51 protein-coding genes and 1 tRNA gene (2 of these 52 only partly in view) are annotated in these 57671 nt (G+C 58.9%); 21 read left to right on the plus strand and 31 right to left on the minus strand.

All coding sequences use genetic code 11. The annotated features are described in order from the left end of the window. The 3 genes from ACSYTG_RS10915 to ACSYTG_RS10925 form a co-directional block, all read left to right on the plus strand. Positions 1-31, plus strand: partial view of a hypothetical protein gene (locus ACSYTG_RS10915; RefSeq protein ID WP_489783212.1) — the final stretch only. Its footprint begins 362 nt before the window's first position; 31 of the gene's 393 nt are visible here — the last part of the coding sequence; the start codon falls outside the window, past its left edge; the stop codon is at positions 29-31. A gap of 190 nt (positions 32-221) precedes the next feature. Then, positions 222-476: a ClpX C4-type zinc finger protein gene (locus ACSYTG_RS10920; protein WP_491706466.1), complete on the plus strand. Its 255-nt coding sequence runs from the start codon at positions 222-224 to the stop codon at positions 474-476. 186 nt (positions 477-662) lie between these two features. Further along, complete coding sequence (locus ACSYTG_RS10925) at positions 663-1781, plus strand: site-specific integrase (protein ID WP_489783211.1); 1119 nt, start codon at positions 663-665, stop codon at positions 1779-1781. Between the two features lie 120 nt (positions 1782-1901). Here ACSYTG_RS10925 and ACSYTG_RS10930 read toward each other — a convergent pair. Continuing rightward, a tRNA-Val gene (locus tag ACSYTG_RS10930) sits at positions 1902-1976 on the minus strand. Positions 1977-2042: 66 nt separating this feature from the next. Here ACSYTG_RS10930 and ACSYTG_RS10935 point away from each other — a divergent pair. Continuing rightward, a complete protein-coding gene (locus ACSYTG_RS10935) occupies positions 2043-2987 on the plus strand; it encodes an N-formylglutamate amidohydrolase (RefSeq protein ID WP_489783210.1) in 945 nt (314 codons plus the stop codon). A gap of 138 nt (positions 2988-3125) precedes the next feature. Further along, the gene (htpG, locus tag ACSYTG_RS10940) at positions 3126-5006 is read left to right on the plus strand and encodes a molecular chaperone HtpG (RefSeq protein ID WP_489783209.1); all 1881 of its coding nucleotides are present in this window, start codon (positions 3126-3128) and stop codon (positions 5004-5006) included. Between the two features lie 87 nt (positions 5007-5093). On the opposite strand, the gene mazG is transcribed toward htpG, so the two are convergent. Next, positions 5094-6005, minus strand: coding sequence for a nucleoside triphosphate pyrophosphohydrolase (gene mazG / locus ACSYTG_RS10945; RefSeq protein ID WP_489783208.1), 912 nt, complete (start codon positions 6003-6005; stop codon positions 5094-5096). Between the two features lie 139 nt (positions 6006-6144). Here mazG and argC point away from each other — a divergent pair, with 139 nt between their 5' ends. Both argC and ACSYTG_RS10955 read left to right on the plus strand, forming a co-directional pair. Then, positions 6145-7065, plus strand: a complete 921-nt coding sequence (gene argC / locus ACSYTG_RS10950; RefSeq protein WP_489783207.1) for an N-acetyl-gamma-glutamyl-phosphate reductase — start codon at positions 6145-6147, stop codon at positions 7063-7065. A 34-nt stretch (positions 7066-7099) separates the two neighbouring features. Beyond that, positions 7100-7831 (plus strand): SDR family NAD(P)-dependent oxidoreductase, encoded by a 732-nt coding sequence (locus tag ACSYTG_RS10955; protein ID WP_086646287.1) that lies wholly within the window; start codon positions 7100-7102, stop codon positions 7829-7831. A gap of 272 nt (positions 7832-8103) precedes the next feature. On the opposite strand, the gene ACSYTG_RS10960 is transcribed toward ACSYTG_RS10955, so the two are convergent. The 6 genes from ACSYTG_RS10960 to acuI form a co-directional block, all read right to left on the minus strand. Next, complete coding sequence (locus tag ACSYTG_RS10960; RefSeq protein ID WP_165925530.1) at positions 8104-8301, minus strand: hypothetical protein; 198 nt, start codon at positions 8299-8301, stop codon at positions 8104-8106. 14 nt (positions 8302-8315) lie between these two features. After that, the gene (gene cydB / locus ACSYTG_RS10965) at positions 8316-9452 is read right to left on the minus strand and encodes a cytochrome d ubiquinol oxidase subunit II (protein WP_086646288.1); all 1137 of its coding nucleotides are present in this window, start codon (positions 9450-9452) and stop codon (positions 8316-8318) included. Positions 9453-9466: 14 nt separating this feature from the next. Further along, positions 9467-11059 carry a cytochrome ubiquinol oxidase subunit I gene (locus ACSYTG_RS10970; RefSeq protein WP_354857638.1) on the minus strand — a complete coding sequence of 531 codons (1593 nt, stop codon included), beginning with the start codon at positions 11057-11059 and terminating at the stop codon, positions 9467-9469. A 39-nt stretch (positions 11060-11098) separates the two neighbouring features. Next, entirely contained in the window at positions 11099-12820 is a 1722-nt protein-coding gene (cydC, locus tag ACSYTG_RS10975; protein WP_489783206.1) for a thiol reductant ABC exporter subunit CydC, read from the minus strand. Next, positions 12817-14514: a thiol reductant ABC exporter subunit CydD gene (gene cydD / locus ACSYTG_RS10980; protein ID WP_489783205.1), complete on the minus strand. Its 1698-nt coding sequence runs from the start codon at positions 14512-14514 to the stop codon at positions 12817-12819. The genes cydC and cydD overlap by 4 nt, the downstream gene beginning before the upstream one ends. Positions 14515-14925: 411 nt before the next feature. Next, positions 14926-15900, minus strand: coding sequence for an acrylyl-CoA reductase (NADPH) (gene acuI, locus ACSYTG_RS10985; protein WP_489783204.1), 975 nt, complete (start codon positions 15898-15900; stop codon positions 14926-14928). 201 nt (positions 15901-16101) lie between these two features. On the opposite strand from acuI, the gene ACSYTG_RS10990 reads away from it, so the two are divergent. Both ACSYTG_RS10990 and ACSYTG_RS10995 read left to right on the plus strand, forming a co-directional pair. Then, the gene (locus tag ACSYTG_RS10990) at positions 16102-17424 is read left to right on the plus strand and encodes a hemolysin family protein (protein WP_086646291.1); all 1323 of its coding nucleotides are present in this window, start codon (positions 16102-16104) and stop codon (positions 17422-17424) included. A gap of 141 nt (positions 17425-17565) precedes the next feature. After that, positions 17566-18009 carry a glycine zipper family protein gene (locus ACSYTG_RS10995; RefSeq protein ID WP_489783203.1) on the plus strand — a complete coding sequence of 148 codons (444 nt, stop codon included), beginning with the start codon at positions 17566-17568 and terminating at the stop codon, positions 18007-18009. Positions 18010-18211: 202 nt separating this feature from the next. On the opposite strand, the gene ACSYTG_RS11000 is transcribed toward ACSYTG_RS10995, so the two are convergent. From ACSYTG_RS11000 to trpB, 10 genes are all read right to left on the minus strand, one after another. Beyond that, complete coding sequence (locus ACSYTG_RS11000) at positions 18212-19951, minus strand: OprO/OprP family phosphate-selective porin (protein ID WP_253528186.1); 1740 nt, start codon at positions 19949-19951, stop codon at positions 18212-18214. Between the two features lie 158 nt (positions 19952-20109). After that, a complete protein-coding gene (gene pstS / locus ACSYTG_RS11005) occupies positions 20110-21096 on the minus strand; it encodes a phosphate ABC transporter substrate-binding protein PstS (RefSeq protein WP_233129108.1) in 987 nt (328 codons plus the stop codon). 177 nt (positions 21097-21273) lie between these two features. Beyond that, positions 21274-22533 carry a sensor histidine kinase gene (locus ACSYTG_RS11010; protein ID WP_489783202.1) on the minus strand — a complete coding sequence of 420 codons (1260 nt, stop codon included), beginning with the start codon at positions 22531-22533 and terminating at the stop codon, positions 21274-21276. Positions 22534-22563: 30 nt separating this feature from the next. Then, on the minus strand, positions 22564-23259 hold the full coding sequence (gene phoB / locus ACSYTG_RS11015; RefSeq protein ID WP_086646402.1) for a phosphate regulon transcriptional regulator PhoB: 696 nt from the start codon (positions 23257-23259) through the stop codon (positions 22564-22566). Between the two features lie 251 nt (positions 23260-23510). Beyond that, positions 23511-24800 carry an adenylosuccinate synthase gene (locus ACSYTG_RS11020; protein ID WP_489783201.1) on the minus strand — a complete coding sequence of 430 codons (1290 nt, stop codon included), beginning with the start codon at positions 24798-24800 and terminating at the stop codon, positions 23511-23513. A gap of 69 nt (positions 24801-24869) precedes the next feature. Next, on the minus strand, positions 24870-26054 hold the full coding sequence (locus ACSYTG_RS11025; protein ID WP_086646297.1) for an ATP phosphoribosyltransferase regulatory subunit: 1185 nt from the start codon (positions 26052-26054) through the stop codon (positions 24870-24872). A 51-nt stretch (positions 26055-26105) separates the two neighbouring features. Next, entirely contained in the window at positions 26106-27587 is a 1482-nt protein-coding gene (locus tag ACSYTG_RS11030; RefSeq protein WP_086646298.1) for a helicase HerA domain-containing protein, read from the minus strand. Further along, positions 27584-28849 carry a TIGR03862 family flavoprotein gene (locus ACSYTG_RS11035; RefSeq protein ID WP_489783320.1) on the minus strand — a complete coding sequence of 422 codons (1266 nt, stop codon included), beginning with the start codon at positions 28847-28849 and terminating at the stop codon, positions 27584-27586. The genes ACSYTG_RS11030 and ACSYTG_RS11035 overlap by 4 nt, the downstream gene beginning before the upstream one ends. Positions 28850-28862: 13 nt before the next feature. Further along, on the minus strand, positions 28863-29696 hold the full coding sequence (gene trpA, locus ACSYTG_RS11040) for a tryptophan synthase subunit alpha (protein WP_086646300.1): 834 nt from the start codon (positions 29694-29696) through the stop codon (positions 28863-28865). After that, entirely contained in the window at positions 29693-30937 is a 1245-nt protein-coding gene (gene trpB, locus ACSYTG_RS11045; RefSeq protein ID WP_095349628.1) for a tryptophan synthase subunit beta, read from the minus strand. Before trpB ends, trpA begins: the two co-directional genes overlap by 4 nt. Positions 30938-31204: 267 nt before the next feature. Between trpB and ACSYTG_RS11050 the strand changes: the two genes are divergently transcribed. Then, positions 31205-32353 (plus strand): magnesium transporter CorA family protein, encoded by a 1149-nt coding sequence (locus tag ACSYTG_RS11050; protein WP_489783319.1) that lies wholly within the window; start codon positions 31205-31207, stop codon positions 32351-32353. A 248-nt stretch (positions 32354-32601) separates the two neighbouring features. After that, positions 32602-33903: a transcription termination factor Rho gene (rho, locus tag ACSYTG_RS11055; protein WP_086646302.1), complete on the plus strand. Its 1302-nt coding sequence runs from the start codon at positions 32602-32604 to the stop codon at positions 33901-33903. 63 nt (positions 33904-33966) lie between these two features. On the opposite strand, the gene ACSYTG_RS11060 is transcribed toward rho, so the two are convergent. Then, entirely contained in the window at positions 33967-34251 is a 285-nt protein-coding gene (locus ACSYTG_RS11060; RefSeq protein WP_489783200.1) for a sulfurtransferase TusA family protein, read from the minus strand. Between the two features lie 161 nt (positions 34252-34412). Between ACSYTG_RS11060 and ACSYTG_RS11065 the strand changes: the two genes are divergently transcribed. From ACSYTG_RS11065 to ACSYTG_RS11080, 4 genes are all read left to right on the plus strand, one after another. Further along, positions 34413-34907, plus strand: a complete 495-nt coding sequence (locus ACSYTG_RS11065; RefSeq protein WP_086646304.1) for a Fur family transcriptional regulator — start codon at positions 34413-34415, stop codon at positions 34905-34907. Continuing rightward, the gene (locus ACSYTG_RS11070; protein ID WP_086646305.1) at positions 34904-35749 is read left to right on the plus strand and encodes a GNAT family N-acetyltransferase; all 846 of its coding nucleotides are present in this window, start codon (positions 34904-34906) and stop codon (positions 35747-35749) included. Before ACSYTG_RS11065 ends, ACSYTG_RS11070 begins: the two co-directional genes overlap by 4 nt. A 152-nt stretch (positions 35750-35901) precedes the next feature. Continuing rightward, positions 35902-37515 (plus strand): apolipoprotein N-acyltransferase, encoded by a 1614-nt coding sequence (gene lnt / locus ACSYTG_RS11075; protein ID WP_491706419.1) that lies wholly within the window; start codon positions 35902-35904, stop codon positions 37513-37515. A 136-nt stretch (positions 37516-37651) separates the two neighbouring features. Further along, on the plus strand, positions 37652-38164 hold the full coding sequence (locus ACSYTG_RS11080; protein WP_354857615.1) for a helix-turn-helix domain-containing protein: 513 nt from the start codon (positions 37652-37654) through the stop codon (positions 38162-38164). 96 nt (positions 38165-38260) lie between these two features. On the opposite strand, the gene ACSYTG_RS11085 is transcribed toward ACSYTG_RS11080, so the two are convergent. Beyond that, positions 38261-39019: a DUF2076 domain-containing protein gene (locus ACSYTG_RS11085; protein ID WP_086646308.1), complete on the minus strand. Its 759-nt coding sequence runs from the start codon at positions 39017-39019 to the stop codon at positions 38261-38263. Between the two features lie 233 nt (positions 39020-39252). Here ACSYTG_RS11085 and ACSYTG_RS11090 point away from each other — a divergent pair, with 233 nt between their 5' ends. Further along, on the plus strand, positions 39253-40137 hold the full coding sequence (locus tag ACSYTG_RS11090; RefSeq protein WP_086646404.1) for a glycine--tRNA ligase subunit alpha: 885 nt from the start codon (positions 39253-39255) through the stop codon (positions 40135-40137). 4 nt (positions 40138-40141) lie between these two features. Beyond that, positions 40142-42202 (plus strand): glycine--tRNA ligase subunit beta, encoded by a 2061-nt coding sequence (glyS, locus tag ACSYTG_RS11095; protein WP_489783198.1) that lies wholly within the window; start codon positions 40142-40144, stop codon positions 42200-42202. A gap of 103 nt (positions 42203-42305) precedes the next feature. Here glyS and ACSYTG_RS11100 read toward each other — a convergent pair whose 3' ends face one another. The 9 genes from ACSYTG_RS11100 to ACSYTG_RS11140 all read right to left on the minus strand — a co-directional run bounded on the left by ACSYTG_RS11100 (position 42306) and on the right by ACSYTG_RS11140 (position 52047). After that, positions 42306-42482 (minus strand): DUF1328 domain-containing protein, encoded by a 177-nt coding sequence (locus ACSYTG_RS11100; RefSeq protein ID WP_086646310.1) that lies wholly within the window; start codon positions 42480-42482, stop codon positions 42306-42308. Between the two features lie 122 nt (positions 42483-42604). Continuing rightward, complete coding sequence (locus ACSYTG_RS11105; RefSeq protein WP_489783197.1) at positions 42605-43345, minus strand: OB-fold nucleic acid binding domain-containing protein; 741 nt, start codon at positions 43343-43345, stop codon at positions 42605-42607. A 136-nt stretch (positions 43346-43481) separates the two neighbouring features. Next, entirely contained in the window at positions 43482-45059 is a 1578-nt protein-coding gene (purH, locus tag ACSYTG_RS11110; RefSeq protein ID WP_086646312.1) for a bifunctional phosphoribosylaminoimidazolecarboxamide formyltransferase/IMP cyclohydrolase, read from the minus strand. 95 nt (positions 45060-45154) lie between these two features. After that, complete coding sequence (gene trmB, locus ACSYTG_RS11115) at positions 45155-45892, minus strand: tRNA (guanine(46)-N(7))-methyltransferase TrmB (protein WP_415424848.1); 738 nt, start codon at positions 45890-45892, stop codon at positions 45155-45157. Between the two features lie 18 nt (positions 45893-45910). Beyond that, positions 45911-47098 (minus strand): methionine adenosyltransferase, encoded by a 1188-nt coding sequence (gene metK / locus ACSYTG_RS11120; RefSeq protein WP_086646314.1) that lies wholly within the window; start codon positions 47096-47098, stop codon positions 45911-45913. Positions 47099-47286: 188 nt separating this feature from the next. Beyond that, positions 47287-48066, minus strand: a complete 780-nt coding sequence (gene dapB / locus ACSYTG_RS11125; protein WP_354857606.1) for a 4-hydroxy-tetrahydrodipicolinate reductase — start codon at positions 48064-48066, stop codon at positions 47287-47289. A 5-nt stretch (positions 48067-48071) separates the two neighbouring features. Continuing rightward, on the minus strand, positions 48072-49208 hold the full coding sequence (dnaJ, locus tag ACSYTG_RS11130) for a molecular chaperone DnaJ (protein WP_095349637.1): 1137 nt from the start codon (positions 49206-49208) through the stop codon (positions 48072-48074). 155 nt (positions 49209-49363) lie between these two features. Next, the gene (dnaK, locus tag ACSYTG_RS11135) at positions 49364-51271 is read right to left on the minus strand and encodes a molecular chaperone DnaK (RefSeq protein ID WP_275177212.1); all 1908 of its coding nucleotides are present in this window, start codon (positions 51269-51271) and stop codon (positions 49364-49366) included. A gap of 194 nt (positions 51272-51465) precedes the next feature. Further along, positions 51466-52047 carry a nucleotide exchange factor GrpE gene (locus ACSYTG_RS11140; RefSeq protein ID WP_489783196.1) on the minus strand — a complete coding sequence of 194 codons (582 nt, stop codon included), beginning with the start codon at positions 52045-52047 and terminating at the stop codon, positions 51466-51468. Between the two features lie 193 nt (positions 52048-52240). Here ACSYTG_RS11140 and ACSYTG_RS11145 point away from each other — a divergent pair, with 193 nt between their 5' ends. Both ACSYTG_RS11145 and ACSYTG_RS11150 read left to right on the plus strand, forming a co-directional pair. Next, positions 52241-52957 carry a response regulator transcription factor gene (locus tag ACSYTG_RS11145; RefSeq protein ID WP_086646319.1) on the plus strand — a complete coding sequence of 239 codons (717 nt, stop codon included), beginning with the start codon at positions 52241-52243 and terminating at the stop codon, positions 52955-52957. A gap of 9 nt (positions 52958-52966) precedes the next feature. Further along, entirely contained in the window at positions 52967-54748 is a 1782-nt protein-coding gene (locus tag ACSYTG_RS11150) for an ATP-binding protein (protein ID WP_489783195.1), read from the plus strand. Between the two features lie 28 nt (positions 54749-54776). Here the strand turns inward: ACSYTG_RS11150 and ACSYTG_RS11155 are convergent, their stop codons facing one another. Continuing rightward, positions 54777-55175, minus strand: coding sequence for a RidA family protein (locus tag ACSYTG_RS11155; protein WP_086646321.1), 399 nt, complete (start codon positions 55173-55175; stop codon positions 54777-54779). 243 nt (positions 55176-55418) lie between these two features. Between ACSYTG_RS11155 and rapZ the strand changes: the two genes are divergently transcribed. Then, positions 55419-56390 (plus strand): RNase adapter RapZ, encoded by a 972-nt coding sequence (gene rapZ, locus ACSYTG_RS11160; RefSeq protein WP_489783194.1) that lies wholly within the window; start codon positions 55419-55421, stop codon positions 56388-56390. A gap of 54 nt (positions 56391-56444) precedes the next feature. Here the strand turns inward: rapZ and ACSYTG_RS11165 are convergent, their stop codons facing one another. Then, on the minus strand, positions 56445-57053 hold the full coding sequence (locus ACSYTG_RS11165) for a YqgE/AlgH family protein (protein ID WP_086646323.1): 609 nt from the start codon (positions 57051-57053) through the stop codon (positions 56445-56447). Positions 57054-57162: 109 nt separating this feature from the next. On the opposite strand from ACSYTG_RS11165, the gene ACSYTG_RS11170 reads away from it, so the two are divergent. Continuing rightward, positions 57163-57671, plus strand: partial view of a polyphosphate kinase 2 family protein gene (locus tag ACSYTG_RS11170; protein WP_086646324.1) — the 5' portion only. Its footprint extends 388 nt past the window's final position; 509 of the gene's 897 nt are visible here — the first part of the coding sequence; the start codon lies at positions 57163-57165; its stop codon lies off the right edge, out of view.

A 57671-nucleotide genomic window follows, 5' to 3' on the forward strand; every position in this document is an offset into this window, starting at 1 on the left:
TGCCATTCGCGGATTGGGAGATAAGGCATGACTGACCCAAGGATTGAGGCAGTTGCACGAGAATTAAAACGGCTGTTTTCGGAAGGAGAGACTATACCAAATTCGATGTGGCTTTCCTGCGCAAAATGCGCTCTGGACGCGGTAGGCGCGGGCACCTCTCCCGACACCATAACCATCTCAGAGGTACGCAACGACCGGCCTATTCCGGGGAAGGAGGGATGATGGGTGATAAACCGAAAGAAGAGCGGATTACATATTACTGCTCATTCTGCGGGAAGTCGCAGCACGATGTGTTTAAGCTCATTGCCAGCTCCCGGGCATTTATATGCAATGAGTGCGTGGATCTATGCGCCGAGGTTTGTGACGAAGCACGGGCCGAGAAGGCGGCTAAAAGCATCATCGCAAAAACACTGAAAGTGAAGCGCTCCATAAAGAGAGTGTTATCTGCTCGGTTTTGGGGAGGAGGAGATGGGTGAGGTTCTTCCTGATCTGATGACGCTCCCAGACGTGTTGGAGCGGTTGCGCGGGAAGATTGGGCGCACCCGCCTATTGGAGCACCTTCGCGGATGCCCTGAATATAACGGCGGCCCAACACACCAGAAGTGGGGGAAGAAATTTGTGTTTTCCCCCCACGATTATCGACGCCTTATTGAGAGTATGGAATGCCACTCAAGCTTGTCACGTTCTCCCACACCAAAAACCTCTTTATCAGGGGTACGGTCGGGGGTAAGCGGGTACTGGAAAGCACGGGCACAACAAACCGCAAACTCGCAGAAGAATACCGCCGCAAAAGAGAGGCAGAACTCTGGCAAGAACAACTCTATGGCCCTCGCTCCGTCATAACCTTTGCGGATGCTGCAACGGCTTATATCAAAGATGCTCCACGCTCTCCATCCACAGGACGATACGTTGACAGGCTCGTAGAGCATTTCGGAGATACCAAATTATCCGAAATCAATAATGCATCTCTACGGCCCGCTTATGCGGGCATACTGAGGGATGGCGAGGCCGCATCTCCCGCCACCAAAAAGCGCACTGTCCGCACTCCCCTGCAAGCCATTCTGGAATTTGGCGCGGTGCAGGGGTGGTGCGATAGACCAGCCTTTGCAGCCATATCAGTCCCTCTATCCATAACCCGCTTTTTGCTACCAGATCAGGCAACAGACCTTGTCCAGCATGCGGCTCCTCACCTGCAACCGCTCTTCGTCTTCCTGATCGGCACGGGGTGTAGGCTATCTGAGGCGCTAGACTTGCAATGGAAGGATGTTGACCTTTACGGATGCCGCGCTGTTGTCTGGCAAAAGCAGGGACGCCAGCGCTACGTTGATCTCTGCCCCGCTGTTGTTAAATGGCTCGCCCGCATTGCCGATACAGATGGGCATGTATTCCGGCCCGCCATAAAAACCCGAAAGGGGACTATATTGGGTGACCGGTACCATGATTCTGGCAGACAGTATGGAGGACAAATAAAAAATGGATGGGCCGGAGCCTGCTCTCGCGCAGGGCTGCCGGGGCGCATACGGGAGTGGGTTCCCGCGGGCGCGAAAAAGGCAAGAACGGTATTTGTCCCGGAGTTTACGCCTCATGATCTTCGCCACACATGGGCATCCTGGCACTACTGCGTTTACCGGGATTTGTTGCGCCTGAAATCAGACGGCGACTGGAGCAATATCAATACCGTGACGATTTACGCCAAGCTGATGCCGCCAGTATATCGAGAGGAAATTATAAGGTGGTGGGGGACGGGACCGGCCATCGCTCTGGAAGGGGAAAACCCATAACCAATTCCTAACCACTCAGGGCGGAATCTGGTGAATTATGCTGTACTATCGTGTACCGATACTTGGATGATTTTTCAGCGGGAGACATGGTTTAAACCGCAGAATACTGCAGCTCAGGAATGGTGGGCGCAACAGGGATTGAACCTGTGACCCCTACCATGTCAAGGTAGTGCTCTACCGCTGAGCTATGCGCCCATTCCTGACGTGTGTGGGCCTTTTATCCTCCTTGCCTTGCAAGCGCAAGCCCACAATAGTGGGAATATGAAAAATTTTGCGTCTTCTTTATTCCCACCCAGCCTGAAGCGGTTGTTTCAGCCTCAGCAGGACATGCAGGAAGAGAACACAGCCAACCGGCAGGCGGCCCCCAATCCGGTTCTGGTCTGCGGCACACCCGCAACCAGCCCCGTGGTGCTGGGCTCCCCCCATTCAGGGCATTTTTATCCGGAGGCGTTTATACGTATTGCCCGCCAGCCCCTAGACATCCTGCGTAGTGGTGAAGACAGCTTTGTGGATGAACTGGCCCTTGGTGCCCATAACCTGGGGCCACCGCTGCTGAGCGCCACCTTCCCCCGTGTGTTTTGCGATGTAAACCGCGCAGCATGGGACCTGGACAGCCGGATGTTCCATGGTGCCATTCCATCCTTTGTCGCGCCCTCTGAGCGGGGGTTGGCGGGGCTGGGTTCCATACCCCGTATTGTTGCAGACCGCCGCCCCATTTACCGGCAACGCATCCCCTTTATGGAGGCCGCCTTACGCATCCGCCATTACTGGATGCCCTACCACGCTGCCCTGGCAGACCTGCTACAGGCCGCTCATACACGGCATGGCTTCTGCCTGTTGCTGGACCTGCATTCCATGCCCGATGCGCCACAGGCGGGCTCGCCCGACTTTGTGCTGGGGGACCGCTATGGCACATCCTGCACGCAACGCCTGACAGATCTGGCAGAGCAGACATTGCAGGGGCTGGGGTTTAAAACCGCCCGGAACGCGCCATACGCAGGCGGGTATATTACGCGCCATTACGGCCGCCCCACCCAGAACATGCACGCCCTGCAAATAGAAATGCGGCGCGGCCTGTATATGGATGAAGCTACACACACACCGCATGAAGGCTTTGCCGCCTTGGCCGAGGCCCTGACCATTCTGGTCGCTCAGGTGCTGGCGCATTTTCCAGCGCAGGAAAAACCAGCCCATAATTCTGGCTGACATGCCCCCGCCAGATATTGAAAACAGGCCCGTTCCACCACATCTGTGCAACCAGAACAGGCAGGGATGCACACCCCCATCAGGTGTGGCATACACTGCCCATGTGCAGAGTTTATAAGAAGTAACAGGGCCAGTAGCATGACAGAAACAACCTCCAACGCCACGGCACATCAGGGAAGTGAAACACGCGAGTTCAGCGCCGAAGTAGGGCGGCTGCTCGACCTGGTTGTGCACTCACTGTATTCCGAGCGCGAAATCTTCCTGCGTGAACTGGTCGCCAACTCAGCGGACGCCACCGATCGCCGCCGCTTTGAAGCCCTGACCGATGCCGCACAGGCCCTGCCCGAAAATGCCAAGATCAGCATCAACCCCGACAAGGACGCCCGCCTGCTGACGATCAGCGATGACGGGTCAGGCATGAGCCGGGATGAACTGGTTGCCAACCTTGGCACCATTGCCCGCTCCGGCACCCGCGCTTTTGGCCAGAAGCTTGAAACCGCCAAACCCGAAGACCGCCCCAGCCTGATTGGCCAGTTTGGCGTTGGTTTTTACGCGGCCTTCATGGTGGCGGACAAGGTGGATGTTGTCTCCCGCCGGGCCGGGGCAGATGAGGCATGGCGCTGGTCGTCCGATGGCAAGGGGGCCTACACGCTTGAACCCGCAACACGCGAAAAAGCGGGAACAGACATTACACTCCACATTAAATCCGATGCGGATGAATTTCTGGACCCATGGCGCCTGCAGGCCATTATTCGCAAATGGTCGGACCATATTGCATGGCCTGTTACCATCATGCGTGATGGCAAGGAAGAAGCCGCCAACGAAGGCACGGCCCTGTGGCGCAAGTCCCGCAATGATGTGACGGAAGAACAGCTGGAAGAGTTCTACCGCCATATTTCCCACAACTTTGACAAACCGTGGGATACCCTGCACTGGCGTGCAGAGGGCATGATGGAATTTTCCGCCCTGCTGTTCATCCCCTCCTCCCGCCCGTTCGAGTTTGGCGAGCAGACGCGTGAGAGCAAGGTGCGCCTGCATGTGCGCCGGATGTTCATTACCGATGATGCCGAAATCCTGCCCCCATGGCTGCGCTTTGTGCATGGTGTGGTGGATACGGAGGACCTGCCGCTCAATGTCTCACGCGAGATGTTGCAGGCAACCCCCGTTCTGGCCCGTATCCGCAAGGCCGTGACCACCAAGGTTGTGAACGAGCTGAAAACCCGCGCCAAGGACGCGCAGGCCTATGCAACGTTCTGGGACAACTTTGGCCCCGTGCTCAAGGAAGGCATGTGGGACGACCCCACCTATAAAACCGATGTGGCAGCCCTTAGCCGCTTCCGCTCCAGTGCCGTGGATACCCTGACCTCTCTGGACGATTACATAAGCCGTATGAAGCCCGAGCAGGACGCCATTTACTACGTAACAGGCGACAATGCAGACGTGCTGAATGCCTCCCCCCAGATTGAAGGCTTCAAGGCCCGTGGGGTGGAAGTGCTGCTGCTGTCCGACCCGGTGGATTCCTTCTGGCCGGAACGGCTCGGCACATATGAGGGCAAAAACCTGCGCAATGTGGCACAGGGCCTGAATGACCTTGAAAAATTTGGTGCCCCTGAAGCCAGCACCGCCGAAAAAGCGGATATGGACACCCTGCTACCAGCCCTGAAAACCGCTCTGGGGGATGCTGTATCCGACATCCGGGCAACGGATCGTCTGGTTTCCAGCGCCATGGTGCTGAGTGCGCCCGAAGGCGGGCCGGACCTGCAACTGCGCAAGCTCATGCAGCGGAGCGGGCAGGATATTCCGGACGTAACCCCTGTGCTGGAGCTTAACCCTGCACACCCCATTATCCACTCTCTGGCTCAAAAGGTGCAGGCCGGGGATAACATTGATACGCTGGCCCATATCCTGCTTGATGTTGCCAGCATCCAGAATGGTGAAACACCAAAGGATGTTAACGCCTTTTCCCGCCGGATCATGGATTATCTGGCTGGTGGCACGCAGGACGCCAACGCACAGTAACGTCATGCGGACTAACCGTAAGGGAGCGCGCTCCCTTACGCCCACAAACCAGAACGGCTGGAGGCTTTGCTCCAGCCGTTCTGGTTTTCAGGGCTTTTCAGTCTGCTTCACCGCATTCCACACGGCGTCCAGCTTCTCCACGCTCTGGTCCTGCATGCTCAGGCCATCCTGCGCCAGACGGGCTTCCACCGCCTCGAACCGGCGGGTAAACTTGTCACAGGCCTGGCGCAGGCAGGCTTCCGGGTCCAGCTTCAGGCGGCGTGCAAGACTGGCGACAGAAAACAGGACATCGCCCAGTTCATCCTGCATTTTTTCCCGGTCATTCTTCTGCATTTCCACCGCAAACTCGTTTATTTCCTCATGTACCTTGTCCAGCACACCGGAGACATCGGGCCAGTCAAACCCGACACGGGCCGCACGGGATGCCAGTTTGGAAGCCCGCAGCAGGGCGGGCAAAACAGGCGGCACACCCGCCAGCGCACCGGGGCGCTGCGCTGCCTGCCCCCCGAATTGGGCCAGACGTTTGCGCTCCTGCTCCTTGATTGCCTCCCACTGCCCCGGCATGGCACGTGCGGACAGTTCAGCCGCTACGGGCTGGGGTTGAGCGGCATTCCCCAACACGTCCTTGCCAAAGGTAACGTGCGGGTGCCGACGGATCATTTTTTCCGTAACAATTTCCGCTACATCGGCAAAAGCGAATTTCCCCTCCTCTTCCGCCAGTTGCGCCTGATAGACCACCTGCAACAGAAGATCCCCCAGCTCATCAGGAAAAGCCTGCCAGTCCTGCCGCTGAATAGCATCGAGCACCTCATAGGCCTCTTCAATGGCATAGGGGGCTATAGTCTGGTGTGTCTGCTCGCGGTCCCACGGGCAGCCTTCCTCCGGGTCGCGCAGACGCGCCATAAGAGCAAGCAGCCGCTCAATATTCTGCGCGGCCTTGTGCCGGTTCTGCACGGCATCCACAGGGGAGGTTGCGGGGGTTTGTGCTCTGCTGGTCATGCTCTCTGCCTGTTCTGGTGGCCTGCCGCGCGGGCAGCGCGGGACTTTATGTGTTAAACATTGTGCCATAATCCTGTGCCGCGTCTATGCGCTTGCAGGCAGAAAGCCTAACCTACCGCCAGAATCAGAAGAGGAAGGCATGACACAGAAACCCGTTATCTTCATTGATGGCGAAGCAGGCACAACAGGGCTGGAAATACGCGAGCGCCTCTCGGCCCTACCTGTTACGCTGTTTTCAATCGACCCCGCCCGGCGCAAGGACCCGGCTGCCCGCAAGGACGCCATGGCCGCAGCCGATCTGGTTGTTCTGTGCCTGCCAGACGATGCCTCGCGCGAGGCCGTGCATATGGCAGCAACTCTGGGTGATGCCGCCCCCCGCCTGCTGGATGCCAGCACCGCTTACCGCACGGACCCGGCATGGGTTTACGGCTTTCCCGAACTGGCAAAAGGTCAGGACCGGGCCATTGCCAGCGCACTGCGTGTGTCCAACCCCGGCTGCTACCCCACGGGGGCCATTGCCCTGCTCCGCCCACTGGTAGATGCCGGGGTGCTGGATGCCCGCTACCCGGTATGCATTAACGCAGTTAGTGGATACTCCGGGGGTGGCCGCAGCATGATTGAGGCGCACGAGCATGAAGGCGGGCCAGCGTTCGAGCTGTATGGGCTCAGTCTGGAACACAAGCATGTGCCCGAAATCCACCAGCACGCCAACCTTGCGCGGCGTCCGGTTTTTGTGCCTTCGGTCGGGCATTTTGCGCGGGGAATGATTGTTTCCATCCCCTTGCACCTGGATGACCTGAAAGGCCATATAACCGGGAGTGATCTGCATACCATTCTGCACGAACACTATGCCGGACAGGCCCATGTGCGGGTTATGCCGCACGAACCCAAACTCTCGGCCGAAGCTTTGGCAGGGAGCGACAACATGGAACTGCGTGTGCATGCCAGCACCCAGAACAGGCAGGCCCTGCTAACGGCTCGGCTGGATAATCTGGGCAAAGGTGCATCTGGCGCTGCATTGCAGAACATCAGCCTGATGCTGGATTTGAACGACGCCTGAAAACAGGCATGAATTTTGAAAGGTTTTAACGATCATGAGCAATCGAGTTGCTATTGTAACCGGTGGTAGCCGGGGCATTGGCGCCGCCATTGCAGAAGCTCTGGCAAAAGATGGGTACGATATTGCCATTTCCTATTCCAGCAGTTCGGGCGCTGCTGAAAAGGTAGCGGAAAAAATCCGCGCCATGGGCCGCAAGGCGCTGACCATTAAAGCCAACAGCACGACAGTTGAAGGCAACCGTGAGGTCATTGCCGAAACCATTATTGCCTTTGGCCGTATTGACGCGCTTGTGTGCAATGCCGGCACATACCCCTACGGCCCGATTGATGAAATGACGGTCGCACAGATTGAAAACATTCTGAACCTGAATGTGCGTGCCGTTATGGTGGAAACCATGGAAGCCGTAAAACACATGAAGGAAGGCGGGCGGATTATTTACATCGGCTCCGCTTTTGGTGCACGCGCGCCCTTCCCCGGCATTTCGCTTTATGCTGCCACAAAGGCGGCTTTGCGCGGTTTTGCCAAAGGCGTGGCACGCGACCTGGGGAGCCGTGGCATTACGGCCAACGTAATCGAACCAGGCCCGATCCACACCGACATGAACCCAGAAGATGGGGAAGGTGCTGCCCTGATCAGCAGTTTTGTTGCAACCGGTGCTTACGGCAAGGTAGATGACATTGCCGCCATGGCTGCTTTTCTGGCAAGCCCCAAGGCATCCTACATTACAGGTGCCGCCCTGCCTGTTGATGGCGGACTGGAAGCCTGATCAAACCCGTTATTCCTTAAACTTCTATAAGGAATAATGGATTTTATAACCCACCTCTATGCCCTACGCATGGAGGTGGGTTTTTTACGTACCCATAAAACAAAACAGCCTGCATACCAGAGGTATGCAGGCTATTCCTTTGTGAGACTTCCCTGATGCTCGAATTACAGGCTAGGGAAACATCCTTCTTATAACAGAAAATGCTATTATATAAAACGATAAATACAAAAATGGCACAAAAAATATAATAGCCTCCAGATCTCCCATCATCGTCAGAACTCCCCTTCCGAGACAGACGCATCTGCCTGCGCATCAAACAGGACGCCACCGGCGGCTGCGACCAGAATAATCATGACCGTGCCAACCGCCCATGCAAAATACCAAGGCCCCTGGTCACCCACAAAAACGGCAAACAGAAGAGCCACTACCAGAGCCAGACCCAGCCCCGCAAAACGCAGCAATGTGATCATGCGCCCTCTCCTTTTCAGTAACTATGCGTATCTTTGATGATATCCGCCGTGTGAACTTTCCCGCGCATAACGTAATAGCACCAGGACGTGTAACACAGGATCAGCGGCACAAAGATCAGGGCCACGGCCAGCATGCAGGTCAGGCCGTACTGGCTGGCTGAGCTGTTCCAGATTGTCAGGCTCTGGTCCGGGCGTGTGGTGGACGGCATGAAGAACGGGAACATGGCGGCCGCAACCGTACCAATTGTACCCACCCAGGAGCCAAGGCCCATCCACCAGGCCACATGGGAGCGGTTAGCCAGCACAAGCATGACACCGGCCAGCATGCTCACCACACCGAGCACAGGCAGCAGCCACAAAACGGGGTGTGCTGCATAGTTGTGCAGCCAAGCCCCAACCTGCACACTGACCTGCTGCCCCTGCATGGGGTTTGCAGGCATGGCAGGGTTCCCCTGCTCAAGCACAAAACCCGGCATGCCGCGGATCCATACGCCACCGGCAAGGAACAGAGCAACTGCGGCAAGCCCCGCACGGCTGGCATAGCGCCGCGCCCGGTCGTGAATGGGGTTCTCAGAGCGGATCATCAGCATGACACCGCCTTGCATAACACTCAGGCAGACCGCCATAAGGCCGCACAGAATGGCAAAGGGGTTAAGCAGATAAGCCAGAAAAGACCCATCCTGAAAATACTGCCCGGTCCAGTTAAAGTGGTACCCCACACCTTGCAGAATATTGCCAAAAGCTGCGCCGTAAACAAACATGGGCAGGAAGCCCGAAACCAGAAAAACCCAGTCCCAGCTTGCACGCCACAGGCGGGCATCCACCTTGGAGCGGTATTCAAAAGCTACGGGCCGTAAGATCATGCTGAACAGCAGCAGGATCATAACCACATAAAACACCGAAAAAGACGTGGCATACAGCGTGGGGAACGCCGCAAAAATGGCACCACCACCCAGAATGAACCAGACCTGATTACCATCCCAGTGCGGGCCAATGATGTTGAGCGCAGTGCGGCGCTCCCCATCCGTGCGCCCCACAAAGCGCAACAGGGTGCCCACCCCCATGTCCATGCCCACCATCAGGCCAAGCCCGATCAGCAGCACACATAAAAGGCCAGCCCATATAAGCTTGAGAACAACATAAATATCCATGATGCAGGACTTCCTTAATGCGCCACAACGGACAGGTGTGCGGGGTCTGCATCTTCATGCGGACCATGCGCCTCTGGCCCCAGCCGGGCGAACTTGAACATCAGGTAAAGCTCAACCGCGATGAATATGCTGTAAAGCACAGTAAACCCGGCCAGTGAGAACAGCATGTAAGACACGCTATGCGTGGAAGCAGACATAAAGGTTGGCAGGCGGTCAAACACCGTCCAGGGCTGGCGGCCAGCCTCAGCCGTAATCCAGCCAAACTCGGTTGCCAGAACCGGCAGGGGGATGGACCACATGCACAGCTTGAGGAACAGCGGGTTACGCTCCAGCTGGTTTTTCAGGCTCAGGTAAGACGCCATGGCAAACAGCACGAAAAAGAACACGCCCAAAAACACCATCAGGCGGAAAGACCAGAAGGTTACAAAAACATTGGGCAGAATATCGGGCTTTGTCTGATCAATAACGCTCTGGAGCTGCTCGGGTGCAATAGCGGTTACGTCCTGCCCCGGTGCATGGCGGGTAGCAAGCAGGCCATACCCCATGTCGTTCTGGTGAGCACGGAACTCCTCCAGATCGGCCGCCTGATGGTTTTCCTCATACCGGCGCAGGGCACTTACGGCTGTAATGCCAGAGGCAATGCGCGGAGCGGCGGCATCTTCAAGTTCGATCATGCCGGTAATGGGCGTGTTAAAGCTGTGCGTGATCAGGGGCGTGAGCACAAAAGGCACCCCGATTTCAAACGAGCTTTCCTGCTTTTCATCATTAGGCAGAGCCGCAATAATCCAGGGTTCATACGGCGGCTTGCTGGTGTGCCACAGCCCTTCTATGGCTGCGATCTTGGTCGGCTGATGTTCGTAGTCCAGACGGCCCAGCACATCCCCCAGCGTAATAACGGCAACGGTGGAAAAAATACCAAACAGTGCTGCCATCCGGAAAGAGCGCGCAGCAAATTCCCGGTGCTGCTTACGCAGCAGATAGAACGCACTGATCCCCATGACAAACAGAGATGCCGCCACATAACCCGCAACCGAAGTATGCACGAACTTGGCCTGTGCATCGGGGTTGAAGACAACGCCTACAAAGCTGTCAAATGTCATACGCAGGGTTTCGGGGTCAAAATGTGCGCCGTTGGGCATGTTCATGCTGGCATTGGCCACCAGAATCCACAATGCAGACAGGTTGGAACCCAGTGCCACCAGATAGGTAATGGCCAGATGCGCAGGTTTGCTCAGACGGTCCCAGCCAAAAAACATCAGCCCGACAAAGGTGGATTCCATAAAAAAGGCCATCAGCCCTTCAATGGCCAGAGGTGTGCCAAACATATCCCCGAAAAAGCGGGAATACATGGACCAGTTGGTGCCGAACTCAAACTCCATGGTCAGGCCGGTTGCCACACCCAGAGCAAAGTTGATGCCAAACAGCTTGCCCCAGAACAGGGTCATGTCCTTGTACACCTGCTTGCCGGTTACGACGTACACCGTCTCCATGGCCGCGAGCATAAAGGTCAGTCCCAATGTCAGGGGGACGAACATGAAGTGATAAAGGGCCGTTAACGCAAACTGAAAACGCGAAAGGTCAACGACCGTAGGATTAATTAAGTCCATTTTTTTAACCTTATTACAGAATAGAAGCGTTTTTCACTTTCAGCTCTTCATGTCGCTCCCTCCTCCGGGGCGAAAACACGCGTCCTCCACCCTGATAACCCTGTGCATGAACGGAAGCACCGCCTGCCGGTGGGTCATGCATACAATGGTTGTCTGCTCACACCGCTGCACCAGCGCGGCCATGAGGGCCTGCTCCAGAGCGGCATCCAGCCCTTCGGTTGGTTCGTCCAGAACAAGCCATGGAGTGCCGCGTAGCAGGGCCTGAGCCACCGCCACCCTGCGCGCTTGCCCACCGGAAAGGCGCAGGCCATCATTACCAACCCAGGTTTGCAAACCCTGTGGTAAAGACTGAATGAATTGTGTGAGCTGTGCCGTTTCCAGCACATCTGCAAGCTCCTGCTCCGTAGCGTGGGGGGCTGCCAGCAGAAGGTTGTCCCTTAATGTGCCCGCAAACAGATGAAAGTCCTGTGCGGCTACACTCACAAAAGCGGCCATATCTTCCGCACGCAGTGTACCAACATCCACACCGCCAAAGCTTATGCTGCCGCTATCGGGCGCATAAAAGCCAAAGAGCAGGTTGATCAGGCTGCTTTTGCCAATACCGGATGGCCCGACCAGCCCTACATGCTCCCCCTGACGGATGGTCAGGTTAGCATTCTGTAAAACAGGGCTTACAGTTTTCGGGTATGCAAAGCTCAGGTCGCGCACCACCAGATCATACGGTGCGTGTGGAAGGTCTGCCCCCTGCACCACAGGCCGCGGCGTACTGGGGGGGCAGGCTGCATCCAGCCGAATGGTCGCAAGCTTTGCCTGTGCTGCGGCCTGCCGCGCCAGTGGCAAGGGGGCTGCCACATCAAAAGCTGCCAGAACCCCCAGCACCAGCATGGGCACTTCCGCAATACTCAACTGCCCTGCCCGGCAGGCGTTAACCGCCAGAACCAGAACCCCCAGAGCCGTGGCAAACGTGATAAGGCTTACCAAGCCGCGGGCAGCACTTTCGAGCACATCCAGCTTCCAGCATGCCCTATCCATTTCGGCCTGCTGCGCCTGCCACTGCCCTGCCCGGCTGCTGGCGGCATCCAACAGCAGATATTCCCCCATATTCTGGAGTGTTTGCGCCAGCTCCGCCTGAATGTGGCTCTGTTTTTCCGCCTCCCTCCGTACCAGCCGGTCCATGGCGGGGCCAACCAGCAACGGCACCAGAACACCGCCCAGCAACAACCCTACAGCCAGAAGAGCTGCCGCGGGGAGCGTAAAGCAGGCGAACACACCCACAAACACCACACCGCACAGCAATGCACGCAAAAAGGGGAGTGCGACATCTGTATAATATGCCGCCACTTTGTCCGTATCCGAGACAAAGCGCCCCAGCAGGTCCCCTCCCTGCTGGTCCATCAGCCCGGCGGGGGCAAGCGGAGCAAGGCGTGCATAAACCCATGCGCGCAAATGTCCGCCCAGACGGAGTGCACCATCATGCGCCACAACCCGCTCCAGATAGCGGGCTATAATGCGGACCATGGCAAAAAACCGCACACCCGTTGCTGGCAGCACAATATTGAAGGCCCGCGCAACGGCTTGCCCACCCAGCCCCGCAACCGCAGCCCCCGCCAGCAGCCAGCCTGACAGAAAAAGCAGCCCAAAGCTGGCCAGTGCCGCAGCACAGGCAAACCCCACCCCAAGGGCAAGACGCCAGCGCAGCCCCACCGAAAGACGGAAAAAACCCTGTGCACCACCGGCCAAAGAATCTTGTGGCATGCTCATGCAACAGTCTCCTTTTGTACGGGAACACTCTCTACCGTGCCGCCAGCCACGTGCAGCAGCGCATCTGCCCGGTCAGCCAGTGCCTGCCTGTGGGTTGCAACCACAACAATGCGCCCAGCCACACACCGGCGCAGGGCGTTGGCCACATGCAGTGCGCTCACTGCGTCCAACCCTGCTGTGGGTTCGTCCAGCACCAGAACATCCGGGTTTTGCAGCAAGGCCCGCGCCAGAGCCAAACGGCGGACCTGCCCGCCAGACAGGCGGCTACCCCGTTCGCCTATATGCGTTTCAAACCCTTCAGGCAGGGCTTCTATGAACCCCAGCGCATCTGCCAAGGTGGCGGCTTGCCGCAGCTGCTGCATATCCGCCCCCGGTGCACCCAGACGCAGATTATCGGCCACAGTGCCAAAAACCATAAGCGGGTGCTGCGGCACGCACGCCATACGTACGCCATGCAGCGGCATGGACTGCCCCGAGGTATCGTAGGCGCCCAAGCTCCCGGCAACAGGTTGTAAAAAACCCAGCAGAGTATTCAGCAAAGTGGTTTTACCCGCACCACTGGCACCGGTTAAAACCGTCAACTGGTTCCGGGCAAAGTGGCAGGTCACGTGCTGCAAAACAGGTGCGCCATCGGGGGTATGCACCTCAAGCCCGGAGCAGACCAAAGTGCCAACGCCCCCTGCGGGCAGGAGGGCTGGCAGTGTGTAACGCTCTGCCTGTGCAGGCAGGGCAAACAGTTTGCCCATATGCTCCATGGCAGCCTGAGCATTCTGCCGCGCATGATAGCTGGCAGAAAATGTGCGCAGCGGCATAAAATACTCTGGAGCCAGCAACAGAACCAGAAAAGCAGACCGGAAATCCGCCATGCCAGCCAACAGGCGCGTGCCAAAAACAACGGCAACCAGTGCAATGGACAGACTGGAGAAAAACTCCAGTGCAGCCGATGTGAGGAATGCCACCTTCATGACAGACAGGGTGGTGCGCCCATGCGCATCCGCCAGCCTGGCAATACGGTCCAGACTATCCTGCGTGCGACCAAACAGGCGCAGGGTTTTTAACCCCCGCAACGCATCCAGAAAACTCCCGCCAAGCAGGGATAGTTCCCGCCACCGCCGGTCCATAATGGTTTGCGCGCCGTAGCCCACAAACACCATAAAAACCGGCACAAGCGGGCCAGTGCAGGCAAGCACCAGAAAGCTCCACCCATCCACCCCCGCTACCACCGCCAGAATAAGCAGCGGCAGAACCACCATCATGGCCGCAGACGGCACATACCGGGCAAAATAGGGCACCAGCGCACGGGCACCCTCCGTAAAGGTGGTTACGACCTCCCCTGCGGGCACACCTGCGCAAACCACGGGCCCGGCTGCAAACAGATGCGCCAGCAGCTTGCCCCGAACATGACCAGCCACCCGCAGACCTGCCTGCGTTCCCAGAATGTCGGATACAAAACGTGCCCCAACCTGCCCCACAAGACAGACGAGGATGAGCCCAAACACAGAAAATTCCGTATCCAGCCCACGGCCATGGAACGCCAGATCGTCCACAAGATGGGCCAGAAGAATAAACTGACACACCAGTAGAACAGCCGACACACCCCCAACCACAACAGAACCAAGCAACCAGCCGCGCACCTGGCGGGCCAGTCCCTTGGTCATATCTGCGCCGTGTGCTCGGGCGGGTGTGGCATCCATGGCTCAATACTTACATAATTTACTTAACCGTTTTGTTAGTTACATTTATATGTAACTTTCGTCAAGAGCGCCATGAAGTTGAGAATTTTCTCAACTCCCTAAAGGAAATACTCTTTTCTCAACGAGGAGAAATATTTTTGAATATTTTTCATGATAGAATTTAAATATAATTAAAATCTCCCATAAACAAAAATAAATATGGGGGTATATTTTAAATTAATATGGTTCTGGTTTTATTATTACAAACAAACCATCATTTTATTGATTTTCCTATTATTTTGCACCGAATTAACTATTCCAAACCCTTGCACATCCGTGCAAAAATCCGAAACAGTTACACAAAACAATAAATTATCACACACTTAAAAAGGCAGCTCTAACCGCCAGAACTGCCTTCCAAAAAGCCGCGACTCAGGGCACCTCAACCACAAGACGACCTTTTATTTTGCCATCAAGCAGGTCTGTGGCCGCAGTTATGGCGTCTGACAGGGGGATAACTCGAGTCATTTCCGCCAGCAGGTCCTTATTGACCAACAAGGCCAGACGCTCCCACATATCCTGCCGGACCGTTTTGGGGCACATCACGCTATCTATCCCCACCAGCGTTACGCCACGCAGAATAAAGGGAGCGACAGTGGCGGGGAACTCCATCCCCCCCGCCAGACCGCAGGCGGTTACCACGCCCTGCGGTTTCATTGCGGCGCAGACAGAGGCCAGAACTTGCCCGCCCACCACATCCACCGCCCCTGCCCAGCGGGCTTTTTCCAGCGGGCGGGAAGGCATTTCAAAATGTGAGCGCGCCAGCACCTCGGAAGCACCCAATTTTTGCAGGTAGGGTTGCTCTTCCAGCCGGCCGGTTACCGCCACAACCTCATACCCCAGCCGGGCCAGAAGCATAACCGCCACACTGCCGACCCCACCCGTTGCACCCGTCACCAGCACCGGGCCGGAACCGGGCTCCACACCTTCACGCACCAGTGCCTGCACGCACAGCATGGCCGTAAAGCCCGCCGTGCCCAGTGCCAGAACCTGCTGGGCATTTAACCCCTGCGGCAAAGGCAGCAACCATGCGGCGCGAACACTGGCTTTTTGCGCAAGGCCGCCCCAGTGCTTTTCGCCCACACCCCAGCCATTCAGCATAACCTGCTGCCCGACTGTAAAATCGGGGCTGGAGGAGCGCTCGACCACGCCTGCAAAATCAATCCCCGGCACCATTGGCCATGCCCGCACCACAGGACCACGCCCGGTAATGGCCAGCGCGTCCTTGTAGTTCAGGCCCGACCAGTGAACACGGACTGTCACCTCCTCGTCCAGCAAGGCATTTTCGGGCAGTTTCCGCAGAGCAGCCGGCTGGCCTGCTTCTTCAAGGTAGAGCGCATCAAACATCTGTTTTTATCCGGCCAAAGAGAACAACACGGCACACTAGCCTTTAACCAACGCCCGCAAAGCCCTTCGGTCCCGCACTGACAGAGTTTTGAAGTTCCGCGCACATCATACGTGACATAAAAAATACAATTGGAATCACGCTGGTCAGCGACTCACTTTTTGTTCATACTGTGGCATCCTAACAGTATAGCGGACGTTCTCTTGCTCCTGTTCATAATGGGTCTGCTGACCCTTGTTCTGCTTATCGTGATCAGCATCCTGATCGCGCTTTCCGAAATCTCCTTTGCCGCCGCCCGGGAAGTCAGGCTCCGCAGCCGCGCAGAAGCAGGAGATCCGCGTGCCCAGGCGTTTCTGGCACTCCGCCGCAATAGCGGGCAGGTCATAACCGTTATCCAGATCTGCCTGAACGGCGTGGGGATTATGGGCGGTATTGTCAGCTCGGAAATGCTGTCTCCCCCTCTGGCTGATTTTTTCACCCAGTGGAATCTCTCCGACTGGTGGGCGCAAAATCTGGCCTCCACCCTCAGCTTTATTTTTGTCACCGGCATGTTCGTGCTGTTTGCCGACCTGCTGCCCAAACGGGTCGCCATGAACAACCCGGACAAGGTAGCCCTTGCCGTAGGCTGGTTCCCACGGCTGGCCTTGCGGATTCTCTACCCGGTTGTCTGGATTTTTTCCAAAATTTCCGATGTGGTGCTCAAAGCGCTCAAAATCCCGGCTGCCTCGGCAGTCGAACCCGTAACGCCAGAAGACCTGCACGCCATTCTGGCGGCGGGCACGGCCTCCGGCGCCCTGCTCCAGCAGGAACACCAGATGATCGAGAACGTGCTGGGTCTACAGGACCGTTCCGTTACATCCGCCATGACCCCACGGGACGAGATCATTTTTCTCGATATTCAGGACACGCCTGAACACAACCATGAAAAAGTGCGCATGGAGCCTTATTCGCGCTACCCGCTGTGCAATGGCGGGCTGGATAAGGTTATTGGCTCCATCCGTGCGGAAGACGTTCTGGCCTCGGTCGTGGACCCCTCCACAGCACCCTCCGGTCGCCCACACTCCAACCCCATTGCCCGCATGCGACGGGACGTACCCTCCGTGCCGGAAACGCTGAACCTGTGGGACACACTGGCCCAGTTTGACACATCGGGCGTAGGCTTTGCGCTGGTGGTCAACGAATACGGACTGGTTGTGGGGCTGATCACCTTCAAGGACATCATGGGCGTGCTCATGGACGGACTGGCCAGCCCGTTTGAGGAACAGGCCATTGTCCAGCGTGATGCCAACTCCTGGCTGGTGGACGGCGCTGCCCCCATTGGGGAAGTCATGCGTGAGCTCGACATTGCAAACCTGCCCGACCATGAGCAGTTTGATACAATCAGCGGCTTTATCATGCACCGCCTGCGCCGTATGGCCCGCAAGACCGACAGGGTAGATGCAGCGGGCTTCCGGTTTGAAGTGGTTGACGTGGAAGGCTTCCGCATCAACCAGCTCCTGGTCACGCGGCTTAATACCGCACTCTAAAGCCTGCGCCTGAAAAGGGGGAACAAGGCCTGCCAGTTCTGGCGGTCTTGTTCCCCCTTTTTCTATTATTCCTATACTACCAAAAAAATGACATACTTCTCTCACGTTAACATCATCCAATACAACTTGGAGTAAAGTGAGATGAAGTTTACAGCACTCCCCATTGCTTTTTTGCCTGTTCTTTTACTGGCTGGCTGTGCGGAAACCCCAATGGGCCCAACCACGCAGGTCCTCCCCGGCCCGGGTAAGGAATACGGGCAGTTCCTGCAGGAACAGAACTTCTGCCGCTCTCAGGCTGCCGCCTCTGTACAGGGGCAGGCCGAACGCCAGAACCATAAAGCCATTTATGGTGGTCTGGCGGCAACCGCTCTGGGTGCCGGGCTTGGAGCTGCCGCTGGCGGTGGAGCCGGTGCGGGCATTGGGGCTGCTGCAGGGGCCATGGGTGGCGGTCTGGGCGGGAGCCTCTATTCCAACAACCAGCAGGGTGGCATTCAAACGCAGTATAACAATGCGTATGTGGCCTGCATGATTGCTTACAAAAACGTCCTGCCCGCTCCCCAGCCTGCTTACGGCTACGTTCGCTAAAACGCCCAGCTTCTGCCGGGGATACATCCGGCAGAAGCCGTGTGTTGGTAAACCGCTTACTCCATACGCGCGGTGTTACTGAAAGACCCACCCTTGCGGGCGGGTTAAAAAATACTTTCATACCTGTGCATAAAAAAAGGGCCATTCGAAAGAATGGCCCTTTTCCACACTGAATATCTGACACAGGCCAGAGGCAGAAGCTTTAGAACGCAGCCTGCACACGTGCAGCGAAGGAGTTGCCATCGCGGCCTGCATTGTTCCAGGTAGAAGCGCTCATGCCACCACCCGTAGCCGTGCGGGAAACAATGAAGTGGTTGAAGTCGAGCATGAAGCGGAAGTGGCGGTTGGGATACCAGTTGATACCACCGGACCACACGGTTTGACGGCCACCACGAATATCAGCCGAAACATCGCTGAAGTCGGTGACACTGTAACGGCCCGTAATTTCGAGCGCGCCCCAGTAACCGCGTGAGGGGTCGAATTCGTGTTCAACACCCGGTGCGCCGAATGCACCTTCCTTGATGTTATATTCACGACCTTTGCCAAACAGGGTGTAGTTGGCAGAACCATAATAACCCTGAAGGTGAACGGTTTTCTGCGACATCGCTTCCGTCACACCCGTAATCGGCTGATTGCTGCGGTTGACGCCAATATTATAGTATTCGCCCTTGAGCACCATTTTCTTCCAGCGGAAGCCCAGTTCCGGACCGGCAGACCAGACAGATGATGCGTTGTTGATTGTCGCGCCAATCAGGTTGGTGCTGGTCAGGTTAACTTCAGGCGACTGGCTGGGACCATAAGACTTGCTGCACGAAGCGGAACCCGCTTTGCAGACTTCTGCCACCTTGAACGCGCTAATGGCGGAAATACCAACATGCACATCAATATCTTTGGACATGTAGGGACGGCCCGCCGCACGGAAAGTGCCGCCCGTCTGGCTGTTAACAATCCCGTTGTAACCATAATTATTGGTGCTGGCACTTGCATTGCCGCTACGCTGGCCAAAGCTCTGGCCTGTAAAGTAAGCAGCAATCCACCAGCGTTTTTCGTAATGTAGACCACCAAAGCTGAAGCGCGCATCCCCTGCCGCAATCTTACGCACGGCATCGGTAATGGCGGGACGTTCCATCATTTCGAAGTCGTTCGAGCTTTCGGAATCTTCTTCCGTCACGCGCGGCTGGAAGTAACCGACTGTCAGGATCGTGTTGTGCAGCCCCGTGTAGTTCAGGTTTGCTTCATACAGGGTCTGGTCAGTGCTCGCACCGTCTGCACCACCGGCACCAAAGTCTGGCGTTACGTTAGCAACCCAGTCTTTGTAACGGAAGGTGAAGGGGATACGGATACGACGGGCGTTTTCGGTAAAACTGTTGAAATCACCATTTGTTTCCCCACGACGCGGACCACCGCCGAGGAAGCCGCCAAAGTCTTCATGGAATGCCAGACCAACCGAGAAGCCATACGCACCATCTTCAGATGAAACCGTAAAGCGACCTTTGGGGAAGCCGACAATCATGCCGCCAACGCGTACTTCTTCATCAGAAGCCGTGGCAGCCTTGAAGTCTTTCCAGGACATGGTGTCACCACGGTCAGACGGGGGAGTGCCCACGCCAGACAGGGGTGCAACCTTTTTCATGGGTTCCTGCTCGCCGAACTGCACGTTCGGGTCGTAGTTCCCATCGGCAACATGCGTGGTGTGGCGGCCGTGGCCAGCTGCCTGACCCATGCGGCCTTTGGTTGTGGTTGCATCGCTTTTAGCCAGCTGATGCTTGAGGGTGACGATCTGCTGCTGCATATCCCGACGCATCTGGGACATTTCCGCACGCAGCAAACGGATTTCGGAATCCTCAGTGGAAGCCGCCTCGGCCACAGGAGCGATTCCAGCCAACATAAAAGACGTTAGAGCAACAGAAGAAAAAAGCGAGTTACAGCGCATTGTGGCCATTCCATGATAAGAACGATGAGGAGTGAATAACCCGCCATAACTTTTTTGTGCGTGATGCTTCGGTGATGGTTTCGTTACGGAATTATGAAAAAAAGCGGCCCGTTTCGGGGCCGCTTTCCAATAAGCTCAAATACGCAGTGAAAATTATAAACGGCTGATTATTTGCCGCTTTTCCATGCGGACATAATGCTGTCCTTAACGGTTTTGGGCAGCGGAACGTAATCCAGCTTGGTGGCAACGCTATCACCGTTATTGAAGCTCCAGCCAAAGAACTTCTGCACAGCCTGATCACGGTCAGCATTACGGGCAGGCACGGGAACCAGCACGTAGGTTGCAGACATGATCGGCCAGGCTTCCTGACCATCCGTATCCAGCAGGTTCACAGCAAAGTGGGAAGCGTGGCTCCAGTCTGCTGCCTGCGCGGCGTGGGAGAAGCTGTTCATGCCTGCTGCAACGCTGGCACCTGCATGGTTGCGCAGGCGAACAGTGGTCAGGTGGTTGCGGCTTGCATAGGCATATTCCACATAACCAATGCCACCTTCGGTGTTCTGCACGGTTGCGGCAACGCCGTCATTCCCACGTGCACCCAGACCACCGGGCCAGCTGATGGATGTGCTTGCACCGTAGTTTTCCTTCCAGGAGGAAGAAGAACCGGCAAGGTAGGACGTGAACACAAAGGTTGTGCCCGAACCATCTGCACGATGAACAGGTGCAATGGCCACGTCTGGCAGCTTAACACCGGGGTTCAGCGCAACGATCTTGGGATCGTTCCAGGAGGTAATGGTGCCTGCATAGATTTCGGCCAGCACATCACCGCTCAGCGTGATCGTGTCGGGCTTGATCCCGCCGGGGATGTTCACAACCGGAACAATGCCACCCATAACCGTGGGGAACTGGAAGAGGTGGTTGGTTTCAAGCTTCTGGGCATCCATCGGCGCATCGGATGCGCCAAAATCAACCGTGCCAGCCACGATCTGGTTCTGGCCTGCGCTGGAGCCAACGCTCTGGTAGTTAACGGTCACGCCCGTAGCGGACTTTGCAACCGCGCCCCATGCCTCATAGATCGGAGCGGCAAAGCTGGAACCTGCACCGGTCACGCTCTCGGCCCGAGATGCTGCTGGAAGTGCCGTAAGGAAGGTGGTCATGACGGCCAGACACATTCCAGACCTGACTGAAAAACGCATGTTGGTTTTTTCCCTGAGCCAATTGCAAAAGCTTACGGCCACAAAAACGTGCCGTGCTGTTCCGGGTTAAAGTAAATCAGAACAGAATGGTGTTATGCTTTCAGGACAATTGAATGACGGTTTTATGACACTGCGGACCTAGCTGAGCAGCGGCAGCCATATCCGGCAGGCCGTGCCTTCGCCCACCGTGCTTTCCACAACAAAACGCCCATCATGGCGGGCCAGAATCTGCTGCACAATGGCCAGGCCCAGCCCGCTACCCTGCACACTGGCAGCCGTTTTGGCCACGCGGTAGAACCGTTCGGTCAAACGGTTAAGGTGCCGCGCGGGAATACCCGGCCCCGTATCCGTAACGCTCAGCACCAGCCCCGGCTCGGCAGGCCAACCGACATTTTTGGCAGCCCGCGCACAGGAAACCGTAATGCCCAGCGGCTCCCCATTACGTTTACCCCGATCAAACATCCCATATTTGAGCGCATTTTCCACAAGGTTCATCAGCACCTGCAATAGCTGGGCCTCATCCCCCTGCACGCAGAGTTCCTGCGCATCATCCGCCTGCACCTGAAAACGAACAGGCTTGCCCGCGATCAACCCTGCGGCTTCATCCGACAAACGCTTGAGCAGTTCGGCAATGCCTATTGTTTCCTTGGGCCTGTGGTGCTCCTGCATCTGCACTCTGGACAGGTAAAGCAGCCCGTCAAGCAAACGCTGCATGCGCTTGGCCTGCTCGGACATAATACCCAGAAACTCTTTTTGAATAACCGGATCATCCGCCGCAGGGCCTTGCAGGGTTTCTATGAACCCCAATAGGGAGGCCAGTGGCGTGCGCAGCTCATGGCTGGCAAAGGCCACAAAGTCCGTATGCTGCCGCTCGGCCAGAACGGCCTCGGTCTCGTCATGCAAAGCAACAAAGACCAGCGTTGTCCGGGACGAAAACGCTCCCCCCCCCTTACGGTACCCTGCGGGCAGAAAGGCATCGGGCACGGTTTTCTTCTGCAACCATGCCCGCACAACGCGGTAATGGGGAATATCCAGCACAATCAGCGCTTCAGCCGGTTGCTGGTCTTCCTTTTTTTGCGCCAGAAGCCTGTCCACCGAACTTTGAAAAGCCGGGTGGCGGATAATGCTGCCAAGGCTGTTTGTGAACTGCCGCTTAGCCTCGGGAGAAATCACACAGGGCAGGCGTGTGTCGTTCAGCACCAGCGTTGCCGCTGGCAGGGAGGCCATAACCTCGTCCAGTGTTACTGCGGAGGCAGCGTCACGCCCAATCCGGGTTTTCTGCCGTTCCGTGTCATCCGGCAAAGGTTCAAAATGGCCCGAGCGGGCGATAAACAGCGGCAAAGCCGCCAACGCGCCGCCCCCTGCCATACCGCAGAGTGCTGCCAGCCAAGCGTGCATGATCAGCCGCCCCTTTTTGCGGTGTGTTGCTTAGTCCGGGTCCTGCACTTTATCCAGCGCATAGCCACGGGCCCGCACGGTGCGGATCAAATCCACCCCGCCCCCTTCGTTCAGGGTTTGCCTCAGGCGGCGGATATGCACATCCACCGTGCGCAGCTCGACAAAGGAACTGCGCTCCCATGCGTGTTTAAGCAATTCCTCACGCGAGAAAACCTGTGCCGGGTGCAGCATCAGGAACTCTAAAAGCCGGTATTCCGTTGGCCCCAGAGACAGCAGGCGACCATCACGCTCAACCTTGTGGCTCACCCGGTCCATGACCAGTGTATCAAACCGCAGGGTTTTATCAGCCGGGGGAGCCCGGCGCAAAATGGCTTTGACCCGGGCAAACAGCGCATCCATGCTAAAGGGCTTGACCAGATAATCATCCGCCCCTGTATCCAGCCCACGAATGGCGTCTGCTTCCTCGCCACGGGCACTGAACATGATAATGGGCAAGGCTGCCGTTCTGGCCTGCTCGCGCAAGCGGCGGCAAACTTCCAGCCCGGAAATACCCGGCAGCATCCAGTCCAGCAGGATCAGGTCCGGCCGACGTTGCCGAACATACTCCAGGGCTGCCTCTCCGTCCGCCGCGTGGCGAACCATGTAACCCTGTTTTTCCAGATTGTAGCTAACAAGCCGGGCGAGTGCCGGGTCATCCTCAACAACCAGAAGATCTGCCTTATGCATACCAGAATGCCTTTTAAAAACCTGCACCTAGGATATGACGCGCAGATGACAAAAAACAACCGCCCGTCTGCCCCAAACCCCGCGCAGGCCGCATTATCCCCCGCCGCACCCCCATAAAAGCCGCCATTCACACAGGAAAAACCGCTTTATGAATGTTTTATGACCCACCCTTAAAAACAGCAGACCCCCAACAAAAAAGCCCCAGCGCAAAGGCCGGGGCTTTAAAGGGCTTGTCATAAAGCCGTCATAAATCAGTCTTCAAACGGGTCACGCACCAAAATGGTGTCATCCCGGTCCGGGCTGGTGGACAGCAGGGTTACAGGTGCCCCCACCAGTTCTTCCACACGGCGGACATACTTGATGGCCTGCGCGGGCAGGTCTGCCCAGCGGCGGGCACCCTGTGTGGTTTCTTTCCAGCCTTCAATCGTCTCATACACCGGGCGCACACGCTGCTGTGCGGCTGAACCGGACGGGAAGCGCTCTATCTTCTGGCCATCCAGCTCGTAACCGACGCAGATGTTGATCTCGTCCAGCCCATCCAGCACGTCCAGCTTGGTCAGGGCCAGCCCGTTAATGCCACCCACCCGCACAGCGTGACGGACCAGAACCGCATCAAACCAGCCACAGCGGCGCGGACGCCCCGTAACCGTGCCAAATTCATGCCCGCGCTCACCAAGGCGGCGGCCAATGCCGTCATGCAGTTCGGTCGGGAACGGCCCCTCACCCACGCGGGTGCAGTATGCCTTGGCAATACCCAGCACAAACCCCGCAGCAGACGGCCCCATGCCAGCCCCCGTGCCCGCATTGGAGGCAACAGTGTTGGAACTGGTCACAAACGGGTACGTCCCGTGGTCCACGTCCAGCATAACGGCCTGCGCACCTTCAAACAGGATACGGCGGCCATTGCGGCGGGCATCGTCCAGAATGTCCCATGTTGCGGCCATGTAGGGCAGCACCTTGGGGGCAACATCGCTCAGGAAGGTAAGCAGGTCTTCCTTGGAGAAGGTCTCCGCACCAAGGCCTGCCAGCAGGGTGTTGTGGTGCAGGAGCAGTTCGTCCAGCTTCCAGTCCAGCGTTTCAGGCTCTGCCAGATCGCACAGACGGATGGCACGGCGGGCCACCTTATCTTCATACGCAGGGCCAATGCCGCGCCCTGTGGTGCCGATCTTGCGGTCGCCACGGGCTGCCTCACGCGCACGGTCAAGCGCACCATGCACGGGCAGGATCAGGGGCACGTTTTCAGCAATTTTCAGGGTTTCGGGCGTAACCTTCAGCCCCTGTTCGCCAATGCGGGCAATTTCAGCCAGCAGAGCCTGCGGGTCCACCACAACGCCATTGCCGATAATGCCCAGCTTACCGCTCACAACGCCTGAAGGCAGGAGCGACAGCTTGTAAACCTGATTGCCAACCACCAGCGTATGGCCGGCATTGTGACCACCCTGAAAACGCACCACCACGTCGGCCCGGCTGGCGAGCCAGTCAACAATTTTGCCTTTGCCTTCATCGCCCCACTGGGCGCCGATCACGGTTACGTTGGACATAGACGGTCTGCTCCTGAAAAAAACTGCCTGCTGGTCAAAAAGAAAAAAATCGCACCCAAGGGCAAGCCCTCAGGCCAGATCCACCCGCTGAGTGCCTGAAAGAATGATGCCACAGCCCAAATGCCGCGCCTCGGCCTCGGCCTGCGCTCCGGCTGCAAAGCCCCGCACCGTGGCGTATCCCTGCGAACGCAAAGCTGCTGCTTCCTGCCTGCTGGCATCTGCTGCCAGATACACGCGTGCGCGGGCTGGTGTGGGGGGGATCATGCGGAACAGCACATCGGGGCGCAGGGTTAACCCACAGGCCGGTTCGTTATCATTGCAAAGATAACGCCCGCCACGCCCCAGCTCTTCCGAGCGGCCGACGGCAAACAGGGTTACGCATACGCCGGTATGGTACTTCCAGCCCCGGAACTCCACCGGGTCCACGGTCATGCGCAGGTCCGGGCAGATTTCGCGCACGGCTGCAACCGTATCAATCAGCCGGTCCAGAACAATGCGGGCCTTGGGGGGCAGGGTCAGTTCTGCCAGTTGCGCCACAGTATGTTCGGCAGCCCCGGTTGCATCCAGCAGGGCAATAAGCGTGGCGGCCAATGCACCCCCATGCTGGGCCACGGCGGCGGCATCCTTGCGGTCAAGCGCGCGCATAAGTGCCGGGCGCTGGGCGGCGGGCACACCGGCCTCTTCCAGCAGGGCGGGAATAAAGGGAGGCATGGTCAGGTCGAAGGAGACATCCTTCACACCCAGGCGCATAAGCGCTTCTGCCCCGATGGACATGACCTCGGCATCTGCTTCGGGGGAATCCGGGCCGATCAGCTCTATGCCGGTCTGCATGATCTGGCGGCTGCTTTCCTCCGCTGCCACAGGGGCCACCACAACACACGGCCCGGCGTAAGAAACACGGAGCGGGCGCGGCGACCCGGCAACGCGAGTCGCGGCCATACGGGCGATCTGGGGGGTAATGTCTGGGCGCAGGACCATCATGCGCCGCGTATCAGGGTCCATGACCCGGAAGCACTGCTCCGCCAGAGCCACCCCTGCACCGGCAAGGTAGGTCTCCTCAAACTCCATAAGAGGCGGGCGGACGCTGTCGTAGCCGTGGGAGGCAAACACATCCATAAGAGTGGCCACACCCCGCGCTTCCGTTCGGGCATCGGGGGTGAGCAGATCTACAAAGCCAGCAGGCAGCAGGGCCGGGCTAAAGGGCGGGTCGTCCGTCATGCCTCGGGCTATAGCACTCCCCGCTCCGCCCGTCATGCCCGCGGGCGTGTTCTTTTGCGCCTTTTGCCCACAAAACAGGCGGACTGGTCAGCTATCGGCCATACCGGGCAGTGTTTCCCACCCTGTTCCTATAAAGGTCAGCACCCGCCGCCCCATGCCATCGGCCCGCAATACGAGCAGATTCTGGTCCTCCAGCCATGCCAGCAGGCGGCGGGCACGCCCGGTGGAAACCGTGCCATATACCTTGGCAATCTGGGCGTCGGACGGGCATGGCGTGCGCTCAATGGCCGCGCGGGCCAGGAACAGAAAGACCGCCTGCAAATCTTCCGGCAGGGACGATGCGCGGCTTTCGGCCTCCTGCCACTGTGTGGAGGAGGAGGTATCTTCGCTCACTCCGCTGCGTGCTGTGGCCAGCGCGCGGTTGAAGCGCCGCAGGTCCAGCGCATTGCGCCCCAGCCCGGCAATACGGCAACGCACCAGAAAGTCCTGATACAGAACGGGCACGGGCCTGAAGGACGAATCCTCATCCTCCATCATGTCACGCAGGATGGCGGTCATGCGGGCTTCGCGCTCGGCCTGGGTTTCTGCCGTATCTTCCTCCTGCTCCTGCTCGGCCTGCACACTGGCCTGTGCCTCCCCGTGGGCAGCAAGCTGCGTCAGCAGGTCGGGGGCGGAAGGAGCGGGGGCCTTGCGCTGGCGGGCGGGCAGGTCATGCACCGGCACGGGGGCCAGAATAAGCTCGTGCACCGGCGCGGTTGGCGGCTCAAAGGGGGCAAGCACCGGCCCGGCCGAGCGACTTTCGGTTTCCACCGCGCCAATACGGACCGAAAGCGGCCTGCGGCTCAGGGCCGGACCAAGGGCGACAAACGTGCCACGTGCGAGGTCCCGGAACGCTTCGGCCTGCCTGCGCTCCATACCCAGCAGGTCGGCAGCACGCGCCATGTCGATATCCAGAAACGTGCGACCCATCAGAAAGTTGGAGGCTTCCGCCGCCACGTTCTTGGCCAGCTTGGCCAGACGCTGCGTTGCAATAATACCGGCAAGGCCACGTTTGCGCCCACGGCACATCAGGTTGGTCATGGCGCCAAGGGAAGCCCGGCGGGCCTCGTCCGATACTTCGCCCGCTGCGGCGGGTGCAAACAGCTGGGCCTCGTCCACCACCACCAGCACAGGGTACCAGTGCTGGCGCGGCACCTCGAACATACCGCCCAGAAAAGCCGCCGCCCAGCGCATCTGCTGGTCCGCATCCAACCCTTCCAGGTTCAGCACAACGGACGCGCGGTGCATGCGCATGCGCTCCCCTGCGGCGTGCAGGGCCATTTCTGAATGATCGGCACCATCTATGACCAGATGGCCGAATTTTTCAGCCAGACTGACAAAATCGCCTTCGGGGTCAATAATGGCCTGCTGCACCATACGGGCAGACTGCTCCAACAACCGCCGCAGAAGATGCGACTTGCCCGACCCGGAGTTCCCCTGAACCAGCAGACGCGTAGCCAGAAGTTCGCCAAGGTCCATCTGTGCCGGACCGCCCCCCGGCACCTCCCCCATTGTAATCATGCTGTTCATGGTTGGAGGGGATACCGCCTTGCCCCACCCTTGCGCAACCATGCCTCTGCCCCCTTTGCCGCCGCACGGCCGGTGGCAAGGCAGGCATGGAGCAGGTAGCCCCCGGTCGGGGCCTCCCAGTCCAGCATCTCGCCCGCAACAAACACACCGGGCAGCGCCCTGAGCATAAAGGATTCGTCACACGCCGCCTGCGTAATCCCTCCGGCGGTGGAAATGGCGCGGACCAGCGGCTCTGGCGCGTAAAAAGTAACGGGTACGGCCTTGATCAGGGCTGCCAAGGCACGCGGGTCTGCTGGCAGCACGTCCTGCGCCTCCCGCAGCAGTGCTACGGCTGCGGGGGCCAGCTTTATGGCCTTGCGCAAGCGATTGCTCAGGCTCTCCCGCATTCGGGTGGCGCGCAGCCTGTCCTGCAGGTCCTGTTCGCTCAGGTCGGGGCGCAGGTCGCACAGCACGGTTGCCTGCCCCTGCGCGGTTATGGCCTGCCGCACGGCGCGGGAGAGTGCATAGAGCGCGCCCCCTTCCATGCCTGTACGAGTCAGCACAATTTCACCCCGTACACGCCTGCCTTCAAATGTCAGGGCTACAGGTTTTAGGGGGGTGCCGGCAAAACGCTCGGCAAAAAAGGTGGACCATGGGGTGCAGAACCCGCAATTGGCAGGCTCTAATGGGGCCACATCCACCCCACGCTGTTGCAGCAGGGGCACCCAGCCACCGGAACTGCCAAGCCGTGGCCAGCTTGCCCCACCAAGGGCCAGCACTACGGCATCTGCCGCCAGTTCAGCCTTGTGGGATGCTCCCTCCCCTGCCTGTTGCAGGTTAAACAGGAGCTGTTCATGCGCCCCCCACCCCAGCCAGTCCGCACGGATCTGGAAGGTCACGCCAGCGGCATTCAGGCGGGCAAGCCATGCCCGCAGCAGGGGGGATGCCTTCATCCCCACGGGAAAAACCCGGCCAGAGGAGCCAATAAAGCTCTCCTGCCCCAGCCCTGCCATCCAGTCCCGGATGTTCTGCATGGTCCACGCGTCCAGCGCGGGCCGTAGCCAGGAGCTGGCCGGGCCATAGCGCTCCAGCACCGTTCCATGCGCTTCGGAATGGGCAATGTTCAGCCCACCACGCCCAGCCATCAGAAACTTGCGGCCAAGGCTTGGCATGCGCTCCATAACCTGCACACCAAACCCGCAGTCGGCCAGGTATTCGGCTGCGGCAAGCCCGGCCGGGCCACCGCCCACAACAACAATACGCTGCTTATTGGTCATGGGCAGTCACGGCCGCATGTCATTCCGGCTGCTGGCCCGCAGCACGGACTGCCTGTGCCAGACCACGGATCTGCTCCAGCACACGCGGCAGGGTCTGGGGTGTGGCGCGCCCCTGTTCATCCAGCGTTTGCGCCAGTGTCGCCAGCAGGGCCGAGGCCACAACGGCCCCATCGGCAATGCTGGCAGCCTGCGCGGCCTGCTCGGGCGTGCGAACGCCAAAGCCAATGGCTATGGGCAGGTCTGTGGCGGCACGTATGCGGGGAATAGCGCCAGCAAGGTCATGCGCACTGGCCGAGCGGGTGCCCGTAATGCCCACAATGCTCACATAATACACAAAGCCAGATGCATGCCCCAGCACATACTCCAGACGGGCATCCGGCGTGGTGGGGGCAACCAGACGAATGATGTCCAGCCCCGCAGCCTGTGCGGGAGCGGCGATAACCGCGCCTTCCTCGGGGGGGAGGTCAACCAGAATAAGCCCATCCACCCCTGCGGCGGCGGCATCCTTGCAGAAGCGCTCGTAACCGTAGGATTCAACCGGGTTGACATACCCCATCAGAATCACCGGGGTTTCATCATCCCCTTTACGGAATTCGGCCACCATATCCAGCACGCCAACCAGCGTGGCACCGGCCTTGAGCCCGCGCAGGGCGGCAGCCTGAATAACCGGACCATCGGCCGACGGGTCGGAAAAAGGCATGCCAACTTCGATCAGGTCGGCACCAGCCGCTGGCATGGCACGGAACAGCTCCAGAGAAGTCTCCCGGTCCGGGTCATACGCCTCCAGATAAGGGATGAGCGCACCACGGCCTTGGGCAGCAAGGGCTTTAAAACGGGCGGCAATACGGCTCACAGCGAGACTCCCAGATGTTCGGCAACAGTAAAGATGTCCTTGTCCCCCCGGCCGGACAGGTTCACCACCAGCAGTGTGTCCTTGGACAAGGTGGGAGCAATCTTGGCCGCATAGGCAATGGCGTGCGCCGATTCGAGCGCGGGAATAATCCCTTCCAGCTTTGTGCAGAGCTGAAAGGCTTCCAGCGCTTCGGTATCGGTCGCACCCACGTATTCCGCGCGCCCTATATCGTTCAGCCAGGAATGTTCGGGGCCGACACCGGGGTAGTCCAGCCCGGCGCTGATGGAATGCGCCTCGTCAATCTGGCCATCCGCGTTTTGTAGCAGGTAGGTGCGGTTGCCGTGCAGCACACCGGGGCGGCCACGCTCGATGGAGGCAGCGGTTTTGCCACTATCCAGCCCGTGGCCTGCGGCTTCCACGCCAATCAGGCGCACGGACACATCATCAAGGAACGGGTAAAAAATCCCCATGGCATTGGAGCCACCCCCAATGGCGGCCACCACCACATCGGGCAGGCGGCCTTCGGCGGCCTGCATCTGCGCTTTGGTTTCTTCCCCGATCACGCTCTGGAAATCACGCACCATGGCGGGGTACGGGTGTGGGCCAGCCACGGTGCCGATCAGCATGTAGGTGTCGGCCACATTGGCCACCCAGTCCCGCATGGCTTCGTTCATGGCGTCCTTGAGCGTACCGGCCCCAGCCGTTACGGGCACAACCTCCGCCCCAAGCAGGCGCATGCGGAACACGTTTGGCTTCTGCCGCTCCACATCGGTAGCACCCATGTAGATCACGCATTTCATGCCAAACAGGGCGCATACGGTTGCGGTGGCCACACCGTGCTGGCCGGCCCCGGTTTCTGCCACAATGCGGGTGCGACCCATGCGGCGGGCAAGCAGGATCTGCCCCATGACGTTATTGAGCTTGTGCGAACCGGTATGATTGAGCTCTTCACGCTTGAGGTAGATTTTTGCCCCCCCAAACGCTTCGGTCATGCGGCGGGCGAACCATAGCGGGCTGGGCCGACCGATATAATCGGTCTGGTAATATACCAGTTCCTTATGAAAAGCGGGGTCGGCCTTTGCAGCCTCGTACGCCTCATTCAGTTCCAGAATAAGCGGCATGAGCGTTTCGGCCACAAAGCGGCCACCGTACCGGCCACCAAAATGACCGTGCTCATCAGGCTGCTGCCTGAAAGAATTGCTCTGCGCCGCTGCGCCGCCGTGTTCGATCGGGTTCGCCATTAGTCGTTCTGCCGCTCCTTTAACCCCATGGCGCGCCCTGCTGGGGTGCCACATGTTTTGTTCTTTTCAACTGGCAAAATGGCTTACCAGATGCGCCGCCGCATTGCACGGTCCCGCGTGGTCATCTTGCCATAAACCCAACAAAGGCGTCATACTTGGGGCATACATGGGCTCCGGCTGGCTGCCGCCAGAACCGGAAAATACAGCTGTACAGGCCCACAGAGCACAAACTGGGAGAATCGCATGTTTCTGGCCCACAGGCCCGGTATGCCTGCTCGCGCCGTTGAAACGGAAGACGATGCCAAAAATGCTGTCTGGCTGGATCTTCTCAACCCCACCCCCCAGGAACTGGCTCTGGCGGAAAAGCTCTGCGGCCAGCCCATTCCCTCACTGGAAGACCTGAGCGCGATCGAAAGTTCATCACGTATCAGTGTGCGCAACGGTGCGGCTTTTCTGTCCTCCCCCCTGCTGCGCAAGAGCGGGTCGGATTTCCAGACCATGCCGGTGGGTTTTATCCTGACCGAAAAGCGGCTTTTTACCATCCGCTTCCAGTTCTATCTGGCGTTCGAGACCGTAGCCCAGCTTGTGGCGGACTGCGTGACCTCCGCCATGCCTCCACCACACACCGCACCGGAGCGCCTGAGTGCACAACCCCCGCCAACCGAGATCCCGCCCCAGCACGACACCTTACTCCATTCGGGCGAGATACTGGTCGCCCTGATTGAAGCCATTGTGGACCGGCTGGCCGATATTCTGGAAAGCATGGGCAACCTGCTGGACACACTCTCACACGATATTTTTCGCGCCCGCACGCAGCAGACCCCCATCCGCAACGTGGCCGTGTGGCAGCGCAACCTGCTCCAGCGGGTTGGGGAGGCAGGGAACCTGTGCTCACGCATGCGGGACACACTGCTGGGCATGGAGCGCATTGCCCTGTTCCTTGGGGAAAGCCGTAAAACCGCTTCTGCCATTCCGGTCACAGGGTTTGCCCTGTGCACCCCCCGCACCGCCCCCCCGACACCCCTTGCCACGGCAGCACCGGAGGAGGACGGCAAAACAACGGCCGCCTATGCGCTGTCGGGCATTCTGCGCGCGCGCATTACATCGGTCAGCCACGACCTGTCCTCGCTCGATGCGTATGTCTCCCAGTCACAGGACAAGGTTGAATTCCTGCTTGATGCCACCCTTGGGTTCATCAACATCGAACAGAACGGGGTGATGAAGGTACTGACCGTTGTCAGCTTCATTGGGGTTGCCCCCACCCTGATCGCTGGCATTTACGGTATGAACTTCAAAGACATACCGGAACTGAACTGGTCTTTTGGCTACTGGTACTCGCTCGGGCTCATGGCAACCACCATTGTGCTGCCGCTACTGTGGTTCTGGAAAAAAGGCTGGCTGGGCGGCATCAAGTAGCCTCTGGCCGCTGGTGCGCCCGCCCCATTCCTGTGTTGACGCGCAATTCCACCCCGAGTAGTATCCGGGCCCAGACGCTGGCTGACTTCACCTGCCCAGCGGTATTCCTTCCCGTCAGGTTCCTTCTGGCTCGGCCTTGCCTTATCAGGCATGCCTGCTGCCGGTCTCCCCGACCGGCTCTGCCGTAGCATGGAACGATCCGGACCTTCCCCTTTTGAACTTCTCTTGCCAGTCAGGGCATTTATTAGATGCATCTTGCGGAACTCAAGGCCAAGTCCCCAGCCGACCTTCTGGCCTGCGCTGAAGACCTGAATATCGAAAACGCGTCCTCCCTGCGCAAGCAGGACATGATGTTCGCCATCCTCAAAACGCTGGCGGATAATGATCAGGCCATTTATGGCGAGGGCACGCTTGAGATCATGCATGACGGGTTTGGATACCTGCGTGCGCCCGAATCCAACTACCTTCCCGGCCCGGATGATATTTACATCTCCCCCACACAGGTCCGCCGTTTTGGCCTGCGCACGGGTGACACGGTTGAAGGGCAGATTCGCGCCCCGCGTGATGGCGAACGCTACTTCTCCATGCTCAAGATCAACACGATCAATTTTGAGTCCCCCGATGCCGTCCGCCACCGGATCAACTTTGACAACCTGACCCCGCTCTACCCCGAGCGCCGCCTCCAGATGGAAGTGGAAAGTCAGGCCACTGCCCCTGAACCCAAGGGCGACAAAAACAACAAAAAGGGCTCCCAGAAGGACTTCACCCCGCGGGTGATCGATCTGGTATCCCCCATTGGCATGGGCCAGCGCGCCCTGATCGTGGCACCCCCACGCTCGGGCAAAACGGTCATGCTCCAGAGCATTGCCTCTTCCATTTCGGCCAACCACCCCGAAGTGTTCCTGATTGTGCTGCTCATTGACGAACGGCCCGAGGAAGTGACCGACATGGCCCGCTCCGTGCGCGGCGAAGTCATTGCCTCTACCTTTGACGAACCCGCCCACCGCCATGTGCAGGTAACCGAAATGGTGCTGGAAAAAGCCAAGCGCCTTGTGGAACACAAGCGCGATGTGGTGATCCTGCTCGATTCCATTACCCGTCTGGCCCGCGCCTACAACACGGTTGTGCCCTCATCGGGCAAGGTGCTGACCGGTGGTGTGGACGCCAACGCCCTGCAGCGGCCCAAGCGCTTCTTTGGTGCGGCCCGTAATATTGAGGAAGGTGGCTCCCTGACCATTATCGCCACCGCCCTGATTGATACCGGCAGCCGCATGGATGAAGTGATCTTTGAAGAGTTCAAGGGCACGGGTAACTCCGAACTTGTCCTTGACCGCAAGCTGGCCGACAAGCGCACCTTCCCCGCCATTGACATCACCAAGAGCGGCACACGTAAGGAAGAACTGCTGGTTGACCGGGCAACCCTGTCCAAAATGTGGGTGCTGCGCCGGATTCTGGCGCCCATGGGCACCATGGATGCCATGGACTTCCTGCTCGACAAGCTGAAATACAGCAAAACCAACAATGACTTCTTTGAAGCCATGAACAACTAGGCCAGCCACAGGGCCAAGCCCAGCGGTATCAGGCGGGCCGCATCTGCTGAGTGTCTGTTTTTTTCAGACTGAAGCGGATGCGGCTTCTTTTTTGCGGATTGTCAGCACCACACTCCCATCCGGCTGGGGGGCGTCTGCCAGAACAACGTGCCCGAGTGCTCGCGCGGAGCGGCTGACATTACGGTGTGGTTCCTCCCCCATAAGCCGCACCGCCAGCAGGCCACCGGGGGGCAGAACATCCAGCGCCAGCCGGGTGCGCACGAAGGTCATGGGGCATTTTTCCCCCGTAATATCCAGAACCGCCGTGCTGGCAGGCTCGTCCTGTCCCGGGATCAGGGTCTCATTCATGCGGATTTTCCTCCTTCAGAGGGAAAAAATGACACGCCAGCATCATACAGGCAGGCATACACACCATAAAAAAACTGTATGATCGTGTAAAATTGGACAAACACCTCTGACTTCGGCTACCTGAATGACGAACGCAGAGATGATAACATTAGGCAGGGTTTGTGACCTTGAAGGTACAAGCGGCAGAATCACGGATTGAGCAGCTGTGTATCGAACACGGCCTGAAAATGACCGGACAACGGCGCGTTATCGCCCGTGTTCTTTCCGAAGCAGACGACCACCCGGATGTGGAAGAACTGTACCGCCGCGCGGCTGTGCTGGACTCCCGCATTTCGGTGGCAACCGTGTATCGCACGGTGCGCCTGCTTGAGGAAAAGGGCATTCTGGAACGCCGGGACTTTGGCGGCGGACGTGCTCGGTACGAAGCAACGGAACATGGTCGGCACCATTATCACCTGATCGACGTGGATAACGGGAAAGTGATCGAGTTTGAAGACCCCGAACATGAGGCCTTCATGATGAAGGTGGCAGACCGGCTTGGATTCGAGTTTGTCTCCATGCGGCTGGAGCTGTTTGGTAAAAAACGCCAGTCCGCAGCCAGTGCTTCCGCGGGCAAAACAACGCCCCGCTCACGCCGCAAGGGAGAGCAGACATGAGTTCCACACAAACCACAGGCGGGCTTTCCACGCTTGATCTGGATCGCTCACGCTTTCCCGAACTGCATGGCGGCAGCCTGAGTGTCCGTATTGCTGAAACCGATGATGAACGCGATGCTGCACAAGCCCTGCGCTACCGCGTTTTTTATGAGGAAATGGGCGCTCACCCCAGCCCGGAAACCCTGCGCCTGAAGCGTGATATTGACGAGTTTGACAGCGTTGCCGACCATCTTCTGGTCATTGACAATGCCATTGCCTCGGACGCACGCGGTGTTGTGGGGACCTACCGCCTTGTTCAGGGGGATGCCGCCCAGAAGATCGGGCGCTTCTATTCCTCCAACGAATACGACATTACCCCGCTCAAGGAATTCCCCGGTCGCCTGCTGGAAGTCGGGCGTTCATGCGTGGATAAGAACTACCGTGGCCGGGCGGCCATGCAGCTTTTGTGGCGGGGTATTGCCTCCTACATCTTCCTGCACCGCATAGACCTGCTGTTTGGCTGCGCCAGCCTGCCCTGCACGGACCCGGACCAGATTGCAGATGAGCTGACCTATCTGTACCACAACCATCTGGCTCCCCCTGCCCTGCGCGTGCGTGCGCTGGAAAACCGCCGCGTGGAAATGCTGCGCACGGACCCGCACACGCTGAATGTACGCCGCTGCCTTGTGGGGCTTCCGCCCCTTATCAAAGGGTATCTGCGCCTTGGTGGCTACGTGGGGGACGGCGCGGTTATTGACCCGCAGTTCAACACCACCGATGTGGCCATTCTGGTAAAGAGCGAACTGCTGGCGGATAAATATTACCGTCATTACGAACGCCGCCTGCGCGATGCGCTGGACTAAGCCACTTACGGCAAGTTGCCCGTCATCCTGATCTTTAACGGATTCATCAGGCCGGCGGGCAGCCCGCCTGTGCCATGAGCGCCCACATGCCCTCAAAAAACGTGTTTTCCCGCTTTTGTCCAAAACGGGAAACTCTTTATTTTGTCGTCTTTATGCTGGGGCTTGGTGGCATATCCACGCTGGCACTGCCGCCGCTCCATATTCTGCCAATCCTCCTCCTCGGCTTTGGGCTGCTTGGGCAAAGGCTCAACACGACCCGGAACTGGCGGCATGCCGCCTGGACAGGCGCCCTGTTCGGGTTTGGTTTTTATGCCGCCGGTCTGTACTGGCTGGTCAATGCGGTGCTGATCAGGGCAGATGAGTTCTGGTGGTTTGTACCGTTCCCCTCCCTTGGCTGCGCGCTCATTCTGGCCCCTACTGTGGCGGTCCCTGCTGCATTATGCACGCTCCTGCCCCCCGGCCTGCGCCGCCTGAGCGCCTTTGCCGCCCTGTGGACCCTGTTCGATATGGGGCGTACCTTCATCTTCAGTGGTTTTACATGGAACGCATTGGGGAGCTGCCTTGCCATACCCGGCCCTGTAGGCACGCTGCTGATCCAGCCTGCCGCGTGGATGGGGGAAGATGGCCTGACCCTTGCGCTGGTCCTGCTCGCTCTGCTCTGCGGGACAGCCCTTCTGGACCAGACACCACTCGCCCGCTGGGCAGACCGGCTGCTTGGCCCCCATAATGCCCCTGCCCCCCTGCCGTCTGCCAGACGCAGGCGTGTTTTTGCAGGCTCCATTGCTGCTATGCTGCTGTGGTGCATTGCGGGCACTCTACGGCTTTATACCGTGCACCCCACCAGCGAGCCCGGTCCCATTGCCGTCATTGTGCAGGGCAATGTCCCTGAATCCGAAAAAATAGGCAGGCAGAGCCCGCGTGATATTTTTACCCGCTACCTGCATCTGACCGCACAGGGCGTGCAGGCTGCACAAGCCTTGCAGACAACACAGCGCAAACCGGGCGAGCGGTTCCGCCCCATTGTGTTCCTCTGGCCCGAAACCGCTTTCCCCGGTTATGACCTGCTACAGGACAGCCCCCGTGCGCGGCAGGCCATTATGGAATGGGCGGTTGGTGCCGATGCGGGCATTATTGGTGCGCTCCGCATGGATGATGCAGGGCATTACCGCAACTCGGTTATGGCACTCGCACCAGATGGCAGCATAGAAGCCGTGTATGACAAGGCCCGGCTTGTGCCGTTTGGTGAATATCAGCCCCCCTTCATTCCCCTGCAGATTGTGCCCCAGGGCGGTATGGCCGCAGGCCCCGGCCCACAGACATGGCACCTGCCCGATATTCCCGCAGTTGGCCCCCTTGTATGCTACGAGGTTATTTTTTCGGGCGATGTGGTTAATGCGCATGACCGCCCCCGGTGGCTGGCAAACGTAACGAACGATGCCTGGTTTGGTAATAGTGCAGGCCCACGCCAGCACCTGTCCTCCGTGCGTTTACGGGCTGTGGAGGAAGGACTTCCTGTGGCCCGCGCTGCCAATACCGGTATTTCCACCGCCTATGACGGTATGGGCCATATGCTGGACCATCTGGAATGGGGCAAGGCGGGCGTGCTGACTGTGGCACTCCCTGCCTCACTTCCGCCAACCTTGTTTGGCAGGATGGGACAGTCCATTCCGCTGGGCCTATGTGTTATGGTGCTAGTATTGGCCTGCCTGCCCCGCCGCGATCACCAGCACGCGACCAGTCCTCCCAACAGTAAAACACAGCTTTAAAACAGGCAGGCATTGTTATGGCGGCAGTATTTCATGCTTTTCTCGAACGTTCCCAATTTTCCTTTATGAAACGTTAAGATTACATGTTATCCGTCATCTTGTTCCAGCCTTTACAGCCGCGGGAAAAAATCCAGTCGTGAGCAAAACCGAGCCTTTGACGGATCCAGCCTCCACGATATCCACGCATGCCGAAACAATAGATGCCCATGTTGGCAAACGTATTCGGCTACGCAGGACATTACTGGGGCTATCGCAGGAAAAGCTGGGCGAAGCACTTGGGGTTACTTTCCAGCAGATCCAAAAATACGAACGGGGCACCAACAGGGTAGGGGCTTCCCGGCTGTACGATATTGCAACTGCGCTGGACGTGCCGATCAGCTTCTTTTTTGATGATATGCTCAACCCGGCCACCGGCATAACCACCACAGGATTTGCCGAAACACGCAAGCCTTTTGGTGCGCCCCCTCCCCCATCTGCCCCCGTTCCGCCAGCCCCCACCACACAGGCCATGGCGGACGAGCAGGACCTGCTGGCCAGAAAAGAAACTCTCGATCTGGTACGGGCCTATTACCAGATCCCCGACAAAGCCTTGCGGCAGAAAATGCTGGACCTCATCCAGTCCATGGCCCGGCCCAACACTGCGGGTTAACCGCGGAGCTTACCGGTAGCTCCGCATGCACACAAAAAAAGGGCGATGCCTGCGCACCGCCCCCTGTCTGGTTTGTGTGGTTAGAAAAACCGGGGATCAGAAGCTCTGATCGTCACCACCGCCCCAGTCCCCGCCAGCATCTCCGCCCCAATCGCCACCACCGGCATCAAAGCCCTGATCAGCCTGCACGCCAGCGCCTGCAAAGGGGTCTGCGCCTGTATCGCCGTAATTGTTCACAATGGTTTCGTTGGTGGTTGCGCCACCCATGCCACCATCGCCCATACCGCCATCATGGTGGCCGCTAAACAGGCTGGTCAGTGCATTGGCCGCCAGCATGCCCCCGGCAACACCTGTGGCTGTTGTCAGCGCGCTGCCCAAAAAGCCTGACCCGCCCGAGAACGCAGAAGGCTGCATGCCATAAGGCATAGGCTGCGGCTGATACTGCGGCGGCATAGCCGGACGCCCACCCCAGCCCGGAGGCGGTGCGGACTGCGGCTGGGCAGACTGCCCGCCACCAAACAGGCCACCAAAAAACCCGCCAGACTTCTGCTGCCCGGCATTGCTCTGCTGCTGTGCCGCCTGCAAGGCCTGCTGCGCCTGCTGAAGCTGGAACTGAAGCTGCTGGATCCGATTCTGCGCCTGCACCAGTGCGGCTTCCTGCACCACGGCCATCTGGGTCACGCGGTAGCGGGCTTCTGGGTATTTCTGGAATTCCTGCGCGATAAACTGGTCTGCCTGTGGGTCAATCGCGGGCAGGTTGGGCTGGCTTGCGGGTACGCTGCCAAAGCCATTCTGGGCGGCTCCACCAACACGGGCCATGAATTTTTCAATAAGGTCGCGTTCTTCGTTTGTCATTCCATACCTTCCCGCCCTGCCGGGCCAATTACAGCACCAGAGCTTTGTGCCAGAACACTCTGGCCAAGATGTGGCGCGCCCACAAGCCTGTTACAAGAGAGACCCCCACAAAGGAAACCCTGCCATAAGGCCTGCCTTCTCTTCCGGTCTGGCGCGTGGGGTTGTATGGTGTGGCCACGCGTGCCCTGCGCACATTCAACCTGACCGTCATATTGCGGAGTTTCATCCATACCATGGACCCGGCGTCTCCCCGCCCCACAGAGCGGCCCCTCTCCTTTCAGGACCTTATCCTGACCCTGCACCAGTTCTGGTCAAAACAGGGGTGCGCCATTCTCCAGCCCTATGATCAGGAAATAGGTGCAGGCACACTCTCCCCCCACACAACGCTGCGGGCTTTGGGGAGCAAACCCTGGAAGGCCGCCTACGTGCAGCCCTGCCGCCGCCCGTCCGATGGACGGTACGGGGAAAACCCCAACCGCCTCCAGCATTACTACCAGTATCAGGTCCTGCTTAAACCCACTCCTGAAGAAAGCCAGAAACTGCTGCTGGACAGCTACCGTGCCATCGGGATTGACCCCGACAAGCACGATATCCGCTTTGTGGAAGATGACTGGGAAAACCCGACCATTGGCGCATGGGGTCTGGGCTGGGAAGTGTGGTGCGATGGCATGGAGGTCACGCAGTTCACCTATTTCCAGCAGGTTGGCGGTATTCCCGTAACCCTGCCCTCCACGGAGCTGACATACGGGCTGGAACGTCTGGCCATGTATGTGCAGGGCGTGGAAAACGTGTACGACCTCGACTACAATGGCGCAGGCCTGACCTATGGCGATGTGTTCCTGCGGGCCGAGCAGGATTACTCACGCCATAATTTTGAACTGGCCAACACGGAACGTCTTTTTCAGCATTTTAGCGATGCGGAAAAGGAAAGTGTTGCACTGGCCGAGGCAGGCGTTGCCCAGCCTGCTTATGACCAGTGCCTTAAGGCCAGCCATCTGTTCAACCTGCTTGATGCCCGCGGCGTCATCAGCGTAAGCGAACGCGCGGCCTATATTGGCCGGGTGCGCACACTGGCAAAACTGTGTTGCGAAACCTGGCTGGCAGGCGAGGACAAATAAGACCATGCCCGAATTGCTGATTGAACTTTTTTCAGAAGAAATCCCCGCCCGCATGCAGCAGCAGGCCGGCGAAAACCTGCTCCGCCTGCTGGGCGAGGCTCTGGCCCCGCTCAACCCTGTGGATGCCAGAAGCTATACCGGCCCCCGCCGGATTGCCGCCTCCCTCAACCTGGATGCCATGGTGCCCGGCCGCACCGTTTCCGAACGTGGCCCGCGTGAGAACGCACCAGAAAAGGCTCTGGAAGGCTTTACCCGCAAACATGGCGTGAGCAAGGACGCCCTGACCCTGCAGAACGGGTTCTGGGTGCTCGAGCGTGAAGAAGCTCCTATTGGGGCCGCTGCGCATATTGCCGCCATTATGCCCGACCTGCTGCGCCGCTTCCCCTGGCCCAAATCCATGCGCTGGGGTGCTGGCAGCACCATGACATGGGTCCGCCCCCTGCGGCGGATTGTCTGCCTGCTGGACGGCCAGATCGTATCATTTTCCATGGCTACGGCAGACGATAACGGCCACAACCTGAGCGCTTCCAACCAGACCGAGGGGCATCGCTTCCTCAACCCCGGTGTTATGGACGTAACCAGTGCCGCACAATGGCAGCAGGGCCTGCATGAACGCCATGTGATGGTGCATGCCGCCGAACGCCGTGAGGCTATTACCACGGGGCTGAATGCACTGGCACAGGCCGAAGGGCTGAGCATTGTGCCCGATGCCGGGCTGGTGGATGAAGTCGCCGGGCTGGTCGAATGGCCTGTTCCCTTCCTGGGGCAGATCGACCCCATCTTCATGGACCTCCCGCCCGAGGTCATGCAGGTGTCCATGCGCGTCAACCAGCGCTATTTTGCCCTGCGCAACAGCGATGGTTCGGCAGCACCGCGTTTTGCCTTTGTCGCCAACATCATTCCTACAGACGATGGCTCTCTGGTTGTCAGCGGGAATGAGCGCGTGCTGCGCGCCCGCTTTGCCGATGCCCGGCACTTCTGGAACCTCGACCGCAAGCAAAGCCTTGCCTCCCGCGTGGAAGGGCTGAACACCATCACCTTCCATGCCAAGCTGGGCTCGCAGGGGGAACGTACCCGCCGTATGGTACGCCTTGCGGCCATTCTGGCAGACATGGTTGGCGCCCCTGCCGCGTTGTGTGAACGCGCTGCCGAGTTGAGCAAAACCGATCTGACAACCGGCATGGTTGGGGAGTTCCCCGAGCTTCAGGGTGTCATGGGTGGTTATTATGCCCGCCATGATGGCGAACAGCCCGAAGTGGCACAGGCCATTAGCGAGCACTACACACCGCGTGGCCCGGGGGACGAGGTGCCGGTAGCCCCGGTTTCCGTCGTGCTGGGTCTGGCAGACCGGTTTGACATGCTGACGGCCTTTTTTGCCGCTGGCGAAAAACCATCCGGCTCGGGTGATCCGTTTGGCCTGCGCCGCGCAGCCCTTGGCATTATCCGCCTGATCCGTGAAAACGGGTTGCGGCTGGATCTGGTTAAACTGTTCACGCTGGCGGCAGAAGCCCTGCCCGAACCCCTGCGCACTGCACCGGATCTGGCCCTGCTGCCCCAGTTTATTGCCGAGCGCCTGCGCGTACAGGTCCGCACCGAAGGGGCACGGCATGATTGCCTTGCCGCGATTTCGGTCGATAATGAAGACACGGACATCGTGCGTCTGCTCGCCCGCGCACAGGCATTGCAGACCATGCTGGAAACCGAGGACGGCCAGAACCTGCTGGCCGCCACCCGCCGTGCCGCCAATATCCTGCGGATTGAGGACAAAAAAGACGGCCCGCATGAAGGCATGCCCGACCCCGCCCTGTTTGAGCAGGACGAGGAACGCGCCCTTTATGCAACGCTACAAACGGTTGAACCCGCCGTGGAACAGGCTTTTGCTGCCGAGCACTTTGCCGATGCCATGCGGGCCGCAGCCAGCCTGCGCCAGCCCCTTGATCGTTTTTTTGAAGATGTCACCGTTAACGCGCCAGATGCCGCACTCCGCCTGAACAGGCTTAAACTCCTGTCCCGCCTTGTGCGTATGATGCGCCTGATTGCCGACTTCAGCCAGATCGAAGGCTAAAAAACACCCCACCTTCCATGCCGGAAGGTGGGGGCATACACACATGGGTATTCCGCCTTTTGCAGGGCCTGCACGACCAGATCGTGCAGGCCCTATCTGTTTTTTACGGCCCCGAGCGCGAACGACCACCAAAAAACAGGCTGATGATCAGCAGCACCACAAAGACGAACAACAGAACCTTGGCAATTTCCGAGAACCCCGAGGCCGCACCATTAAATCCGAACAGGGATGCCAGCAGAGCAAAAATAAGAAAAACAATAATCCACCGTATCAACGCCATTCTGGCCTCCCTTCGTCCATGTCCATGCCACGCATGTTCCATGCTTCCATAGAGGCTTAACGCACAATGGCGACCACGGTTCTGTGGTCGCCATTGTGGCATGACACTTTGTGTTCGACGGCTTAGTGCTCATCCGCCCCGGGAATAAGATCATACCCCGGAGACCCCGGAGCAGGGCCGGGCGGGGGTACATTGCCCACGGCAATGCCGATCAGCTTATCCGCTGCAGGTCCAATTTCACGCGCGTCAATGGCAATACCCAGATCACCACTACTGCCACCACCCACAGCATAGAGCGTCTGCCCGGCCTTAAGCAGGCCAGAAACCCGCGCGGCCTCACGCGGAGACAGATAAATAACCGAATGATCCTTGAGCACGGCACCCGTCAGATGGCCGCCTGCATCATACAGCGGCATCCAGACCTCACCATGCAGCACAAGGTCGGGCCCAGCTATCATTTCGGGGGAGTGTAACGGCATTTCAATAAAGCTGTCCTGTACCGTGCGCCCACGCGGGCTTGCCACGCTAAAGGCACGGATAATCGGCAGGACCTGCCCCTTGATACCGCGAATGTCCACCTTGTCTCCAACCTTGATCAGGCCTGCAAAGGTATGGGCCTGTTCGGGTGAGACAAAAACCTGCGTGCCATCATCAAGCACAAAGCCGACAATGCCGCCGTGGGGTGCTGGCAGAAACTGCACCACGCTCCCCGTAAACACCGGCAGCGCGGACAGGTCATATACGCCTGTGGCCTGCTTTTCCGTTGCGGTCTGCCTGGAGGCAAAGGTGGTGCCGTGGGATGACGCCTCCTTATGTGCAGGGGCTGCCACCGCAACAGAAGACGCCAGAATCAAACCAGACAAACTAAGCAAAGAGCGCATGAAACAACCACTAAAGACAGGCGCGCCCTGCCCCACCGGGGCAGAACGCGGCGATGCGTGAGACTCGTATGCATACTCTGCCATGAAGGCCCATTCCCGCAAGAGCGGGAATAGCGCGTCAGTGGCGGAAATGACGCATACCAGTAAACACCATGGCAATGCCTGCGGCATCGGCGGCGGCAATCACCTCATCATCACGGATGGACCCGCCGGGCTGTATAACGGCTGTCGCACCGGCGGCCACAATGGTTTCCAGCCCATCCGCAAAGGGGAAGAACGCATCGGAGGCAGCAACGGACCCCTGCGTCAGAGGGGTGGACTGGCCAGCAGCCTTGGCAGCTTCCCCACTTTTGCTGGCAGCAATGCGGGCGGAGTCCACGCGGCTCATCTGCCCGGCACCAATGCCCACCGTGGCGCAATCCTTGGCGTACACAATGGCGTTGGACTTGACATGCTTTGCCACCCGGAAGGCAAAGATCAGGTCCTGCATTTCCTGTTCCGTGGGAACGCGCTTGGTGACAACCTTCAGCGCTTCGGGAGCAATCCGTCCGTTATCGCGCGTCTGGGCCAGAAAGCCCCCGGCAACCGAGCGCACAACCGTACCAGCAGCGGTGGGGTCAGGCAGGCCACCGGTCAGCAGCAGGCGCAGGTTCTTTTTGCGTGCCAGCAGGGCCTTTGCATCGTCCGCAGCGTCGGGGGCGACAATGACTTCGGTAAAGATGGTGGAAATCTTTTCCGCCGTGACCGCATCCAGCGGACGGTTCAGGGCGACAATACCCCCAAAGGCAGAAACCGGGTCACACCGCAGGGCCTGATCCCACGCCGAGGTCAGCGTGTCTGCAACGGCAACACCGCAGGGATTGGCGTGTTTGACAATGACCACAGCCGGGGCATCAAACTCGGCAACAGCCTCAAACGCGGCATCTGTATCGTTGATGTTGTTGTAAGACAGCGCCTTGCCCTGCACCTGTACGGCCGTGGCTACACCGGGGCGGGTGCTGCCATCGCGGTAAAAGGCTGCCTGCTGGTGGGGGTTTTCACCATAACGCAGGATTTCAGCCCGCTGGCCAGCCAGAGCAAACCGTTCGGGGAACGCATCCTGCGCCTGCGCTGCAAACCATGCCGCAATAGCCGCATCATACGCAGCCGTGCGGGCATAGGCTGCACCAGCATAAAAGCGGCGCATGTCCAGCGTGGTGCCACCATCGCCCAGTGCATCAATCAGCCCTTCATACTGCGCCGGATCAGTCAGCACCACCACATGCGCGTGGTTTTTGGCGGCTGCACGGATAAGGGCCGGGCCACCAATATCAATATTTTCAATGCAGGTTTCGGCATCGGCGCCAGATGCAACCGTTTTTTCAAACGGGTAGAGGTTCACGGCAACCAGATCAATCGGGCCAATGCCGTGCTCTTTCATCTGCTCGACATGCGCGGGCAGGTCACGGCGGCCAAGGATACCCCCATGAATTTTGGGTACCAGCGTTTTAACGCGGCCATCCAGAATTTCGGGGAACCCCGTATAATCCGACACTTCCGTAACAGGCACGCCAGCATCACGCAGGGCTTTGGCGGAACCGCCCGTGGACAGGATTTCCGCCCCCTGCGCCACAAGGGCCCGGGCCAGATCAAGCAGACCGGCTTTGTCGGATACGGAAATAAGGGCGCGACGGATAGGAAGCGTCGTCTGGCTCATGGGTGGACCTTTCGCACGGCAAAAAACGTAATGCGGCTGATTAGCCAACATACCGCGCAGAGGCAACCAGCCGGAACAAAGAAGATGGACACCGCCTAACGGCGGGTAAACGTCCAGTAAAGTGGCTGACGGCCTGCGGCTATGGCCTTGGCCTCATACCGGGTGGGGAACCAGCCATCGGGGCGGATGGTCGCCGGGGGTGGTGCCTCAAAATACGGCTGTGCGGACATGACCTCCTGCACCCAAGCCTGATAGGTCGGGTCGTCACTGGCAACGCGCCAGACAGCACCGGGTTTGAGCACACGGGCACAGAGTTCCACATTCTGCGGATGCACAAACCGGCGTTTGGCATGCCGGGCCTTGGGCCACGGGTCAGGGAACATCAGGAACAGCCGGTCCAGACTGGCATCGGGGAGGGCCCGCAGCACCAGACGCGCATCATCATCCCACAGGCGGAGCATATCCGGCAGCGGGGCGGTGGCTTCCTGCTCAACAGGCACAAGCTTGTTCAGCAGCGAACACAGACCGTTATGAAAAACTTCGGAGGCTATATAGCCAACTTCGGGGTGTGCTTTGGTCTGGGCCAGCACATGCTCGCCCCCACCAAAGCCGACCTCGAACCAGATCTGTTGTGGCGCATGGCCAAAAACAGAGGCTGGGTCCGCTGCCTTATCCAGCGGAAACCGCAGGCGTGGCAGCGTTTCGTCCAGCAGGCGTTCCTGACGGGGGCGGAGCGGATGCCCACGCTGGCGGCCATACAGCCTTTCCGGCGGGGGTTTTACATCCACTGCTTCGGGCTGGCCAGCAATGGCCTGACCTTTTGCCTCCGTCATGAACTCGCTACCTTTATATCAGCGCTTCAGGGCGCTGCGCAGGGCGTCCACCAGATCGGTGCGTTCCCACGTAAAGGTATCCAGCTTGTCATCCGGCGTACGGCCAAAATGACCATAAGCAGATGTGGTCGCATAGATCGGACGGTTCAGGCGCAGGTGCTTGCGAATACCGCGCGGCGTCAGGTCCATGACTTCACGCAGGATTTCACCCAGACGGGCTTCATCCACATCCTTGCCGCTTTCATCCAGGTCCACGTAAACGGACAGCGGATGAGACACACCAATAGCGTAGGAAAGCTGGATGGTGCAGCGGTCTGCCAGACCAGCAGCCACAACGTTCTTGGCAAGGTAACGGCAGGCATAAGCTGCGGAACGGTCAACCTTGGTCGGGTCCTTACCGGAGAATGCGCCACCACCATGGGGGGCTGCACCGCCGTAGGTGTCCACAATGATCTTACGACCCGTCAGGCCGCAGTCCCCATCGGGGCCACCGATAACAAACACGCCGGTCGGGTTGGCGTAGAATTCGCTTTCAGGCGGCATCCAGCCTTCGGGCAGCACGCTGCGGGTTACGTCCAGCAGACGATCGCGCAGAATTTTCTGGTCCGCACCTTCATCATGCTGTGTGGAGATCACAACAGAAGTGGCACCAACCGGACGACCGTTGACGTAACGCAGGGTCACCTGGCTTTTGGCATCGGGCTGGAGGCCTGCAACGCGCTCATCACCAGCGCGACGCAGGTCACGGATGGTGTGCAGGATGCGGTGCGCATAATACAGCGGCGCAGGCATGAGGGTGTCTGTCTCGTTAGAGGCATAACCGAACATGATGCCCTGATCGCCTGCACCTTCGTCCTTGTCCGATGTGCTGTCCACACCAACGGCAATGTCAGCGGACTGAGCATGCAGGTAGTTGGAAGCTTCGGCATGACGCCAGGAGAAGCCGGCCTGATCGTACCCAATATCCTTCACAGCTTCACGAGCCAGATGGATCAGCTGCTCGGAGGTTACGGACTCGGGGCCACGCACTTCACCAGCCAGAACGATACGGTTGGTCGTTACCAGCGTTTCACACGCTACGCGCGCTTCGGGGTCTGCCGCCAGATACGCGTCCAGAACGGTATCGCTGATCCGGTCAGCAACTTTATCGGGATGACCTTCGGAAACTGATTCCGAAGTAAACAGAAAATCGCCGTCTTTACGCATGATGGTGCCGTTCGCCCCACGCCAGTGAAAAAAGAAAACAGGTAACCATCCCCAAAAAAGGGGACGGCATCCTATGGCGGCATAGAAAGTAATGGTCAAGAGCCATACGCCACCAGCGCAAAAGACAAGCCCCTGTTTTCAGCCCTGCGCCAGACGCGGGGCACGCCCCACGCCGCCTGCTTTGGCCCTTACAACGGGGGCAGGCCCAGTACGTCTTCCATGCTGTAAAGCCCTGCTTCCCGCCCTTTTGCCCACAATGCGGCGCGTACTGCACCCGTGGCAAAAATACGCCGGTCAAAAGCCCGGTGCGACAGGGTAATCTGCTCATCCGCAGATGTGAAAAGAACGTCATGTTCCCCCACAATCTGCCCACCACGCAGGGCGGCAAAGCCAATGGCACCGGGTTTGCGGGGGCCTGTCAGGCCATCACGCCCGCTTTCACGCACGTCTTCCAGCGCCACACCACGGCCAAGAGCCACAGCCTGACCAATGGCAAGTGCTGTACCAGAAGGCGCATCCACCTTCTGCCTGTGATGCATTTCCACAATTTCCGCATCGTAGGAGTCTGCTGGCAAGGCCTGCCCCATCATCTGGGCAAGGCGGCGCACCAGCGTGACACCGGGGGAAAAGTTGGCAGCATGCACAATGGTGATGTCACCCGCGGCATCCCGCAGCGTCTGGTTCTGCTGCGCGGAAAGGCCCGTTGTGCCCAGCACCCAAGCCACCCCCGTACCAACCAGAGCCTGCGCACTCGACGCAACCGTATCGGCATGCGTGAAGTCGATCACAACTTCACATTCCTTTGCCAGTGCGGACATGGTTGTAAACAGCGGAATACCCGCAGGCAGGCCCGCGGCCTGCTCGGGCGAACGGGTGGTGCCACCGGCTACGGTCGCCCCGGCTGCCAGCACTTCCTCAACCAGCAAACGCCCTACGCGGCCTGTAATCCCTGCAATACCAATGCGCATGTGTGTTATTCCGATCCTTCAAAAAAATCACGCACGCGGCGGAAGAAGCCTGTGTGCTCGGGGCTGTGTTTGATGTCCTCGCCCGCTTCTTTCTCAAATTCTTCAAGCAGTTCACGCTGGCGCTTGGTCAGCACCTGCGGTGTTTCCACCGTGACCTGAATATACATATCCCCCCGCGCACTGGACCGCAGGACCGAGAAGCCCTTGCCCCGCAGGCGGAAATGCGCGCCGGTCTGTGTGCCTGCCGGGATTTTAACAATGGTGCGGCTACCATCAATAACCGGCACTTCTATTTCGGTCCCCAGAGCGGCCTGCGCCATACGCAGGGGCACGCGGCAATACACGTTGGCACCATCACGCTGGAAGATGGAGTGCTCGGAAACGGAAACATGCACATACAGGTCACCCGGCGGCACACCATTGCCACCGGCTTCTCCCTCCCCTGTCAGGCGGATGCGGGTTCCGTCCTCAACACCTGCGGGGATCTGCACCTTTATGGTGCGTTCCTGCTCCACAGTTCCTTCCCCACGGCAGGCTTTGCAGGGGTCCTTGACCACGCGGCCCGCGCCATGGCAGGTCGGGCAGGCCCGTTCCACCACAAAAAAGCCCTGCTGGGCACGCACCTTGCCCGCCCCGTGGCAGCTTGGGCAGGTTTCCACCCCGGCGGCACCACTGTTGGAACCGGTGCCATGGCAGGTATCACAGGCAACACGGGTAATAACCCGCACGTCCTTTTCAACGCCTGCAAATGCTTCTTCGAGCGTGATTTCAACATGGGTCTGGATGTCGTTCCCACTCCGGGCCTGCCCACCACGGCGGCCCATCATGTCCCCGAACATCTGCTCAAAAATATCGCCCAGACCGCCGCCACCAAATCCGTTAAAGTCGAACCCGCCGGGGCCAGCCCCACCCCCTTCAAACGCTGCATGGCCGAAGCGGTCGTAGGCGGCGCGCTTCTGCTCGTCCTTGAGCACATCGTAAGCCTGATTGATTTCCTTGAACTTGGCTTCCGCTGCATCATCCCCCGGGTTCCGGTCGGGATGAAACTTCATGGCCATCTTGCGATAGGATTTTTTAATTTCCTCGGCAGAGGCCGTGCGGGTTACCTCAAGAATTTCGTAGTAATCAAGCTGAGTAGCCATGAAAGTCCTCTTGGGGCTGCCTCTTGCATGAGCACAGCATCTGTCCAGAATGTAAAATGTAAAACGGCGTCCGCCTTATAAAAAGCACGGACGCCGGAAAGATAATGCATTGAGGCCATGCTTGTCACATGGCCTCACGGGCTGCATGCGTCCGATCAGGACTTCTTGTTTTCGTTCACGTCTTCAAAGTCGGCGTCAACGATGTCTTTTTCGTCTGCCTTGGCACCAGCGGCACCGGCTTCAGCGCCCTCGGCTTCCTGACCTGCCTTGTAGGCGGCTTCACCCACCTTCATGGCGGCCTGTGTCAGGCGTTCCGTTGCACTCTTGAGAGCTTCAACATCCGTGCCTTCCAGAGCGGACTTAACGGCGGCAATGGCACCTTCGGCTTCGGTCTTGTCCGCAGCAGGAACCTTGTCACCCACTTCAGACAGAGACTTTTCGACCTGATGCACAAGGGATTCCGCACTGTTGCGGGCTTCCACCTGCTCGCGCTTGGCCTTGTCGGCTGCTGCGTTGGCTTCTGCGTCCTTGACCATCTTTTCGATGTCATTGTCAGACAGACCACCAGATGCCTGGATCTTGATCTGCTGTTCCTTACCGGTGGCCTTGTCCTTGGCGGAAACGGACACAATGCCGTTGGCGTCAATGTCAAAGGTCACTTCAATCTGGGGCACGCCACGCGGTGCTGCGGGAATACCGGTCAGGTCAAAGTTGCCAAGCAGCTTGTTGTCAGCCGCCATTTCACGTTCGCCCTGATAGACCTTAATGGTCACAGCGCCCTGATTGTCTTCCGCCGTGGAGAACACCTGGCTCTTTTTGGTCGGGATGGTCGTGTTGCGGTCGATCAGGCGGGTGAACACACCACCCAGCGTTTCAATCCCCAGAGACAGCGGGGTTACGTCGAGCAGCAGAACGTCCTTGACGTCACCCTTGAGCACTGCACCCTGAATGGCGGCACCAATGGCAACCACTTCATCGGGGTTCACGTTGCGGGCAGGGTCCTTACCAAAGAATTCCTTAACCGTTTCGATCACCTTGGGCATGCGGGTCATACCGCCGACCAGAATAACTTCATCAATCCCCGAAGCAGACAGACCGGCATCCTTCAGCGCGGCTTTGCAAGGTTCAAGCGTGCGGCTGATCAGGTCATCCACAAGGCTTTCCAGCTTGGCGCGGGTCAGCTTGACCACAAGGTGCTTGGGACCAGATGCATCGGCCGTGATGAACGGCAGGTTGATTTCGGTTTCCTTGGAGGAGGACAGCTCGATCTTGGCTTTTTCTGCAGCTTCCTTCAGGCGCTGCAGGGCCAGCTTGTCGGAGCGCAGGTCGATGCCCTGTTCGCGCTTGAACTCGTCGGCCAGGAACCCGATGATACGGTTATCAAAGTCTTCCCCACCCAGGAACGTGTCCCCGTTGGTGGATTTTACTTCGATCACGCCATCAGAAATTTCCAGCACGGAAACGTCGAACGTGCCGCCACCAAGGTCATACACAGCCACGGTGCCGCCGCTCTTCTTTTCCAGCCCGTAAGCCAGAGCTGCTGCGGTGGGTTCGTTGATGATGCGCAGCACTTCCAGACCGGCAATACGGCCTGCGTCCTTGGTTGCCTGACGCTGGGCATCGTTAAAGTATGCGGGAACCGTAATAACGGCCTGCGACACTTTTTCGCCCAGATATGCTTCCGCCGTTTCCTTCATCTTGCCCAGAATGAAGGCAGAAATCTGGGACGGTGCGTAGTTTGTGCCGCGGGCTTCAACCCATGCGTCACCATTGTCACCTTTGACAATGGTGTAAGGGACCATGCCCTTGTCCTTCTGGACGGTCGCATCATCAAAGCGGCGACCGATCAGGCGCTTTACGGCATACAGGGTGTTGGTGGGGTTGGTAACAGCCTGACGCTTGGCGGCCTGCCCGACCAGCATTTCACCACCTTCGGTGAAAGCGACCATGGACGGCGTCGTGCGTGCGCCTTCGCTGTTTTCGATGACTTTTGTTTCGTTACCTTCGCGCACGGCCACGCAGGAGTTGGTGGTGCCGAGGTCGATACCAATGACTTTGCTCAATTTCGTGCTCCTTTTAGCGACTTCATCCGACCCGAAGCATCAGACAAAGCCCTTTTTTATCGTAACCGACTGAGCCCGGACCAAAGTCGGGGCGCAATCAGAATGACCAACCTGATGTATGGTGCGGTTTTCCCTTTTTCAAGAAGGAAAAACCACTCTGCGGGAAGGTTTTTTATCTTCCCTCCCACGCAGTGTTACTGGGCGTCACCAGCCTTGGCCACAACCACCATGGCGGGCTTGAGCAGGCGACCATGCAGCGTCCATGTTGGTGTCCATGCCTGCATGACCGTACCGGGGGCATGCTCGGCGCTGGGCTGTTCGGCCATGGCCTGATGCAAATTGGCGTCAAACGCCTTGCCAGCGGGGTTGTCGCTCTTGATCCCGTGCCGTTCCAGAATGGACAGGAAGGAACGTTCCGTACTTTCAATCCCCTCGCGCATCTTGGTCACAACCGTGTCCTCACCCTCGGTCTGGGCAGGCAGGCTGTCCAGCGCGCGGCGCAGGTTTTCGGCGGCTTCCACCACATCACGCGCGAATTTCTGCACCGCGTACTGGCGGGCATCTTCCACGTCGCGCTTGGCGCGGGCCATCAGGTTCTGGTTTTCGGCTTCAGCACGCAGCCATTTTTCCTTGAACTCCGTAACCGAGCGTTCAAGGTCCTGCACGTGTGCATCGGCGGCATTCTCGGCAGCACCTGCCTGCTGGGGGGCTGCCTGTTCGGCCGGAGCCGGATCTACCGGGGTCTCGACCTGTGTGGGTTCTGTATCTTGGGTCATGTAGCAAGAAGTAGGCAACACCGCCCCAGCCGACAAGACCCGTTGCCCCCCTGCAATGCAGGATTTTATGCACGGCAGCCATTGGCCGGAAAAAAGCGTGCATCACGCCATTCCCCCTCTTGGCATTGGAAGCCTGCGGCGCCTAAGCTAAACAGCTTGCGCTGATGGCAAGGGATAAAGGAACACACAAACGATGACAGAGCGCACCAAGCAGACAATTGCGCTGGTTGATGATGATCGCAATATTCTGACATCGGTTCAGATGACCCTGGAAGCAGAGGGTTTTAACGTCCGGACCTATACGGATGGCGAATCGGCATTGCAGGGGCTGACGGCCTACCCGGTCGATCTGGCTATTCTGGACATTAAAATGCCCCGTATGGATGGCATGGAGCTGTTGCAGCGCCTGCGCACGCGCTCCAACCTGCCCGTTATTTTCCTGTCCTCCAAAAATGAGGAAGTGGACCAGCTTATGGGCCTGCGGCTGGGGGCGGATGACTATATTACCAAGCCCTTCTCCCAGCGCCTGCTGCTGGAGCGTATTCGCGCCCTGCTGCGCCGCAACGAGGTCAGCCGGGCGGAAGCCAATGGCGCCCCCACAGGTGGGGGTGCGCTCACACGCGGCAACCTCTCGCTTGATGAACTGCGCCACAAATGCACATGGAAAGGGGAGGATGTCCCCCTGACCGTAACCGAGTTCCTGCTGGTCAAAACCCTTGCGCAGCGCCCCGGTCTGGTCAAATCCCGCGATCAGCTGATTGATGCGGCCTACGGAGACACCGTGTATGTGGATGACCGCACCATTGACAGCCACATCAAGCGGGTTCGCAAAAAATTCCGGCAGGTGGATGATGATTTCAACCAGATCGAAACCCTGTACGGCATTGGCTACCGCTACAAGGAAGACTGACCCAAGGGCATGACCAACCGCCCCCCCCTGCTGGCGCACCTGTATGCACAGGCGCGCAGCCTGCGCATACCCGGCCAGCGCCCGCATAATGGTGGGGTGGAGGCCACGGCAGCCTATCAGGCATCGCGCACCCGGCTGATCTCCCCCCTCATGCGCCGTGTGCTGCTGGTGAATATCCTGCCGCTGGCCTTGCTGGGGCTTACGGTGCTGTTCCTTAACCAGTTCCGCAACAGCCTGCTGGCGACCGAGGTGACCGCCCTGCGCGAGCAGGCCCGCATTTACGCCGGAGCACTGGGGCAGAGTGCCGTACGCGCCGCCCACCCCCACGCCGCCCAGCTACAGGACCGTGGGTACGAGCTGGAAGCCGCACTGGCCCGCCCCCTCCTCCAGCGCCTGACCGAGCCCAGCCCCAACGCCCATGCCCGCCTGTTTGGCCCCGATGGCCGGCTGGTCGCGGATAACCTGATTGATGTGGCCGACACGCTGGACACACCACCGGAGCCGCACCACTTCCGCTCCCACACCATTCCCTTCCCCCCCGCGTACCAGCCGGGCATTTACGAGCGGTTTTTAACGTGGCTGTGGTCTGGCCATAATCCGGGCATTGTCACCCTCAATACCGATGAGGAAGATATTCCCGACCGCCCGGACCGCCCACAGCGCCTTGACGGTACAGACCACCCACCGCCAGAAGCCCCGCCCTATATCCGCCGCACATCCCGTGGCAGGCTGATTATTACGGTGGCCGAACCCGTTATGCGCGATGGCTGGACGGTGGGCGTAATCCAGCTGACCCGCGTGGCCTCGCAGGTTGATCGCTCGCTGTTTGCCATCCGTTCGACCATTCTCTCGCTCTTTTTTCTGGCACTGGTGCTGACGGTCCTGCTGTCATGGTATCTTTCGCTCACCATTGCGAGGCCCTTGCTGCGGCTGGCGGCCTCAGCACAGGTCATGCGGGACACCACGGGGCGCACAGGCACGGTACCCGCACGCCTGCTGGCCCGACGGGACGAAATTGGTGATGTCGCCCGCGCCCTGCAGGCCAGCGCACAGGCATTGTGGAAGCGTATGGACGCCATTGAACGCTTTGCGGCCGATGTCAGCCACGAGATCAAAAACCCGCTGACCTCCATCCGCTCCGCGATCGAAACCCTGCTGCGCATAGAGGACCTCAACCAGCAGCGCCGCCTGCTGACCATTATCAATGATGACGTGCGCAGGCTGGACCGGCTGATTACCGATATTTCCGACGCCAGCCGACTGGATGCGGAAATGTCGCGCGCCAAGGCCCGCCCCGTAGCGGTTGGCCCGCTGCTGGCTGTTCTAACGGAAATTCATCAGGCCACACGTCAGGACGGGCAGCCGGTTATGGTGACCGATGTGCAGGATGACACCCCCGAGCACCCGCTGACTGCTCTGGCCGTAGAAGACCGTCTGGTGCAGGTGCTGCGCAACCTGATCGGCAATGCCATATCGTTTTCTCCGCCCAATGGGCAGATTACCCTGCATGCTGCGGCCAATGGTAAAATGGTCCGCATTTCCGTCTCGGATCAGGGGCCGGGGATTCCCCAGGCCAAGCTGGATTCCATTTTTGACCGTTTTTATTCAGAACGCCCCAAAAGCGAGAACTTTGGCCAGCATTCCGGCCTTGGCCTGTCCATCAGCCGCCAGATCATAGAGGCCCTACACGGCAGCATTGCTGTGGAAAACCTGCATGACCACAAGGGGGGCATAAGCGGAGCCCAGTTCATTATCGAACTGCCCCGCGTGCTGAGCCTGCCGCCACGCTAGACGTGGCGGGGTATGGCGTTATGGGGCGTCAGAACCCTGCCGCCACGTCCATATCTTCCTCTTCCGGCACGTTGATGATCAGATCAACCGTGATTTTTGGCACCGAAGAGGGAGCATCCTTAAGCCACATCATGGTCATGCCCGGTGATGTGGTAGGAAAAAACTGGCGAAAAACCGGAAAACTGGCAGGAAACTCATCCGCATCCGCAATATGGCAGACAATGCGGCTAACGTCGCGCAATGTCAGATCATGCGGCTCCAGCAAGGTTACGGCTTCTTCAAAGGCTGCCCGGCACTGGTCGGCAAGGTCCACCCCCCGGAACTGGGGGGCATGCAGCCCGGCAAGCTCAAAGCCACCCGCCGTTTGCACGACACGCGGACGACTGGCGACGGAACGTGGGGTCCGTGTCAGGGTTTTATCTTTCATCACGGAATGATGATGTAAGGCAGCCGCGCGGGAACCGCAATTTTCCCTTTCGTAACAAATGCACCACCTTGGGTCGGTTGGCCTCATTCCTTAACATCCGGTATAGCTGGTCTGAGCAGAATGCCTTCTCTTTCCGCATAAAACTGCTTTAAACTCGCGCCGCATCCGAATTGCGCGCCAGAGGCCACCAACGGCCCGGTGGGAGCATGCCTCTGTTCGGACAATAAAAAGGAAGAGCCGGCCATGCACATGGCGGATGATACGTCGGTTCCGCGCCGCATTCTGCTGGTGTCTGGTCTGTCCGGGGCGGGCAAGTCTTCCATCCTGCGGATTCTGGAAGACCTTGACCACGAGGTGATCGACAACCCGCCACTTGGCATGCTGGACGATATTGTAGCCCGCGCAGAACGGCCTGTGGCCATAGGGGTCGATTCCCGCACAAGAGGGTTTGATGCCTCTGCCGTGCTGGCGGCTCTGGCCCGCCTGCGGGTTAACCCCCACCTACGCGTGGAGCTGATTTACGCCACAGCGGACGAAAGTGTGCTCCTCCGCCGCTATACCGCCACCCGGCGGCGGCATCCGCTAGCCCCCCATAGCAGCATAAAGGAAGGTATAGAGGCCGAAGTCGCCCTGACCGCCCCCCTGCGCGCTGCAGCCGATCTGGTGATCGACACCACCGATATGCCCCCACCAGACCTGCGGCAGTTTGTGGAAAGCCGGTTTAGCCCATGGGTTGGTGGTGCAAGCGAGGGGCTGACTGTTACCCTTATGTCCTTTGCCTACCCCGCAGGCCTGCCACGGGAGGCGGATATTGTGTTTGATGCCCGCTTCCTGCGGAACCCGCATTACGTAGCCGAACTGGCCCCCAAAACCGGACTGGATGGGGATGTTGCAGCCTACGTAACCCACGACCCGGACTACCTGCCTTTTCTGAACCAGATCCACACCATGCTCCAGCTTGTGCTGCCGCGCTTTGTGCAGGAAGGCAAAAAATACGCCACCATCGCCATTGGCTGCTCAGGTGGCCGGCACCGCTCGGTTACACTGGTGGAAGCACTGGCCAAACGCCTGTCCGCCCCCGATGGCATGGGCCATTACAAGGGGTCTGGCCAATGGCCGATCATGATCATGCACCGCGAACTGGCCCGGCAAGGCATAAGTGCCTGGCGCTGGGCCAGAAAACCGACCGAAACCACACGGGTCGATCCTTACTAAGCAACCGGCCTGCCGCCACATCGTGACCCGGGTATGAGTGTTGAGCGCGTGCGCTCAGGCATGGCCCGCCTGCCCGCTCAAACGGGCTGGGTCAATGTTGATGGACGCCAGAGCCCGCCGCCACTTAACGGTATGGTCCATGCCAAAAATCAGCTCACGCGTGGCGGGCACCACCATCCATGCATCGTGTTGAAAAATTTCCTGCTCAAGCTGCCCCGCTGACCAGCCCGCATGCCCCATGGCCAGTAGGGCATCCTGCGGGCCTCCCCCCTGAGCTATGTCCTGCAGCACATCCATGCTGGAGGTGAGTGTCACATTCTCGGTAATACGCAGGCTGTCCTGACCACTCCACTCCCCAGAATGCAGAACAAGGCCATGCCCCTCCTCCACCGGGCCGCCAGCGCACAGGCCAATCCGGCGCACCGGGGGAACAGGGGTAATGTGCAACTGCTCCAGCAGATCATCAAAATCGGGGCGGGGCAGGCGCTTGTTGATAACAAGCCCCATGGCCCCTCCATCTGGCGTATGGCTGCACATGTAAATAAGGGATTGCCCAAACGCGGTCCCCCCAAGCATAGGCGTTGCCACCAGCAGCATACCTGCCAGCGAAAGGCCGTTATCCATAACAGCAGGGGCGAGTTGGGGCGTGTTTGCGAATACCATCCCCCAAGATATGAGAAACACTTCCTTTTTTGGCAAGATTGCCAGCACAACTGTTGTCTGTAATTCTATGCATCCGACACATATTGCTCAATTTTCAGGACACCTGTCCATGAACACCCTCTCCCGTTTTTTGAATGCACTCGACAGCTACAAGGTCACGGACGGCAGCCAGTTCCGGCTGGGCGACCACAACCCCGATGATGATGGGCATCTGGGACTGGACAAGGACACGGGCAAAAAACTGCTCAGGCAGGTCAAGGGTCTGCTACAGGACCTTCAGGAACTTCTGTACGCCAACCAGACCCACTCGCTCCTGATCATTCTGCAAGGCATGGATGCCGCTGGTAAGGATGGCACGATCAAGCACGTCATGTCCGGCGTGAACCCGCAAGGCGTTGCCGTAACCTCCTTCAAGCAGCCTGGCCCGACCGATCTGCTGCATGGTTTTTTATGGCGTATCCATGCTGCTGCACCGCAGGCAGGGCGCATCGTTATTTTTAATCGCAGCCAGTATGAGGATGTTCTGGTCAGCCGCGTCCACCCTGACCTGCTTAAAAACGGGCATGTTCCCGGGGCACTCAACACCCCCGAATTCTGGGATGGCCGCTACAGCGACAT

This window comes from Acetobacter sp. ESL1128, assembly GCF_058505085.1.

Excerpts from the sequence above, each read along its gene's own strand:
- cydC (WP_489783206.1), bottom strand. The coding sequence starts at position 12,820 with ATGAGCATGCCACAAGATTCTTTGGCCGGTGGTGCACAGGGTTTTTTC.
- ACSYTG_RS11140 (WP_489783196.1), bottom strand. The coding sequence starts at position 52,047 with ATGACCCAAGATACAGAACCCACACAGGTCGAGACCCCGGTAGATCCG.
- ACSYTG_RS11000 (WP_253528186.1), bottom strand. The coding sequence starts at position 19,951 with ATGGCCACAATGCGCTGTAACTCGCTTTTTTCTTCTGTTGCTCTAACG.
- trmB (WP_415424848.1), bottom strand. The coding sequence starts at position 45,892 with ATGACGGAGGCAAAAGGTCAGGCCATTGCTGGCCAGCCCGAAGCAGTG.
- ACSYTG_RS11145 (WP_086646319.1), top strand. The coding sequence starts at position 52,241 with ATGACAGAGCGCACCAAGCAGACAATTGCGCTGGTTGATGATGATCGC.
- acuI (WP_489783204.1), bottom strand. The coding sequence starts at position 15,900 with ATGTTTGATGCGCTCTACCTTGAAGAAGCAGGCCAGCCGGCTGCTCTG.
- ACSYTG_RS11070 (WP_086646305.1), top strand. The coding sequence starts at position 34,904 with ATGAGTTCCACACAAACCACAGGCGGGCTTTCCACGCTTGATCTGGAT.
- ACSYTG_RS11165 (WP_086646323.1), bottom strand. The coding sequence starts at position 57,053 with ATGGTATTCGCAAACACGCCCCAACTCGCCCCTGCTGTTATGGATAAC.
- ACSYTG_RS11090 (WP_086646404.1), top strand. The coding sequence starts at position 39,253 with ATGGACCCGGCGTCTCCCCGCCCCACAGAGCGGCCCCTCTCCTTTCAG.
- ACSYTG_RS10995 (WP_489783203.1), top strand. The coding sequence starts at position 17,566 with ATGAAGTTTACAGCACTCCCCATTGCTTTTTTGCCTGTTCTTTTACTG.
- ACSYTG_RS10920 (WP_491706466.1), top strand. The coding sequence starts at position 222 with ATGGGTGATAAACCGAAAGAAGAGCGGATTACATATTACTGCTCATTC.
- ACSYTG_RS11010 (WP_489783202.1), bottom strand. The coding sequence starts at position 22,533 with ATGCACGCTTGGCTGGCAGCACTCTGCGGTATGGCAGGGGGCGGCGCG.
- htpG (WP_489783209.1), top strand. The coding sequence starts at position 3,126 with ATGACAGAAACAACCTCCAACGCCACGGCACATCAGGGAAGTGAAACA.
- ACSYTG_RS10960 (WP_165925530.1), bottom strand. The coding sequence starts at position 8,301 with ATGATCACATTGCTGCGTTTTGCGGGGCTGGGTCTGGCTCTGGTAGTG.
- ACSYTG_RS11025 (WP_086646297.1), bottom strand. The coding sequence starts at position 26,054 with ATGACGGGCGGAGCGGGGAGTGCTATAGCCCGAGGCATGACGGACGAC.
- purH (WP_086646312.1), bottom strand. The coding sequence starts at position 45,059 with ATGAGCCAGACGACGCTTCCTATCCGTCGCGCCCTTATTTCCGTATCC.
- glyS (WP_489783198.1), top strand. The coding sequence starts at position 40,142 with ATGCCCGAATTGCTGATTGAACTTTTTTCAGAAGAAATCCCCGCCCGC.
- ACSYTG_RS10925 (WP_489783211.1), top strand. The coding sequence starts at position 663 with ATGCCACTCAAGCTTGTCACGTTCTCCCACACCAAAAACCTCTTTATC.
- metK (WP_086646314.1), bottom strand. The coding sequence starts at position 47,098 with ATGCGTAAAGACGGCGATTTTCTGTTTACTTCGGAATCAGTTTCCGAA.
- argC (WP_489783207.1), top strand. The coding sequence starts at position 6,145 with ATGACACAGAAACCCGTTATCTTCATTGATGGCGAAGCAGGCACAACA.
- rapZ (WP_489783194.1), top strand. The coding sequence starts at position 55,419 with ATGCACATGGCGGATGATACGTCGGTTCCGCGCCGCATTCTGCTGGTG.
- dnaJ (WP_095349637.1), bottom strand. The coding sequence starts at position 49,208 with ATGGCTACTCAGCTTGATTACTACGAAATTCTTGAGGTAACCCGCACG.
- ACSYTG_RS11030 (WP_086646298.1), bottom strand. The coding sequence starts at position 27,587 with ATGAACAGCATGATTACAATGGGGGAGGTGCCGGGGGGCGGTCCGGCA.
- ACSYTG_RS10955 (WP_086646287.1), top strand. The coding sequence starts at position 7,100 with ATGAGCAATCGAGTTGCTATTGTAACCGGTGGTAGCCGGGGCATTGGC.
- ACSYTG_RS11085 (WP_086646308.1), bottom strand. The coding sequence starts at position 39,019 with ATGACAAACGAAGAACGCGACCTTATTGAAAAATTCATGGCCCGTGTT.
- ACSYTG_RS11100 (WP_086646310.1), bottom strand. The coding sequence starts at position 42,482 with ATGGCGTTGATACGGTGGATTATTGTTTTTCTTATTTTTGCTCTGCTG.
- phoB (WP_086646402.1), bottom strand. The coding sequence starts at position 23,259 with ATGCATAAGGCAGATCTTCTGGTTGTTGAGGATGACCCGGCACTCGCC.
- ACSYTG_RS11020 (WP_489783201.1), bottom strand. The coding sequence starts at position 24,800 with ATGTCCAACGTAACCGTGATCGGCGCCCAGTGGGGCGATGAAGGCAAA.
- trpB (WP_095349628.1), bottom strand. The coding sequence starts at position 30,937 with ATGGCGAACCCGATCGAACACGGCGGCGCAGCGGCGCAGAGCAATTCT.
- lnt (WP_491706419.1), top strand. The coding sequence starts at position 35,902 with ATGCTGGGGCTTGGTGGCATATCCACGCTGGCACTGCCGCCGCTCCAT.
- pstS (WP_233129108.1), bottom strand. The coding sequence starts at position 21,096 with ATGACCACCTTCCTTACGGCACTTCCAGCAGCATCTCGGGCCGAGAGC.
- mazG (WP_489783208.1), bottom strand. The coding sequence starts at position 6,005 with ATGACCAGCAGAGCACAAACCCCCGCAACCTCCCCTGTGGATGCCGTG.
- rho (WP_086646302.1), top strand. The coding sequence starts at position 32,602 with ATGCATCTTGCGGAACTCAAGGCCAAGTCCCCAGCCGACCTTCTGGCC.
- ACSYTG_RS10935 (WP_489783210.1), top strand. The coding sequence starts at position 2,043 with ATGAAAAATTTTGCGTCTTCTTTATTCCCACCCAGCCTGAAGCGGTTG.
- ACSYTG_RS10970 (WP_354857638.1), bottom strand. The coding sequence starts at position 11,059 with ATGGACTTAATTAATCCTACGGTCGTTGACCTTTCGCGTTTTCAGTTT.
- cydB (WP_086646288.1), bottom strand. The coding sequence starts at position 9,452 with ATGGATATTTATGTTGTTCTCAAGCTTATATGGGCTGGCCTTTTATGT.
- ACSYTG_RS11060 (WP_489783200.1), bottom strand. The coding sequence starts at position 34,251 with ATGAATGAGACCCTGATCCCGGGACAGGACGAGCCTGCCAGCACGGCG.
- ACSYTG_RS11150 (WP_489783195.1), top strand. The coding sequence starts at position 52,967 with ATGACCAACCGCCCCCCCCTGCTGGCGCACCTGTATGCACAGGCGCGC.
- ACSYTG_RS11050 (WP_489783319.1), top strand. The coding sequence starts at position 31,205 with ATGCCTGCTCGCGCCGTTGAAACGGAAGACGATGCCAAAAATGCTGTC.
- ACSYTG_RS11155 (WP_086646321.1), bottom strand. The coding sequence starts at position 55,175 with ATGAAAGATAAAACCCTGACACGGACCCCACGTTCCGTCGCCAGTCGT.
- cydD (WP_489783205.1), bottom strand. The coding sequence starts at position 14,514 with ATGGATGCCACACCCGCCCGAGCACACGGCGCAGATATGACCAAGGGA.
- dapB (WP_354857606.1), bottom strand. The coding sequence starts at position 48,066 with ATGCGCATTGGTATTGCAGGGATTACAGGCCGCGTAGGGCGTTTGCTG.